The sequence below is a fragment of the Microbacterium sp. 01T413_2 genome, from assembly GCF_056398985.1.
In genome coordinates, this window is sequence record NZ_JBFTQL010000005.1 from 1 (window position 1) to 57,671 (window position 57,671).

Genomic DNA, 57,671 nt, shown 5'->3' on the forward strand with positions numbered 1-57,671 from the left:
GCTTCTTGGGCGCCGGTTTGTAGGAGCCCAAAACGCTGCCGCCGTTCGGCATCGCCACGTTCAGGAATGCAGGGATCGCCGTGAAAGCGTTCACCAGCCCCAACGTCCCCACACCGACGAGACTCGTCAGGATCTGCGTGTAGGTGACGTCGTTCGCGGCGTTGCCGTCGCTCATTGTGAGCGTGGCCGAGTTCATGGTGAACCCGAATGCGTTGATGAAGCCCGCGCTGACGCATGTAGAGGTATCGATCCCGACCGCGGGTACGACCAGGATGTCTGCCTTGTTCCCCACCACGACTGCCTGCGATGTCCAGGCCCCGAGAAGCGGGATCCCGACCACGGCCAGGACCCCGGCTTTGAGGCAAGTCGGACACCCCGGAATCGGAGTCGATGCCGAAGCGAACGGCGTGGCCACGGCAGCTGCGACCACGGGCACGGACCAGGCGGCGCCCTTCAGAACCGTGCGACGGCCGACGTGCTTGGTGGTCTCGATCTCGGACATGCGTCCCCCCAGAAGTGACTAGTAGATTCGGAGCGGACCGAGGCATCTGCGCCTTCTCGTGCACTGCTTCGTGACCGCAACTCGAGACTGTCGAGTCGCTCAGGGTTCTCGCAGGGTGACGTCGCGAGAACGCGCAAAGGCGTCGTCGAACCGACGAAACGAACGCCGATCGACGCTCGCACCCCGGAGTCCGCGCCGCCCGCCGGGCATGATGGACGCATGGCATCCGACACCGTGGCCCCCGAGCCGGCACCTGGGCACACGCCCGACGGGCGCCGCCCGCTGTGGCGACGGATCACGGGCAGCTTCCTGTTCCAGCTGTGCGCGGCGTTCGTCGTCTTCGGGCTCATCCTCTCGTTCATCGCGAAGCCCTACTGGGTCCCGTCCGGATCCATGGAGGAGACCCTGCAGGTCGGCGATCGCGTGCTGGTGAATCGGCTCGCCTTTGTCGGAGGTGCCGCACCGCACACGGGCGACATCGTCGTGTTCGACGCGGACGAGGCCTGGGACGGTGGAGCACGCGCACCCGAGAACCCGATCAGGGCGGCGCTGCGCTGGATCGGCGAGGTGACCGGGTTCGGCCCGTCAGGCCCGCACACGCTCATCAAGCGCGTGATCGCCGGCCCCGGACAAACCGTGAAGTGCTGCAGCGCCGACGGCAAGCTCATCGTGGACGGCAAGCCGTTGAACGAGCCCTACGTGTTCCAGGACTTCCCGTTCCAGGCCGGTTCGCTCGACTGCACGACGACACCGGCATCGGCGCGGTGCCTTCCCGAGGTGACGGTGCCGAAGGACTCCTACCTCGTGATGGGCGACCACCGCTCGAACTCGTCAGACGGTGCGATCCAATGCCGTGGCCGCACCGCTCCGGATGCCGGCTGCTGGCGCTGGGCCCGCTCCGAGGACATCGTCGGCAAAGCCGTCGTGATCCTCTGGCCGGTCAACCGCTGGTCGGGACTGTGATCGACGCGCGCCGGCGCGCGATCAATGGCTTGGGGCGGCCGGAGACGGCGCCCATGATCCACTCGACCGGACCGGTCCCGACGAAGCGTCCCCACAACCAGGCGACGACGAGAGGGAGGACGACGATCGTCGCCCAGCCGATCGGAATGTTCTGCGCGGGGTAGCCACCGATCCCGTGCATCCACAGCGACACGATCCACACGTGCAGCAGATACAGGCTGAGCGCAAGCCGGCCCCACACGCGCAGGGGGGCGAAGATCGCCTCGACGACGGGCTGCCGCCCCGGAAGCGTCGTCAGGATCACGATGACCGCGTACGTCACGAACACGAGCCCGACATCATGAAGCGTGTCGGGATACGTCCCGGAGACGATGCCCGCCACATGCAGTCCCTTCTCGAGCACGGGGAGAACGACGTACGCGAGCGGCGCGACCGCGAGCATGATCCACATCGTCCGGTCACGGCGCAGTCCGCCGCGCAGCAGCAGCGCGCCGAGCAGGAAGAACGGCAGCAGGTTCGTGAGCCGATAGGAGTGCCCGAGCACCGTCCAGTCGGCCAGCCACTGCACGAGGATGTTCTGCGTCATGATCTGCAGGACCTGCCCCCGCGCGAGCTCGTTCAACGGCGCACCGATGACGACCACGATTGCGAGCACCACGACGAGCGCGCGCGAACGGAGCAGCAGCATCGGCACCCCGACGATGAGGAGCAGACCGAGTTGGGGCAGCACGATCACCACCCATGATCCCCACGTCAACATCCACAGCCCCAGCGTGATGAGTACGATGCCGCGGATCGTCTGCTGGAGCACGGTCGCACCGACCCGTCGCGAGCTGTTCCACACCAGTTGCACCGACATGCCCATCACCAACGCGAACAACGGAGACGCGAGGTCGTTGATGTTGCCGATGACGAATCGCACCGCCGAAGGCAGCTGAGGAAGGAGCGGATTGGCGTGCGCGATCAGCATGGCCACGATCGCGACGCCACGCAGCACGTCGGGAACGATCAGCCGCTCGGACCGGGTCACAGGCATCGCGTCGCCTCCTCCGACGGCACGCTACCGCATCGCCGGAACGGCGACCTCGCACGTCCGATGCGGACCGGTGAGATTCCCGGGTTCTCAGTGCCCGTCGGGCTGCTCGTCGCCCGTCTCCGCCTGGTCCATCTCCGCGGCCGCGGAGAGGATCACGGGCAGGCGCCACGCGGCGCCCAGTCGCAGTCTCCGTGGAGGCAGCTCTTCATCGGACTCATCCCGGCCGGTGGTCGGATCCGGCTCGTCGTCCGTCCGTGCCGGCTCGTCGTCGGTCCGCCCCAGTTCATCGGCACGACGATCGTCCGCGTTCATCTTCATCAGCAACCCAGACTTCCCCTCAACACATCCCCTCCCCAGGGGATTCACCGCGGCGCGCCGGGAACCGGAACGCGCACGATGAATTCGATGCCGACGACTTTCGGGTCGTCGCCGACAACTTATTCAACGCACGAAGTCTGAGAGCTTGCCCTGATCCAGAAGAATTCACCCTTCGCGTCACCCGAAGCGAGAGCCGCGATTCCGCCGGCTCAGAGGTATCCGGCCTCGGTGGCGAGGCGCACGGCATCCCCTGCGGCAGAGACGCCGAGCTTGCGATACAGCGAGGTCTGGTGACTTTTCACTGTATTCGGCGAGCGGAAGAGCGCCTTCGCGATCTGGTCCCTGGTCTCGCCCTGGGCGAGGCGCACCAGCACCGCGAGCTCGCTCGCCGTGAGCGACGGAGTGTCGAGGACGCCCCGGTCGCCGGGTCGCGTGACCTCCGGTCGCAGCTCCGGGATCCGCTGGGCGACCAGTTCCAGCAGACTCGGGGTGAGGATGCGCGTCACGGCGATCTCATGCGGACTCGACGGACGGTTGAGCTCCCCGAGCTGATCCACGGCGGCCATCGAGGCCGCCGAATCGCCGCGGAGATGGTGTGCGAGGCCCAGGACCAGCCTGCGCTGCCGCTCAGCCTGCTTCAGCCCCTCGGTCAGCGGTCTGGCGGCGTTGAGCTCGCGGATCGCCGACTTCGACGCCCCGCCGGCGATGCGGATCATGCATCCGATGATCACCGCGGGCCAGCTGCGGTCCTGAACGGTTTTCATCTGCTCCTTGGCCCGAGGCACGTTGCCGCTGAGCAGCCACTCGAACGCGAGCAGCACCTGCGGGATGGAGGAGTTGAGGGCTGTGCCGTTCGCCCCCATGCCTGCGGAGACGAGCGCTTCGAGGCGCTCCCTGACATCGAGACGCCGCTCAGCGAGCACCCCCAGGCGCTGCAAGCCGAGAAGATACAGCGGCCACAACTCCCCCATGGATCCGTACGTCAGCTGCAGGATCCGGGTGAAGGCTTCGTCCGGATCGTCGTCGGAGACGAGCGCCTCGACCAGCGCCTGCTCGGGGTCGAGCTGCAGTTCCATCCAGCTCTCCGTACGCGGCGTGCTGCGCGCCTCGGCCAGGTGCGCGCGCGCCGCCGCCGGGTCTCCGTACAGGACGTGGATGAGCGCCGAACGCAGGTGCGCCTCGCGGAGATAGAACCGCAGCGCCGAGGGCGTCGGCACGCGCAGCGTGCGGCCGTACAGGGCGAGCGCCTCGCCGAACCGCCCGAGCAGCAGCGCGGTGACGGCCGCCTGGGTGAGGAATAGGCTGCGGATGCCGTTCGTCGGATCCAGCACCGAGGGGATCGCGGCTTCGATCTCCGGCAACCGGATCAGCACGTCGTAAGCACGGGCAGCGTCCCCTTTCAGCCGCGCGTGCCACGCATCCGTCACGACCAGCCAGCGCCGAAGGTGCGAGGGCAGATACGGCGAACGCGACAGCGCCCGGTCCTCGGTGAGCGCCTCGGAACCCTCCGGGGCGAGCATTCGGGCGACAAGCGCCACTTCCGCGCTCGCACGGACGGCGTCGGCGGGCAGCCCCACGATGATCGCGGTGAGCTCATCGACCGGCAGAGTGAACCATGCCTCGACGGGATGGGTGGCGAGCAGATGGACGACCGTCGCGTGATCGCCCGCCGCTTCGGCATCGCGAATCCTCTGCGCGATATCCGTCATCCGGCACCATCCCCGTTACTGACCCCCGTGTGACGAGCATACGATCCGAAAACCGGATGGTGTGCAGTAATGGCGCGCTAGGACGTGAATTCTTGGGGTTCGTGCCGGGGATCCCGCTCAGATGGTGCGGTGGCGGGGGCCTCCTGCGCTCGAACGAGCAGACCACGGGCGACGAGATCGGCGACGAACCCGTCCACGGCTTCGGCGATCGCAGAACTGTCGCGGTCGACGCTTCCCGCGGCGCGTTCGGCGACCGTGCCCTCCCCCTCGCCGCACGCCGCGCGCCAGACCACAGCTGCGGTGCCCGCCAGCACGACGATCGGTCCCTGCGGAAGCCGAGCCACGTACACGGCATCGTCATGGACGATCACGCCGACGTCGGCCGCCGGTCGATAGCGGATCACGCCTCGCCCCGGTTCTGCCGCCCAAGATCCGTCGGCGAACGCGCGGCGGAGTCGGGCGTGGCGTCTCTCGCCGTCGATGCCGATTCCCGGCGGAATCGGTTCCCGGCCGCGCGGGTCACCTCGCCTGCGCCCTGTGCGCTGCGCATCAGGAACTCGCGCACGACCTCCGCCGGCCGCGGCGTGCGGCCCAGCTTGTGCGTGAGACGTTCGGTGTTCACGAGCGGCGCCCGCAGCACCAGCCCGATCCTGTCCCGCAGGGTGCGGCCTGCGCGCACCCTGCCGAGCCAGTCCTCCGTGCGCGTCCCACCCTGCGAAGCCACCTTCCACAACAGGTACTCGCGCCGGTGGGCATAGCGTTCCAGGTCGCCGTGCGCGGCGGCGAAGGCCACGGCGGCGTCCAGCCGTTCGACCAGCGCGAGGCAGTCGCGGCGCGCGGGCTCGTCGAGCGCATCCCAGACTCGCGCCGCCGTGTCTCCCATTCCCGCGGCGCGTGCGGCGTTCAGCGTCAGCAGCACGGCCTGCGCCGTGAGCGCCGGCACCGCGCAGGGCAGCCCGGCAGCCCTCACCTCAGCACGATCGGCCCAGAGCACCTCGAACGCACGGTCATCGGTGATCCCGATGCCGGGAAAGCGCCGATGCAGATCGAGATGCCCCCAGTCGGGGTGGAAGTAGGTCTGCGCGTGCTCGAACGACGAATTGTTCCGGAAAGTGCTGTACACCTGCCAGCCCTGGGCGAGCAGGGCGCGGTGCAGTGCCGGGATGCCGGCCGGGTCGACCAGCACGTCGACATCGGTGCCCTCGAAGCGCGGGCCGAGCAGCACGGGGTCGGTCATGCTGCCCTTGATGTGCAGGAGGCGCGCCCCTACGCGATCGGCGATCACCTGCACACCGGCGCGCGACATCTCCAAGCGCACACCCGGCGGGATCCGCTCGACGATCTCCGCTGACACGGCGCCAGCCTACGGCACCCCGGACGGCGGCGCGCTGGTGGGCGCGGAGCGATCGGCGCGAAGAAGCGGTGCCTCCGCCGCCGCACGATCTCGGGCTGCAGCGGATCGGCCGACCGACGGCGGCTCCGAGCCCCGGAATCGGATTCTCGTCGCTCGCGTCACTTTCACCGCCGCCCGCACTCCTTCACTCATGGGGACGGTGGCAACCCGGCCACCGCGGAATCTGGGGAGCAACAAAGCATGGAACAGCTCGACAACGAGCAGGGCCCGAAGAAGGTCATCTCACGGCGCACGATCGTCAAGGGGGCGGCATGGTCGCTGCCCGTCGTCGCCGCAGCGGTCGCCGTGCCGGCATACGCCGCGTCGAACGGCGTCGTGATCAGCCCGGGTGATCAGCCGGTGCCGACGGGCGTCTGCACGCCGCTCGGCAACATCAGCTTCAGCATCACGAACAACGGCGCGCCCATCGCCGGCCAGGCCATCATCGTCACGCTGCCTCCCGCCGCGCCCGCGGGTCAGTCGTCCTTCCACTGGGACGACAACACCACCGGGCCGAAGACCTTCACCTCGGACGCGAACGGTGTGGTCGACCTCACGAACCACATCGTCACGAGCTCGACCCCCGGCACCTACACCGTGCTCGGTCAGGTTGCTCCGAACGGCGCCACCTCGAGCATCCAGGTCATGGTCTCCGGGATGTGGATGGGCGGTCTCCAACAGGGATACGGCGGCACCGGGATCCATGGGGTGTACAACAGCACGCCGGCGGACCCGAGCAACCCCGGCACCCCGGACTACTACTCGTACTGCGTGGAGCACAACGTCTCGGCGAAGTCGAACATGGCAACGACGGCCGGAGGCCTCGGCACGTTCCTGGGCAGCAACTACCTCACCGGCAGCGCAGACATCTACAGCAAGGTGCTGTGGATCATCCAGAACAGCTACCCGGGGATCGCCCTGAGCGCGTTCTCGGCGGCGGTCCAGGCTGCGTCCGCCGCAGCCACCCCGGTGCGGCCGTTCACGGCGCCGCTCAGCGTGAACGACGCGATCGAAGCGACCCAGTACGCCATCTGGCGCTACACCGACCTGAACTTCGACGCGAGTTGGAACTTCCAGACCCCGAACTCGGAGGCCGCGTACTGGTATCTCATCGATCAGATCAACGCCGGGCAGCGCGGCACGCAGTCCGGCACCACGGGCCTGATCACCGCGGAGGCGAAGACGGTGTGCGGCTCCCCGACCGGCGGCAGCCATGCCCAGTGCCAGATCCTGGTCGTCCCGGCCTGATCGACGAACGAATCGGATCCGCCGCCGGTCCTGGGAGCACAGCTTCCGGGACCGGCGGCTCTCGGATGTTCCGTGCGCTCTCGCGGATAGATCCGATAGCCTGACCAGATTCTGCGTTCACCCGAAGCGCAGATCCGCTTCCGGTGCGGAGGGATGCCGTATCGGATGAGCCTCGTTCCTGGGGAGGGTTCGTGGTGGACGTACGCACCGACGCAGAGCTCCTGCGCGCGCTCCGTGACGGAGACAAGCGCGCCTATGCGGCGCTCTGGGAGCGCCACTCCCCTGCCGCGCAGCGCTATGCGCAGCGGCTCACGTCCGCGCGCGCGGACGATCTGGTCTCGGAGTCGTTTCTCGCGATCTACCAGCAGGTGACCACGACCGACGCGGGGCCGCAGTTCGCCTTCCGGTCCTACCTGAAGACCGTGATGCGCAACACGGCGATCCGCTGGTCCAAGGACGCGGATCAGCTCATCCTCACCGACGAGCTCGACGCCGTCGACGAGCGCGATGCGCTCAGCATCGCCGAGACCGACAGCGACGCCGGCGACGTCCTCGCGGCTCTGCAGGCCTTGCCGGAACGCTGGCAGCGCGTGCTATGGCTCGCCGAGGTGGCCGAGGCAGGGCGCCCTGAGATCGCGCGTGAGCTGAAGATCAAGCCCAACGCGGTGTCGGCTCTGCAGCGCCGGGCACGGACCGGGCTGAAGTACCAATGGCTCACCCTGCAGGTGCCGCCCGCCCTCCGTGACGATCAGGCCCACGCCGCGCGCCTCTTCCCGCAGTATCTGACCGAGCCCGCCAACGTCGCGGTCTCGACCGAGGTGAATCTGCACATCGCCGACTGCACGCCCTGCCGGACGCTGTTGCACGAGACGCGCGGGGCTGCGGCTCGGATGGGCGGCAGCACGCTGGCCGTACTGCTGGGCACCGCGGGCATCGGCACCGCCACGGCCACCTTGTCGTCGGCCACGACCGCAACGGCGATCGCCATCGCTGCAGGCGCGGGAGTCGCCACGTGGCTCATCGGCGGAGGAGTGGCCGCCGTCACCGCGGGCAGTCTCGTGATCACCTCATTCTTCACGGTCGGCCCCGCTGAAGCGGCGCCGGACGTGCCCCAGGTGCAGACGCCGCCCCCGACACCGGCGGCGTCCGTTCCCGTCGAGGCCAGTGACTCGTCGGGGCCTCCCGGGCCCGCCGAGCCGATCGCGGTCCCCGGGCAGGTCGATCCGGCCGATCAGGGCATCACCGACCGCTACACGCTGGAGTATCAGCCTCGGCCCGCCCCCGCGAACGGCGTCCCCGACCCCGCCCCCGCTTCGGGCCCCGGTTCTCCTACTGGCCCGACTCCCACCCCCGGCCCCACGCCGACACGCACGGAGCCCAGCACCCCTGCGCTCTCCCCCGGCGTCACCGGCCCGACGAGCACCACGGGCTACCTCGCCCCGGCGATCACCGGGAAGGCGACCCCGGGCAGCAACGTCGCCGTACAGCTCGGCACAGAGCGCTACACCCCTGCGATCGCACCCGATGGATCCTGGACCTTCGACGCCCGAGGAATCGAGCTCAACGCCGGCGACTACACCTACCAGGTATGGGCCTACACCGACGCGGCGTCTTCGCCGGCAGTCGAGGGCGCATTCACGGTGCTGCCCATCGAGGTGCACGGGTTCGAAGACGTCACCGGATTCGAAGACATGACCGCGGCCGACGCCAAGACGACCGGACTCCTCGTGGAGTTCCATGGCCCCGCCGATGGAACCATCTACGTCACCACGATGGAGGGCAACACCGGCTTCGTCGCGCTCGACGCCAACGGCTACGCCCAGCGGCGGATGCTCGTGAACTCGTACGGCTGGTACTGGTTCACCATGAGCTACATCGACGGCGACGGCTACTGGGGCCCGCCCTGGGAGCACAACCTGGACGTCTACGACCCGATCGCCGTCTACGATCCGATGGGCCCAGCTCCCGAGGACATGACCTTCCAGTTCGTGGTCCCCTGAGCCACGCCGCAGCGCGGTCGTAGACCAACGAGCGGATCCGATTCCGCGTCACTTCCTCGTCGGCGGTGACTCCTTGCAATCGGAGGATGCTGAGAACCTCCCCGTCTTCAGCATTCCGTCCCGGTGCGGTCCGATTGCGCAGGAGCGCCAGGACTGGGGACCTGCACGCTCGTTGGGCTCGCAGCTCGGACCGCACCTGCTCTCCGTGCCGGCCGAGGCGGGACCTCCACCCCGCCGACCTCAGTCGCGGCGCGCGATCACCCGGCGGTACGCCTCCGCATGCGACTCGGCGACCGCATGATCGGTGGCGAGCCCCGGCGTCCTCGGCGCGGCCTCGCTCAGGCGCGCACGCAGCGCGTCATCGGCCCCGAGCCGGCGCAGCGCCTCGGCGAGCGCCTCGACGTCGCGCGGGGCGACCGCGAGTCCGTTGATGCCATCGCGCACCCACTCGACGGGTCCGCCCTCCGCCGCGACCACCGTGGCCAGACCCGAATCGAGATACTCGAGCACGTTGAAGCCGAGCGGCTCCGCACGCATCGACGCCTGCACGCCCACGTCCCACCGGCGCAGCAGCGACGCGACGTCGTCGACGTGACCGAGCAGGCGCACCCGGTCGGAGAGCCCCAGCGCCGCGGCACGATCGCGCACCGCATCGGCGTAGTCCGCGTGCCCGAACGGCGCGCCCCCGGCGAATTCGAGGATCTCGTCGCCGTCACCGAACGCGCGCGCGAAGGCGTCCAGCAGCAGCAGCTGGCCCTTCCACGGGTCGATGCGCGCGAGCATGCCCACGCGCAGCGGTCCCGGATCCCGCGCGCCGCGCCGGCGGCCGGTCAGGCCGGACGCTCCCGCCATCACCTCGCGGACTGCGCCCCGACGAAGATGAGGTTCGGCGCTGGCCAGCGTGGCCTGGGAGTTCGCAATGACGCCATCCGCCCGCGGGAGCACCACCGTAGTCATCATCCGCAGCCCGAAGCCGCCGAGGGTCTCCCGGTCCATGATGTCGTGCAGGTAGACGAGGAACGGCTTGCGCGAACCGGTCACGGCGAGCGCTCCGTATGCAGCGGCACGGGTACTGTTCGCGACCACGAGATCCGCGTCACGGAAGGACCGATGCCTCCGCGTCGCCACCGCCTGCGCCAGGAGCCGCGCCCCCACCGCGAACGCGCTGGTCGGGGACGCACCGCTGGCGCCGTACGGCTGCGCGACGCCGATCCGATGGATCGGGATGGATACCGGGAGGCCAGCGAAGGCTCCGTCCTCTGCCGGATCCGGCGGGAGCAGCACGCTTGCCGACCAGGGCGGATCCGCACGCAGCATGCGCGCGAGCCCCAGCTCGGCGCCCCCCGCCACCGTCGTGTGCGCCAGGTGGGCGACCCGCGGTGCGGATGTGATCGGACCCTCGGGAACGGACAGCGGATCACTCCCCTCCTGAAGGCGGATCCCGTGCGCAGCGACGCAGCCAGGGCGACCCCGCTGGCGGCGACGCTCGCGGGCTATCGTTAGCTGACCACGATACAGGGGGTGCCATGCGGGTGCTGCGGATCTCGCACAGCGCGACCGTGCGCGCGTGGCGGGGGCGTGAAAGGGCACTGCGAGAGCGCGGACTCGATGTGCGCCTGCTGACCGCGAACCGCAGCGACGCCGGCGGCGTGCCCGTCGCACTCGATGCCGCCCCGGACGAGGATGTCGTCGGCGTGGGGACGTGGGGCACGCATCCGGCTCTCTTCGTCTACGACCCGCGACCGCTCTGGCGTGCTCTGGGCGAGCGCTGGGATCTCGTCGACATCCATGAGGAGCCGTTCGCGCTCAGCACCGCGGAGACGCTCCTGCTGCGGGCGCTGCGCCGTCAGCGCGCCCCCTACACGCTGTACACCGCGCAGAACCTGCACAAGCGGTACCCCTTCCCGTTCGGATGGTTCGAGCGCCTGTCCCTGCGCCACGCCGGAGGGATCTCCGCCTGCAACGCCGAGGCCGCCGCGATCGCCGAGCTCAAGGGCTTCCCGGGGCGCGCGCGGGTGATCCCCCTCGGCGTGGATCCGGTGACCCCCCTCGGTGTGGATCCGGTGCCCCCGGTCGGGGTGGATCCGGTGACCCCCGCCGGGATGGATCCGGCCGACGGATCCGGCGATCACGTCGTCGTCGGGCTGCTCGGCCGGCTCGTGCCGGAGAAGGGCGTGCCGCTGCTGCTCGACGCCCTCGTCGAAGCCCCCTCGCTGTACGCCCGGATCGCGGGCACCGGCCCTCTGGCCGCCACGATCCACGAAGAGGCGGCGCGACGCGGAGTCGCGGACCGGGTCGTGTTCCTCGGCGGGGTGGATCCCGATGCGGTCGCCGGGTTCTACGCGTCGATCGACGTGCTCGCCGTGCCCTCACTGCCCACGCCCCGCTGGACCGAGCAGTTCGGCCGCGTCGCGGTGGAGGCGATGGCCGCGGGCGTGCCCGTGGTGTCGAGCGATGCGGGCGCGCTTCCCGACGTCGTCGGCGGCGCCGGCATCGTCGTTCCCCGCGGCGATGCGCGCGCCCTCGCCGCCGCGGTGCGGGAGGCGGCAGGCCGGCGCCGCGACGAGCTCGTCGCGGCGGGCCTGGTGCGCGCCGCCGAGTGCTCCTGGCCCGCCGTCGCGGAGCAGTACCAGCGGATGTACGACACGGTGCTCGCGCCCCGGCGTTCCGGACTCAGTCGATCCGAAGGCCGAACCCCCGCAAACCCGGCGCACCAGGGCGAATCGACTGAGTTCGGCACGCCTCGCGGGGCCACCGAGGCCGGGGAGCCGGGAGAACTCGACGACCCCGAGATCGTGGTCGTGGCGTACGGCGCACCCGACATGCTGCGGCGCGCGCTGGAGCCGGTGCGGCATCTGGTCGTCACCGTGGTCGACAACTCCTCGATGCCGGAGATCGCCGCGCTGTGCACCGAGTTCGGTGTGCGATACCTGGATCCGAGAGCCAACCTCGGCTTCGGCGCCGGGGTGAATCGCGCGCTCGAAGACCGCTTGCTTCCAGAGGCCGACGTGCTGCTGCTGAACCCCGACGCGGTGATCGCCCCGGAGGGCATCCGCGCGCTGCAGCGCGGCCTCGCCGCCGATCCGGCGCTCGCGAGTGTGGGGCCGGCCCAGCACGACGAACAGGGCGTCGCCGCTCAGGCCGAGTGGGTGTTCCCCTCTCCCGGCCGCGCGTGGCTGGAAGCAGTGGGGCTCGGCCGCCTCATCCGCGGGCCGCACTTCGTGATCGGATCCGTGCTGCTGCTGCGCGCGGAGGCGCTGGACCACGTCGGCGGCTTCGATGAACGCTTCTTCCTGTATGCCGAGGAGACCGATTGGGCATACCGCGCGCATCTGCTCGGCTGGCGGCACGCCGTGGTGCCCGAGGCGGTCGCGACGCACGCAGGCGCCGGGACCAGCACGGATCCGAGCCGCCGCGAACGGCATTTCCACGCCAGCCAGGAACGGTATTACCGCAAGCACTTCGGCGCGGGGGGCTGGGCGCTCGCCCGCACCGCGCAGCTGGTCGGCGCCACCGTCCGCGGCATCGCGCTGCCGGGCGAACGCGGACGGGCCGCCGCGCGACGTGCCGCGCTGTACCGCCGCGGGCCGGTGCGCGCCGAGGCGGAGGCCGATTCTCGCGCCCTGCCGGCGTGACCCGCGCGCTACGCTGAGTCAGCGGCGCGCCGGGTCCACGCGCCGATGGGCTGCGTAGGGGATCAGACCGTGATGAGGATCGTGCAGATCGCACCGAGCGTCGCACCCGGCGCCGGCATCTCGGGTGTCGCGTGGGAGCTCGAACGCGCGTTCCGTGCCGCCGGGCACACCGTGGAATCCCTCACCACGCCGCAGCTGGTGAGGGTGCCGCCGCGCACCCAGCGCGCTGCCTGGCGCCGCCGACTGTCGATGGTCAGCGCCCAGTTCCGCCTCGTCGTGCGCGGCAGCGCCCGCGCTCGACGGTATCTCGCCGAACGGCCGGATGCGGTCGCGCTCTGCCACGGGATGGTGCTGGCCGGCGACGTGTTCGTGAACCACGTGATCACGATCGCGGCGGTCCGCGCCCGCGGGCGAGGGCTGTGGCGGGTGCTGCGCAATCCGATGGTCCCGTTCGCCCACGTCGTGGACCGGATCCGCTATCGCGGTCGCACGCACCGCGCGATCGTCGCACTCACCTCGGCCGAGGTCGCCGAGCTGGAGCGCTGCTACGGCGTGGTGGCTCCTCCGGTGCAGGTGATCCCCAACGGCGTGGATCTCGAACGGTTCCACCCTCCCACGACGGCCGAACGGGAGTCCGCGCGGGCCGCCCTCGGCCTCGACGACGAACATCGGGTCGCCCTGTTCGTCGGGCACGAGCTGCGCTGGAAGGGAGTGCCGCTCGCCATCGACGCCCTCGTGCACGCGCCGACCGTGATGCTGCTGGTGATCGGCGGCGACTCCGAGACGATCCCCCTGATGCTGCGCCGGGCGGAGCGGGCGGGAGTCGTCGACCGCGTGCACTTCGCCGGAGTGAAGACCGACCTGTCCGCGGTGTTCGCGGCGGCGGACATGTTCGTCTTCCCCACCCTCTACGAGCCCTACGGGATGGTGATCTCCGAGGCCCTGGCCTCAGGCCTGCCCGTGATCGCGACACGACAAGGGTGTGCCGTCGATCTGGTCGAGGACGGCGTGAACGGTTACCTCGTGGATCCGGATCCGAGGGACATCGCCACCCGGCTCGAGCAGGTCGCGGCCACCGATGTCGCCGCCTGGCGGGACGCATGCCGTCGCAGCGTCGAGCACCTCGGCTGGGACCGGATCGCAGCCCGCTACCTCGCGCTGCTGGCGTCCGTGCGCCCGGACGTGGGGGGATTCCCGGACGCGGCAGGGCCGTCGTCGCTGGGCCCTACACCCGCCCCTACTCCCGCACCCACACCCGCACCCGCACCCGCACCCGCCCCCACGCCCACGCCCACGCCCACGCCCACGCCCGCGAGACTCCATCTCCGTACCGAGACTGCAGAAGATTCACGCAGTCTCGATACGGAGATGGAGTCTCGCGGTCAGGAGGGCACGGATCCGGATCCGGCCGACGCCGCCGCTGGCAGCATCGACACCGCCCGGCCCCTCGACATCGTGCACGCGGTCAGCTCGGATGGCTTCGCCGGCGTGGAGCGCTTCATCGTGCGGCTCGCCGGCGCCCAGCGCGCCGCCGGCGCACGGGTGCGCGTGATCGGCGGCGACCCTGCACGCATGTCGGCCGCGCTCGCCGGCACCGGTGTCGGGTTCATTCCCGCACGCGGCAATCTCGGCGTGCGGCGCGCGCTGCGTGCCGTGCGCGCCGACGCCGACGTGGTGAACGTGCACATGACCGCGGCCGAGGCCGCCGCCGCGCTCGCGTTCGGGCGCCGCCGCCGGCCCGCGGTCGTGGCGACCCGGCATTTCGCACAGCCGCGGCGGCGCCATGCCACGGTGCACATGAACACGGTCGCCGCACGCGTCGTCGATGCGGAGATCGCGATCAGCTGGGCCGTGGCCGCCGAGATCGGCGTCGCCTCCACGGTCGTGCACTCGGGGCTGCGCCCGTCGGAGCCCGACGCATCGCCGCCGTCGCGGGAGCGGGTCGTGCTCGTCGCGCAGCGCCTCGAGGCGGAGAAGGCGACCGACGTGGCGATCGATGCGTTCGCGGCATCCGGCCTGGCCGCCGAGGGCTGGCAGCTGTGGATCGCCGGCGAGGGCGCCCGCCGCGAGGACCTCGAAGTCCAGGTCGCCCGGCTCGGCCTCACCGGCAACGCACGTTTCCTCGGATACCGGTCCGATGTCGCCGCACTGATGGCCCAGGCGGGGCTCTTGCTCGCGCCCTGTCCGCGCGAGGGCCTCGGGCTGACCGTCCTGGAGGCGATGCAGACGGGGCTCCCCGTGGTCGCCGCCGGGGCAGGCGGGCACCTCGATCTGCTCGAGGGGCTGGAGCCGCACGCGCTCTTCCCGCCGGGCGACACCGCGACCGCGGGAACGCGCCTGCGCCTGCTCGCCGCGGATCCGGAGGCACGGGAACGGCTTGCGACCGCCGCGCAGCAGCGCCAGCGCGCCGAGTTCTCGCTGGACGCGCAGGCCGCCGGAACGGATGCCGTGTATCGCGAGGCGATCGCCCGGCACGCCGGCACGCGCGGGGCGCGCGAGGGCGAGACCCGGCGATGAGCGATCTGGTCGTGCTCTCCCTGGAGCGCTGGGACGAGGTGTGGCGACGCAATCAGCACCTGGTCTCGGGCCTGCTGCAGCAGGATCCAGACCTCCGCGTGCTCTTCGTCGAGCCTCCGGACGACCCGCTGCATGCCCTGCGGCGAGGCGCCCGACCGCAGTTCGGGCAGGGCGTGCGTCCGATCGCCGAGCGGCTGCACGCGGTCCGCCCGGTGAAGTGGCTGCCGCGCCGGATCGACCCGGGCGCGGACGCGCGGATCGAGCGCGCGATCGTCGGCGCCGCGGCGCGGCTGGACATGATGGATCCGCTGTTGTGGGTCAACGACCCGCGCTTGGCCGGGCTCGCGCGGCGCACCGGGTGGCGGGCGCTCTATGACCTCACCGACGACTGGATGGCCGCCGACCGGCCCGCCGCCGAGATGCGCCGTATCGGCGAGGGCGAGGCGTGGCTGCTCGCCCACGCCGCCGCTGTGGTGGCCTGCTCCCCCGAGCTGGTGCGGCGCAAGAGCCCCCAGCGCCCCGACATCTCCCTGGTGCGCAACGGGGTCGACGTCGACGCCTACCGTGCCCCGCAGCCGCGCCCGGCGGACCTACCGTCCGGACCCGTCGCGCTCTACCTTGGCACCCTGCACCGCGACCGCCTCGACGTGGCACTGTGCGTGCAGACCGCTGTCGCGCTGAGCGCCGGCGACCGAGCCGGCGACCAAGGCACCGCAGGCACCGTCGTCCTCGTGGGCCCGAATGCGCTCGACGAGGCCGACACCGCCCGGCTCCGCGACGCCGGCGTGGTGGTGCTCGGCGCCCGCCCGCGCGAGGCGGTGATCGGCTATCTGCAGAACGCCGATGCGCTGCTGGTCCCGCACGTCGTGACCGCGTTCACCGAGAGCCTGGATCCGCTCAAGCTCTACGAGTACCAGGCCGTGGGGCGTCCGGTCGTGTCCACGCCGGTGGCGGGATTCCGGGATGCGGACGACCCGCTGATCCGGATCGCGGATGCCGAGGACTTCCCCGAGGCCGTGCGGCAGACACTGGCCGAGGCCGAAGGGCTGCCGCGGACGGCCGACGAATCGCCTGCGACACAGCCTGATCCGGATCCGGCCCTCTCCGCCGACTGGTCGCTGCGGGTCGCCGAGATGCAGGCCGTGCTGACCGCGGCCTCGGGGTCATGAGCGCCTCGCGCCAGGTCCCCGCCGCTCGGGACGAACGGCGGGTCGCACCGCAAAGGCTCGCGGGGAGCGCCGACGCGCAAGCCGTCGCCCTCACCGCCGCCCTGTGCGTCGCGACCGCGGCCCTCGGCACGATCGCCGCGTTCGCCGTGCCCGCGGGCCTGCCCTACGACGAGCCCGCGCACTGGGCGAACGCCGTCTCCGTCGCGGAGCACGGAACCCTCCCCGTACTCGGCGAACCGGGCGTGACCTACGAGGGGCAGCAGGCGCCGCTCTTCTATCTCGCCGCGGCCGGGATCATCCGCCTGCTCGGATCCGGCGAGACCGGCTTCCTCGGCGTGCGGCTGCTCGGCGTGCTGGGCGCGATCCTGCTCGCCTGGCTGGTCGCCCGGATCCTGCTCCGTACGATTCCCGGGCAGGCCGCGGCCGTCGTGAGCGGTACGGCGTTCGTGGCGCTGAACCCGATGCTGATCGTGATGTCGGCCTCGGTGCAGAACGACACCTGGTCGCTCGTGGCCGGGTTCGCGGCCGTCCTCGTCGCACTCGGCGGTCCCGGCGCGAGGCCCTGGCTGCGGGGGCTGATGATCGGTGCGCTCTGCGCGGTGGCGATCATGGTGAAGATCAGCATCGCCCCGCTGGTGATCGGACTGCTCCTCATGCTGCTCGCGCGCCGCCGCTGGCGCGAAGCCCTGGTGGCGTCGATCGTCGTCGTGGCGGGCTGCGCCTGGTGGGTGCTGCGCAATCTCGCGCTCTACGGCGATCTCACCGGTCAGGCCGGCGTGGACGCCGCCGGCTACCACTTCCAGTCCGGCACGACCTCGCCGTTCGCGCTCGCCCGCGAGGTGCTCACCTACCTGAGCCTGCCGGACGAGTACCTCCGCAACGTGTTCACGGCCCCCGGGTGGGTCGATGCGCTCGCCGTACTGGCGGGAGCGGTGCTCCTGGTCGGCGCGGTCGCTCTGCTCACCGTCGCCCGCGACCGCGTGCGACCGGTGCCCCTCGCGCTGCTCCTGGTCACCGGTGTCGCGAGCGTCGCCGCCTGGCTGCTGCAGGTCGGGCTGGGCTGGCACGTCGCGTTCCGCACCGCGTACGGCGTGCTGCCCCTGGCTGCGCTGGCGTTCGGATCCGCGACGCTGTGGTTCCGCGGGCGGCGCACGGGATGGGTCCTGTGCGCGGTGCTCGTGCTGGCCCTGCTGGTGCTGTGCGCATGGACGGGCGTGCAAGTCGCCGCCGTCGGCGACCGTGTGATGCTGCGGCTCTGACCCGCGCGGTGTCAGGACAGGTGCCGACCGCTCTCACCCGACTGTCGCGGAACCCGCGGACGGGTCCGTCGGCGGGCGCTGCCCGTGCAGGGCCTCGTACACGTCGCCGACGAAGACCTCGACGGCGAGGTCGCCGGTGACCGGTCCTCCCGCGAGCAGGCCATCGGCGCCGAGCAGCACGGCCGACGGCGTGGCCCATTCCTCGATCGAGCCCGCGACGTAGTCGCCGAGGTCGTGCAGCGACTGCGGCTCCTCGAGCTCGGCCCAGCGGCTCGATGTCGGTTCCACCAGCAGCAGTCGCACGTCGACCTCGGGCAGCAGAGCGCGGTAGTGCGCCCGCCGATCCCGGATCATCTCGCACGGTCCGCACATCGACGACAGCGCGAGCAGCAGGAGCGGCTTCTTCGTCGCGAGCGCACGCAGATTCACCTCGGTGCCGTCCGCGAACGTCACGGGCACCGCCGGCGTGCGGCGCCGCACGTACTCGACCTCGTCACCGCTCGCGGATCCCTCCAGTGCGTCCGGCGAGCCGGCGTTCGAACCCGCCGCCGAACCATGCACCACCGGCACCCCGGGCGCCGCCGCAGGCACCCGGCGTTCGGGCGCCCGCCACAGCACGAGCGCAGTCGTGACCACGGTGATCGCCGCCGCGAGCAGCCAGGGCAGGTGCGCGATCCCTGCGGCCAGCGCGCCGCCCAGGAGCGGCGTGCTCGCGGCGCCGACCGTGGCGCCGGCGGCGAGCGCGGTCAGCCAGACGTTGCGCACCACGGTCATGCCGGTCACCGGCGCCGGAGCCCCGAAACAGGTGCAGGACGCTCCCCCGCCGGCCGCGGCACGCGCGACCAGCACCGTGTAGCCGAGCATCAGCGCCACGGCGACGATGCCGGCGACGACGCCCAGCCATCCGCCGAGCGCGGCCACGGCGATGCCGAGCACACCTTCCGCCCACGGGTGCAGCCGCAGCAGCACGGCGCGCCGCAACGCCGGGGGCACGCCGAGCGCCTCCCACTCGCGCAGGTCTCCGGGCGTGCGCAGCTTCGCCGCTGCGCTGGCCAGGAGCACCCCGGCGAGCAGCAACGGCAGCGTGACGGCGAACGGAACGGGCATGGTGCGATGCTATCCAGCGGGCGGCGAGTCCGGGATACGAGGAAGGCCCCGCCGAAGCAGGGCCTTCGTCAGAGATCCACCGGACGTCACTGCGCCGCGATGTAGCCCTTCTCAGTCGAGTTGAAGGTCGAGCACGAAGCGCCGTTGATCGGCGGAGCGGACGGGATGGTCGCGTTCGCCACCATGGGCGCGCCGCCGTTGACCGTGTAGGTGATGCTCAACGCGCCGTTCGAGCTGTTCGGCGCGTTCTGCGTCAGCAGTGCGGCGGTGTACGTCGTGTGCGGCGGCACCGTGAACGGGTTGCCCTGGCTGGAACCGTTGCTGAGGTTCACCACGCGGATGCCGCCCAAGCTGTTGCCATTGAGCGTCGCGGAGGTCACGTTGACGGTGATTGTCGCGCCGGTCGGGTTCGCGATCACGAGCCGGAACGCGTAGCCCTTGTAGGTGGAATTGGAGTTACCCGGGAGCTTGCAGCCCGTGCCCGACAGTGTGATCGGACACGGATTCTCGGGATTGAAGTCGTTACACGCGCTCGCGGCCACGATGGGCACGGTCGCGGCGACAGCCACGGCTGGCACGACCCACGCCATGGCTTTGGTCACAGTGCGGCGGCTGATGCCGGCCGACTCGTCGTTCTCAGACATATGCGGTTCCCCAGTCGAATGCATGACGTTATGCGACCCCAGATGACGGCATAACGCGGACAAGACCGATGTTAGCGTATGACCCAATATTCCGATACGGGATTTGCGATGATTTCGCGGGAGGACACGCGCAATGGCACGGGATGCAGCCCGCACGACGACGCCGCGGGCGCTGCTGCCGCAGCTCGGCACCCTGCTCCGCGTCACGGGCGCGCGTCCGCGCCAGTGGATCCTGACCACGGTGGCCGCCTCGGTCGTGCTCGCCCTGCTCGACATGGCGGGCGTCGCCGCGATGCTGCCCCTCATGAGCCTGATCACCACCGGCAAGCCTCAAGGCTCGGTCCTGGAGTGGGTCGCCGCGACGGCGGGGAGCTCGGAGCTGTCCGTGCTGATCCCGCTCCTGGGCGGCTTCATCGCGCTCGTGTTCCTGATCAAGACCGCGGGATCGCTGCTGTTCCGATGGTGGCTGCTGGGTCGCACGACGCGGATCACCGCGCTCGCCGCGACCGAGCTCATGAAGCGCTACGTGCAGGCGCCGTATGCGGCCCATCGCGCACGCACGCTCAGCGTCGTCTATCGCAACATCAACGACGCGACCAATCAGGCGGCGAGCGTGCTCATGGCGGTGGTCACGATGTGCTCGGATGTGCTCGTGCTGGTCGCGATCATGGCCGTGCTCGCCCTCGCCGCACCCGGTGCCACGCTGTTCACCATCGTGCTGTTCGGCGGCATCGTCGGCGGGGTGCAGTTCGCCCTGCGCCGGCGCCAACTGCGCATCGGCGAGACGATCGCGCAGTCGGGCCTGGAGGCCTGGCAGGCGCTCATGCCCGGGCTCGAAGGCTTCCGCGAGACCCGACTGAGCTCGCGGGGCTCGGCCTTCGTCCGAGACTTCCGCGACTCCCGGCTGCGTAGCGCCCGCGCCGGACGTGAGCTGAGCTTCATGAGCGACGTGCCGCGCCACATCCTCGAGATCGCGTTCATCATCGCGATCGTGGGCATCTCGGTCCTCATGTTCGCGGTCGGATCCGCCGCTCAGGTGATCCCGGTGCTGGGACTGTTCGCGACGGCCGCGCTGCGCGCCCTGCCGACCCTGACCAGGGTCTCGGCGAACCTCGCGACGACCCGGGTCGGCGGCGTGGGACTGAACATCATGGTCGATGCGCTGGCCGAGCTGGATCCGACCGAACTGTACGACGAACAGCCGCGCAGCGATGAGCCGTATCGCGGCGACATCGTGCTCGACGACGTCACATTCCGGTACCCGGACTCGGATGCGACGGTGCTGAACGGGCTCTCGCTCACCATCGGGGAGAACCGCACGGTCGCGTTCACCGGCGGCAGCGGCGCCGGCAAGACCACCGTGGTCGACCTGATCCTCGGGCTATTCTCGCCCACGTCCGGCGTCGTGCGCTGCGGCGGTCGTTCCATCTCCGACGACCTGGCCACGTGGTACTCGGAGATCGGCGTCGTGCCTCAGGACGTGTACCTGCTCAGCGGGACGATCGCGCGCAACGTCGCCTTCGGCGTGGAAGCCGCCGACATCGACCGGGATCGCGTGCTCACCGCTCTCGCTCAGGCGCAGCTCAGTGACCTCGTGACGGATCTGCCGGACGGCATCGACACCATCGTCGGAGAGCGCGGCACCCGCCTCTCCGGAGGTCAGCGCCAGCGCGTCGGCCTGGCGCGCGCCCTGTACCTGCGCCCGCGGGTGCTCGTGCTCGACGAGGCGACCAGCGCGCTCGACAATGCCACCGAGCACGAGATCGCGCAGACGCTGCAGTCCTTGCAGGGCACCATGACCATCGTCATCGTCGCGCACCGGCTCTCGACGGTCCGGAGCGTCGATCACCTGGTGCACCTGCGCGACGGCGGCATCGCCGCACAGGGCACGTTCGACGAGGTGCGGGAGCAGGATCCCGAGTTCGCACGCCTCGTGCAGCTCGGCCGGCTGGAGTGACTCGACTCCGAGCCTGAGCGCCTCCGATCAGCGCGGAGTGGCGGTGGGCTCCGGCCCTTCCTGCACGAACTGCCGCTGCGCGAGCGCGCGTACGTGCGGCAGCCGCGCCTCGATCCGCTCGCGCAGCGTCGTGTCGGCGAACAGGTCGGCGAGCGCTCGTCCGACCTCGCCGCCGATGCCCGGCACGGGGTCGAGGGCGTACCGCTCCAGATCGAACATCCGCGCCAGGCCGTCGACCTTGCCGCGCGTGCGCAGCACGGCGACCGGGGTGCCCTGCGTCAGAGCGAGGATCGACAGGTGCATACGGCCGGTGACGACCGCCGCCGCGCGCGCCGTGAGCCAGCGCACCTCGGCGGGGCGCAGCGCCCGCTCCACCAGCAGCACTCTGTCCGGCCGAGCGGCCGCCTCCCCCGCGCGCCGGCACACCGCCAGGTCGTCGTCGCCGTCGCGCAGGCAGTGCGGGAGCAGCACCACGCGCATGCCATCCGCCGTCAGCCGATCGATGAGCGCGACGAACTCGGGCACGAGGTCCGTCCTGCGTTCGATGAGGCCGCTGAGATTGACGATGACGACCGGATCCGGAAGCCGCGTCACCCAGGCCGCGAGGTCCGCCGGCTCCCGCTCGCCGTCGGCCGTGAACACGAGGTCGGCGGACTCGAGCGCTGGGATCCCCGCACGGTCCAGACGCTCGGCCGAGATCGGATCGCGCACGAACAGCCGCGCCTTGCACGCTGCTCGTGCCAGCGCTCGGGATGCGGCGGCGTCGACGTGCTCGCCCCAGCTGAAGCCCAGCACGCGAGCGCCGGCGCCGAGCCGCCGCGCCAGCCGGAGCATCTCGGCGCGGGTCACCGCCTCCGCGCGGTTGTATCCGCCGTCCATGATGTCGGCGCCGATCACGGCGAACGACCGCGCCACCCGAAGCTCGTCGGCGAGCGCACGGACCTCGCCCCAGCGTCCGCGCAGGGTGCCGCCGCTGAGCAGCGGCGCGCTCAGCACCCGTACCCGGGCTTGGTCCTCATCGGGGACGATGTAGGCGCCGGCGTCGCGCATCACGGCCAGGACCTCGCCCGGAGTGTTCACGAGATACGCCTCGAACATCGCCTGATCCCCGATGTTGCCGCCGCCCGCCGGGAGCATTACCGCGTCCAGCTCACCGGGAGCGGGACGCGGACCGGGGCGGGAGCCGCTGCGCCGGAGGTGTGCCAGGACCCGCGTTCGCTCCACGGCATGCGCCAGGCGCAGTCCGGTGTCGGAGAGAAGCGCCCGCCTGGCGCGCGCGTACAGACCGCGCCTGAGCTGCGTTGCGCGCTTCACGCGCGCGGCGGTGGGCGGCTGCACGCGGGCGTCGGTGGGCGCCGACTCGTCAGCCTTCGTCATCGGCATGGGTCCTCCGCCGCGATGCTATTGCCTGTGACCGCGCGATGATATACCTGGGTCGTGGTTGACCCGACCCCGTCGTCACGCGGCGGATCCGGCCCCCGGGCATGAGGATCGTCAGCTTCTCCCTCGTCGTGCCCTACCCGGGCATTCCGCATGCGGGCGGCGAGTACTACCGCCGCCATCTCGGAGTTCTGAACGCCCTCGGCCACGAGGTCACCGTCGTCGCCCCCGACACCGAGCTCAATCGGATCGGCCTCGCGCGTACGCCGGATCCCGACCGCGTGATCCTGGTCGCGGGTGACGACTCCCCCGGGATGAAGGTCCTCGATCATCTCGCGGCGATCGTGGTGCCGCACTGGCTCGCGCCCAGCCGCCGCAGGGCGCTGCGGCGCAGCCCCGTCGTGCGCGAGGCGCTGCGACGGGCGGAGTTCGTGGAGGCGCAGTGGGAGGAGACGGCGTTCCTGCTGCGCGGTGCGGCAAGGTCTCGACCGACCGCGCTGGTCGCCCACGATGTGCCGCTGCAGCGCGAACTGAGATGGCTGCGGTCCGCCCGTGCGCAGAGCGCCACCAGGAAGGTCGTGTGGCGGTCGTGGCGTGCGCTCGTGGTCGCTGTCACGCAGCCGGCGTCGTTCCGCAGTGCCGATGTCGTGATCGTGCTGAGCGACAAGGACGCCCGCCAGGTGCGTGGAGCCGGCCGCCATCCCCGCGTGGTCGCGATCGACCCGCCGCTGTGGGATCCGGCCGAGCATCCGGTCGCCTCCGTCGGCGGATCGGCTGCATCGCCCGGTGGAACGGCCGTGCCGCTTGTCGGATCGGCCGCACCGGGCAGCGACTCGGCCCCGCTGCTTGGCGGATCGTCCACGCCGAGCGGCGGAGCGACCGTGCCGCGTGGCGGACCTGCGGTGTTCGTCGCGGCGTTCGACCGGCGCGAGAACGTGGAGGCGGCCGTCTGGCTGCTGGACGAGGTGTGGCCCTCCGTGCGCGCAGTGCTGCCCGATGCCGCGCTGTCGCTCGTCGGCGTCCATCCCCCGGAGTCGCTGTACGCCCGCGCCGCGCTGACCTCGGGAGTGACCGTCACGGGCTATGTGGACGACCTCGACGAGGTGTACCGCACAGCCTCGGCTGCGCTCGTCCCGCTGCATTCGGGAGCGGGCGTGAAGTTCAAGACGGTCGACGCACTGCTGCGCGGCCTCCCGGTGGTCACCACCAGGGTCGGCGCGGAAGGGATCACGAACGACGACGGCCGATTCCCGTTCCCCGTGACCGACGATCCGCGCGAGTTCGCCGCAGCAGTGGTCGCCGCGCTCGGAGCTTCGTCAGCACAGGATCCCGCGCTGACCGAATGGGCACGCTCGAAATACGGCGCGGACCGCTACGCGCGCCAGTTGGCCGAGCTGATCGCTGGGCTGGGCGCGCGCTCCCCGCACTGAGCTCACTCTGCGGCGAAGACGCGGTCCTCCGGGCACACGTCTCCTCTCCCCAGCCCGCATCGAGCGAGCGCAGCGGGCGCCCGAGCCGTCGTCACCTCGGGTCGTTGAGCGAGGAGCGCGCAGCGCGACCCAGACGACACGCGCGCGCTCTCGCGGCGGCTCACGCGATGAGTTCGGTGCGGGCGCGTCCTCCGAGGCGGGGTGGTCCGCCGATGCCGGTTGGGGGCAGGAACCAGACGTTGGCTCGGGTTCCGGTGCCGTCGATGCGGATGGTCCAGTGGTTGTCGTGGATGAGGTGGTGGCAGGTCTCGCACAGCAGCACACCGTTGTTCAGGTCGGTGGTGCCGTGGTCTCGGGTCCACCAGTCGATGTGGTGGGCTTTGGTCATTCCGGGTGGGAGTCCGCAGAATGCGCAGCCGCCGTCGCGTTCCCGGAGAGCGAGTTTCTGGGCTTCGGTGAACAGTCGTTTCTTGCGGCCCCAGTGCAGGATCTCCCCGTCTCGTCCGCAGAGCCAGTCCTGCACGATGCCGCTGCCGGCGATGCGGCGGACGGTGTGGATGCTGATGGGCTGGTCGAGCCCGTCGATGAGGCCGTATCCGGTGCTGTTCGCGAGGTCGGTGGCGTCCACACGGACGATCACGGTCGCCCCGTTCAGGCTCTTGTTCCGCAGACAGGTCAACGCGTGGTCGGCGAAGTGCGCGAGCGCGTCGGCCTGGATCTGTCCGACGGTGCGCCGGTCCGCGTCCCCGAGGGCCGGGTCGCGATCGCGGCGGGCGGTGAACTGCGCGGACACGTATCCTTCGATCGCGGTCTTCACCGACCCGGCCCGGGCCGGGTCGAGGACCGCGTTCAGGTGCAGCATCCCGTCCCGCTCGAACATGCTCAGCGATGCCCGCGCCCGCAACTCGTCTTCGCGGGGTGCGACACCGTCCGGATCCAGATACGCCTCCAACCGGGTCATCGCCCGGCGGATCTCGTCCAGCGATAGGCCCGGTGTGAGACCGACCAGAGCGGTCTCAGCCTCGGATGCCCTCGCGCGCCCGACTTTCACGATCATCCGGTCGAGGAATGTCACGAGCATGCCCGCCGCGGCGGCGCCGATCCGCCCCGCAGCCAGCGCTTCCCGGATGGCGGGGAACTTCGCCGGCAGCGCCTCCCCGAGCAGGTTCGTGCGTGGTGCGGTCGTCTCGCCGACTTTCACCAGCCGAACCGCATCCCCCACGGATGCGCCCGTGGTGGTCGCGATCAACTGCGCCGCCGTCCGGTAGCCGTGCTGCTTCGCGAGGGACTCCGGCCCGAGCTCTCGCCGCGACTCCCGGGCGATGCCCGCCGCGACCTCGGCATGCACCGCGCCCGCGGTTCGTTTCACCAGCCCGATCGCATCGTTCACCGCCACCAGCTGCGCCCGTGACAGGTCCGACCCGGACTCTGCATCGCCCCACGCCGCGGCCAGAAGCCGGGCGGCCTCCAGAAGCGGATCAAGGGTGCTGGACATGCTCCGATCCTACCAAGAATCGAAGCTATGTTCTAGACTTTTCCACAACCAATTCCCGCTCCTGACCTGCGAATTCCCTGGAAGAAGAAGAAGGTCAAGCTTCGATAGTCGGGGCGTCGCGCGTGGGGTCGGTCTAACGAAGGCGAGCGATCCACAGACACCCCGCACCATCGCCCGCGATCGACCCCTCGTGCTCAGTGGATCCATCACCCGACACAGCCCGCGCGACCCGCCGCAACCTCCGACCGCCCGCCGCATCCCTTCACCGCGCCACCTCAACGGGCTCCCCCACCGGCCGCTCTAAGCTGACCCCATGGGCGAGCGCCGCGTCATCCACGCCATCACGCCGGGCGACCATTTCTCCCCTCGCACCGGATCCGCGGTTCCGACCGTAGTGCACCTGCTCGCCGATGCTGCCGTGCGCGCGGGAGACGCCCGGCACGGCGTGATCCTGGACTGCACCACCATGTCCCCTCGCTACGAGGGCGTCGACCTGATCGAGTACGACCGCGCGCCCGGTGTGACGCGCAGCGGTCAATACCTCGATGCGGCGGTGGGGCGCCTCGGCCTGCAGCGGCCACGGGTCGGGCGGTGGTTCGCCCCGCTCGCGGATGCGGTGCGAGGGCTGCCCGCGGCCGATGTGCTTGCGCACAATGCGCCGATCCTGCCCCAGCTGCTGCGCGGCAGCGGGCACCGGGTGTCGATCTATGCGCACAACCAGCTGTTCCGCACGTATGGGCGCCGCGAGGCGGACCGCATCGTCGGAGAGGCCGCAGCGGTGATCTGCGTGAGCGAGGCGCTGGCCGACGAGACCAGGGGTCTGCTGCCACGCGCACAACGATCGAAGGTGGCGGTCGTGGAGAACCCGGTCGACACCTCCCGGTTCACCCCGGCCGAGCCTCGGGTCTCCCCGTCGGAGCGTCGCACCGCCGGCATCCGTCCTGTCCGTGTGCTGTACGTCGGGCGGATGATCCCCTCGAAGGGGCCCGACGTGCTGGCCAGGGCGGCCCAGGCGTTCGGGCCGGAGGAGGCTGAGTTCGTTTTCGTGGGCAGTCACGAGTTCGACCCGAATGCGCCTGCCACCCCGTACGAACAGGAGGTGCGCGAGCTCGCCGAGGCGAGTCGTGCGACCGCGACCTTCCTGCCGTTCGCCGACCGCGACGCCCTTCCCGCGCTCTACCGCGACGCCGACGTGCTCGTGGTGCCCTCGGTGTGGGCCGAACCCAGCGGGCTGATCCTCGGCGAGGGCATGGCGAGCGGCCTGCCGATCGTCGCCTCCCGCACCGGTGGCATCCCGAGCGTGGTCGGCGACGTCGCCGTGCTCGTGCCGCCGAACGACCCCGACGCCCTGGCCGCCGCCCTCCACGACCTCATCGCGGATCCCGCGGACCGGATCCGGCGCGGCGAGGCGGGCCTCCGCCGGGCAAGGCAGCGGGATCCGGAGTGGGCGTGGACGCAGCTGCGCGCGCTGCTCGATCGGCTCTGATCCCGTACCGCAGCCCAGCGGCTCAGGCGCGCTGAACGGGATCAGTGCCCACAGGCGCCCATCGCTGCCAGCGACCAGGCAGCGCTGATCCGTTCAGCGTCCCCAGTCCCGCAGCGGTCCTGATCCGTTCAGCGGCCCCAGCGCCGCAGCGGGCGCACCAGGGCGAGGTGCGCAAGGGCATCCAGCTGGCACCGGAGCGCGTCGCCCACACGTCGTGCGCGCAGTGCGCGGCGCGCGGCCGCCGACTTGATCCGGAACTTGTGCCGCTGCATGCCTCGCCATGCCGCCCGCAGCGCCTGCCGATCGGCGGCGGAGTTGTCCGGGGAGTAGTACGTGCGCGCCCACACCGCCCGGCTCTCGCGCACGTTCAGCGCGGCGTTGCCCGATGCGTTGGCACCGTGGCGGCGGTATCCGACCAGGATCTCGTCCAGGGGCACGATCGGACCGCTCCGGGAGAGGCGCACCAGGGCGTCCCAGTCGTCGGCGACCCGGTACGACGGGTCGAATCCGCCGATCGCGTCGACCGCCTCGCGGCGCAGCAGGATCCCGCTCGGCGGGTAGAGGTGGTTGGCGAGGAACAGCTCGGGCAGCGTGGCATCCACGTCGGGCGCGAGCGGCACCACTCGCCCTCCGCGCACCGTCTGGCGGTCCCGCATGAAGCGGGCGAACTCCCCTTCTCCGAGCGGGGCGGAGTCGGCGTCGATCCAGTCCGCGACCGCATACGCGCCGAACGCGTCGGGTCGCCGGGCGAGCACGCGCAGCAGCCGCTCGTACAGGTCGGGAGCCACGAGGTCGTCGTGATCCATGAAGACCACGTAGGCGACGTCGGCACCGAGCAGCGCGAGGCCGGCGTTGCGGGTGCGGGCGATGCCCTCGTTGCTCTTCTGCACGAGCGTCAGTCGCGGATCGTCGAGCATCGTGCGCACGATCTCGGCGCCGTCGTCGGAGGATCCGTCGTCGAGCACGACGACCTGCAGCGCGGTGTGAGTCTGCGTCAGCACCGACCGCAGTGTCTCGGCGATGTGGCGGGCGCCGTTGTAGAGCGGGATGATGATCCCGATCGTCGCCTCGCCGTCTCGCCCTGCGGTCACGCGCGCTCCTGTGCCGGTCGCCCACGCCTCGGATGTGCCACCTCGAGTCCGATGATAGCCAGCGCGATCCGCGGGGTGCGCGTTCGGCCGCGAGGGCCGGCGGGATCCGCGCGATGTTCGTCCGATGGCGGCAGCCGGCGCGACGCGCGCGGCCGCCTGCTTATGGGGCGAGCCGGATCCGCGCGGACCTCCCGCAGCGCGGGACGAGCCGGATCCCGCGCGGGGGCATACTGGAACCGCACACGGACAGGAGGCGAGATGGCGCGAGCCCGAGCCCCGCACGGATCGGCCGGTCGCACGGCGACGCGCGCCTCCGCGGCATCCGCGCCGCCGGTGCAGGGCGCCGTCCTCTGGCTGAGCGTCGAGGCGCCCGACCGGTTCGGACAGGGCGGGCAGCGCCGGCAGTACCACCAGATCGCCGCCCTGCGCGAGCTCGGCCGCCGGATCGTCGTGGTCAGCCCCGCCGGGCCTCAGGACGACTCCTCGATCGCGGCGCTCACCGAGGTCGTCCGGCCACGGCTGCACCTGAAGGGGAAGGCCGTGCCGGGCGCGGCCCGACGACTCGCGCGCCTCGTGCGCAGTCCCCGCTGGGAGGCGATCGTCCTGTCGCACCAGGACTCGGTCTGGCTGCTGCCGGAGGGCGTCGGCGCCCCGGTGCTGCTCGACGTGCACAACGCGATGAGCGCCTGGCTCCTCTCCCGCGGCCTCCCCGAACAGGCCGCCCAGCATCGGCGGCTGGAGGAGCGGGCGATCGCGCGCGCGGACGGCGTGAGCACATGCTCCGACACGGAGCGGATCCGGCTGATCGAGCAGCACCCGGACGCGGCGTCCCGCACCTTCACCGCTCCCCTCGGCATCGACCCCGAGGAGTGGCCCGAGCGGGAGTACTCCCGCAGCACTCCGCTGGTCGCGCTCTTCGGGGGCTGGGGATGGGAGCCGAACCGGCGCGGCCTGGACTGGTTCCTCCGCGAGGTCTGGCCGCGGCTCGCCGCGCTGGCTCCCGATGCGCAGTGCCGGATCGCCGGCACCGGGCTCGACGCCGCGGTGGCCCTGCCCTCGGGCGTGGAGTTCGTCGGAAAGGTGCCGAGCCTCGTGGACTTCGCGGCGGAGGCCACGGTCGTCGCGGTGCCCGTGATCGACGGCGTCGGCGCGGCCATGAAGTTCGCCGAGGCGCTGGCCACAGGCGCGGCGGTGATCGCGACGCCCGATGCCGCGAGCGCCTTCCCCGACTCGCATGCGCAGGTCTCGGCGGATCCGGAGGCATGGGCGGGGTGGGTCGCGGACCGTCTCGCCCGCCGGGGCACGGACCCCACGCCGGCCCCTGAGCGGGCGCAGGTGCTCGAGGAACGGACCTGGGCGGAATGCGTCGCCCCGATCGAGGACTGGCTGCGGACGCACGCCCGGGCGGTGCGCGGCGAGGAGCCCGGCGCAGTGCCCGGCCCCGCCTCGGCTTCCACCCCGGACGGCAGATCCGTCAGCCCGGCGCCCGGCGCGGAACCCGGCGAGGAGCCCGGCTTTGTCGCTGGTCACGGAACCGTCGCGCCGACTGCCGAGCAGGAGCCGACATGACGCACCCGCGGCTCTCCTTGGCGACCATCGCGACCGAGGTGCCGATGGGCGCCCAGGCCTATCAGCAGCAGATCGGCGAGCGCGCGCAGGCGGCTTTGGCGCAGACCTCGTCCGAGCCGTGGACGGTGCGCCCCCTGGTGTTCCGCTCGCTGCGCTCGCCGCTCGCCGGCAACCGTCGCCTTCCGCTCGGACGCGTGGCGCAGGCGTCGGAGGCCGCGCGCGCTGCGCTGGGCCGCGCGCTGTACGCCGGCGACACCGTGTCGCACCGGATGGCGCTGGAGCTGCCGCCCTCCCCGCATGCCGACGTGATCACCCTGCACGACGTGGTGTCCTGGCGCTTCCCCGACGAATCGGCGCCCGTCGCCGCGGCGGCGGCCGAGGCGCGGCGAGCGGCGGCCGTGATCTGCGTGTCGGCATTCACCGCGTCCGAGGCGGTGGACTTCCTCGGCGTAGCGGACCCGCACGTCGTCCCGAACGGAGTGGATCCGCGCTACCTCGACGCGGCACCCCTGTCTGCCGAGGAGCGTGCGGCTCTCGGCCTCGACCGGCCGTACGTGCTGCACGCGGGCGGCGCGGCACGACGCAAGAACCTCGAGGCGCTGGCCGCCGCCTGGCCGCGGATCCATCGCGAACGCCCCGACCTGCTACTGGCGCTCGCCGGTCCGCCGCACCCCCGCCGCACCGAGCTGTTCTCCGGCATGCCAGGGGTGCGCCTGCTCGGACGTCTGCCGGACGAGCTCATGCCGGGCCTCGTCGCCGCAGCCCGGACCGTGGTCGTGCCCTCGCTCTACGAGGGCTTCGGGCTGCCCGTGCTCGAGGCGATGGCGGCGCGCGTGCCCGTGGTCGCGGCGAACACGAGCAGCCTGCCCGAGGTGGCGGGTGGAGCGGCACTCATCGTCGAGCCCACTGCCGACGGCGTGGCCGACGGGGTGCTGGCAGCGACCTCGGGCGACCCCGCCGTCGACGGGCTGATCGCGGCCGGCCGCGCCCGCGCCGCGGAGTTCACCTGGGAGCGCTCCGCACAGGGGCACGCGAAAGTCTGGGCTGCCCTGCGGTGATCTGAGCGCGGTGACAGCGCGCTCCAGCCGGATCCGCCTGAGAGTTCTCCCGCTCCGCCCTGCCCTGCCCCGCTCACTGGTCGCAAATTGCGGTCCCGACGCCCGAATAACCGCAATCTGCGACCAGCGAACGCCGGCGAGGGGCACACCAGCCAGCGAACGCCGGCGAGGGCACACCAGCCAGGGACCGCCGCACCCCGAAGCGGTCCGCCTGCAGCGTCAGCGCCGCAGCAGTCCCGCCGGATACCGTGGCAGCGGCCCGAGCACCTCCGGAAGACGTCGCAGCGCCGCCTCCAACCCGTCGCAGAGCTCCGCCACCCGGCCCGCGTCCGCACGGCTCGCGCGGCGCACCACGTCGTCGGGGGTGCGCACGTCGTCGAAGTGCGCGAAGCGGCTGCGCCCGGGGGTGACCGCGGCCTCGTAGTCGCGGAACTTGAAGTCGCCGCCGATGAGGGCGGGCTCGCGCGTGGTCCAGACCGCCGGGATGCCGTACGCATCCGCCGTGACAAGCCCGTGCAGCGACGTCGTCAGCACCGCGCCCGCCGAGGCGATCTCCCGCGCGACGGGGGGCGCGGCGCGGTGCACGTTGACGGCGCGCACGCCGTCCAGCCCGGCCAGCGCGCGTAACTCCTCGTCGCCGCGATGGTGCCCGTGCGCGACGAGCACGACCCGTCCGTCGGATCCGGGACGCCTCAGGTGACGTGCGACCAGCAGCCCCGGATCCCCGTACGCGACCTCGCCGGCTCCGATCCGCTCGGCGGTGAGCGGTCCGCGCACGGCGAGCACCTGGGCATCGGGCAGCGGCCGCTCGGCGTCGTCGATCGATCCGGTGCCCCAGATCGCGCCGTCGAAGTCGGCGGGCAGGAACTGGATGAGGCTGCCGACGCCGACGAGCCGCGCCCGGTCGGGTTCGCGATGCTGCGGCACGATGCCGTACCGCGGCAGCAGCAGCGGCGTCAGCGCGTCGCCGAAGTTCGGATGACCGTCCCACCAGAACGCCGGCACGACCACACCATGGGCGCCGACGGCCGGCGCGGCTCCCGCCAGTCGGCGCGCCTGTCGCAGGCGACGCCGCAGCGGGCCCGCGTACCGCCACACCTCGGTCACCCCACGGCCTCCGCCTGCGTGTAGACCTGCAGATACCGCTCGACCACGCGCTCCCACGTGAACTCGGCGACCCGGCCGGCGCCCGCCGTCGCCAGCCTCTCGCGCAGGGGCGGATCCGCCAACACGCGCGCGATCGCCGCCGCGAGCGCGTCCACGTCCTCCGGATCGACGAGGATGCCGTCCTCTCCGTCGCGCACGAACTCCCCCGCGCCGCCGCGGTTCGTCATCACCAATGCGGTCGCCGCCCGCCACGCCTCGAGCGCGGCGATGCCGAACGCCTCGGAGCGGCTCGGCACCACGAGCGCCTCGGATCCGGCCAGCACGGTCGCGACCTGGGCGGGCGAGCACCAGCCGAGGAAGTCGACGACGCCCTCGAGGCCGCGCGCGGTGACCTGCTCCTGCAGCGCCGCACGTTCGGGACCGTCGCCCGCGATCACGAGCCGAGGCTCCGTACGGGCCGCATCCGGCGTACGTGCCAGTTCCTCTACGCTCGCCGAAGTCGTTGCCGCCACCGTGGCGGCCGGATCCGCTGCCCCTTTCGGATCCGCCGCACCTTTCGGATCCGCCTCAAGTGCCGGATCCACCTCCAATGCCGGTTCCGCCCCCTCCCGCACCCGCGCGAACGCGTCGAGGAGGAGGTCGAAGCCCTTCATCCGGCCGAGCCGTCCGACCGCGGCGAGGTACGGACCGTGCGGAAGCCGGTCGCGGATCCCGTCGTCCTGCGGCACGTCGAGCGCGACCCCGTTCGGGACGACCACCCCGCCGTTCAGCCCGAACCGGGCGCGCAGGTCGCGCAGCACGTACTCCGAGGGTGCGGTGACCGCCGCAGCTCGGGCAAGCGCGTCGCGAAGGCCGCGCCGCAGCAGCGCGGACTGGGCGAACACGTTGTCGTCATCGCCTGTGGTCTCACCGTGCGAGGTGACGACCAGCGGGGTGCCGAACCGGCGATTCAAGGCGAGCGCGTACAGTCCGTTCGGGCCGAAGCAGTGCACGTGCAGCTCGTCGGGCCGGAACCGGCGGTGCGCACGCGTCCACTGCGACCAGGCGCCGGGCGCACGCCAGGCGAACCGGGTGAGCGAGGCGGCATGCCGGGCAGGCAGTGGCGTCGGCAGATACCGCACCGCGAACCCGTCAGCGTGGGCGGGCTCCGCCCCGGCGTCTCCGACACGGGCGCCGCGGTCGACGGTCCACACCTCGACCAGGATGCCCTGCGCGGTCAGCGCCCGGGCGACCTCGGCGACGTGCGTCTCGACGCCGCCGACGTGCGGCGCGTACGACGAGGTGATCAGTGCGACGCGCCGCGTGCTCACGACCGTCCGCGCTGGCGGCGCGGTCCGCCGGTGGCGTCGTCGGCGATGAAGTCGCCGAGCAGGGAGTCGAAGTCGCTGACCTCCGGATCCGCGGAGTCGTCCGATTCCTCACGCCCCTCGGCGGGTGCGGCAGCGGCCGTGGCGGCGCGAGCCGCGGATCGTGCGGACGCCGAGGCCCTGCGCGGTTTTGCGATGGGGGTCGCCGTCGTCTCGGGGTCCTCCGGCAGCGGCCCCGCGGCGGAGGGCGCCCCGTCCTGGTTCGCCGGCACGATCGGCATCGGCAGGTGGACGGGCGCGGAGGAGATCCCTGTGCGCTTCGGTCCGGCCGGGGTGGCGTCCTCCGACGTCACACCGCCCGACTTCGCACCGGACTTCGCCCCACCGGATTTGGTACCGCCCGACTTCGGCGCGGGCTCCACCTTCTCCCGGTAGTCGTAGGCGTAGCCCGCCTGCCGTCCGGTCACGGGCACGCGGTTCATCACCACGCCGAGCACGCGACCGCGCGCCTTCTCGAGCGTGTTCAGCGCCTTGTCCACCACCTCGTACGTGGTCTTGCCCGCCGCCACCACGATGAGGGCTCCGTCGGCCTGATTCGTGAGCACGGCGCCGTCGGTCACGGCGAGCACGGGGGGTGCGTCGATGATGACGGTCGCGTGCTTGGTGAGGTCCTTCACGAGCTGGCGCATGCGCTCGGATCCGAGCACCTCGCTCGGGTTCGGCGGGATCGTGCCGGCCGTCAGCACCGCCAGGTTGGGGAAGTCGGGCGCGGTCTGCGCCACGTCGGTGAGCTTGGCCCTGCCCGCGAGCACGTCGGTGAGCCCGGCTCCGGCGACGAGGCCGAGCGTCGAGGCGACCGTCGGGCGGCGCAGATCGCCGTCCACGAGCACCACATTCGTGCCGGCCGCCGCCAGTGTCATCGCGAGATTCGCCGCGACCGTCGACTTGCCCTCCCCGGGCAGCGCGCTCGTCACCACGATCGTGCGCGGCGGGTGGTCCACATCCATGAACTGCAGGTTGGTGCGCAGCGCGCGCAGCGACTCACGCACCGCGAAATCCGTACGCGAGTCGGCGCGCGTCTCGTCCTCGGCGACGATCCGGCGTTCGGCGGCCACGGCGTCGACCTTCGGGATGGTGCCGACGACGGGCACCCCCAGACGCTGCTCCACGTCGTCCGTGCCGCGCACCCGGCGATCCGAGATGGCGCGGATCATCGCGAACGCGATCCCTCCGCCGAGTCCCAGCAGCCCACCGACCAGCAGCGCCGTGGGAACGCTCGGGAAGATCGGCGCCTCCGGCAGCGCCGCGGTCTGGGCGACGTAGATCATGACCGGCGAGGTGCCGGGCTTGCGATCGATGCCGTCCGTGTCATCGATCACCGAGATGAGCCCCTGCATCCAGGCGTCGGCGAGCTCCTGCGCGGCCTTCGGCGACGACGCCGTGGCAGCGACGTTGATGATGTTGGTGTTCTCCGGATTGGTCACCGTGATGCGCTTCACGAGCGCTTCCGGGCTGTCGGAGAGGTGGAGCGTGGCCGCCGCGTTCACGCCGACGTTGCGCCAGCCGGCCATCACCAGGTAGGTCGGCACCTTGGCACGCCCGTAGGTGTCGCCCGACTGCGCGAGCTGCTGCTCCGGGTCCGTCGGCGTCGTCCGGCTCTTCACCAGCCCGCTCACGGAGGCCTCATACACCGGTGTCTGGATCTTGACCCACCCGTAGGCTGCGCCGAGGCCGACGGCGGTCATCAGGATGATCGCGATCCAGTTGCGCCGCAGCGCCCGGAGATAGTCGCGGATGTCCATGTCAGCCCTTCGGGGTGGATGAGTAAGCACGATCATACAAACGGGGATCCCGCGGGCTGCGGGCCTCGGTACGACGTTCGGCGGCACGGCGTTCCGCCGGAGTCTGCCTCGCGTCCTTCGGCGGCGCCCAGTACTGTCCCTCGCCCTTCGAGATCGCGAGCGCCTGGGCTCCCAGGCAGATGCCCGCGACCAGGAACGGGACGGAGACCTGGGCGGCGACCCAGAACAGATCGAACTGCGCCGCCGTGATGCGCAGCACGACCGCGCCCAGCGCGATGGCGCCGTAGCGGGGGGCCATCCGCCACAGCACGATGATGAAGCCGAGCCACATGATCCCGAACCCGAGCAGCCCGACCACGCCGGCCGAGGCGGCGACCTCGAGCTCGGCCTGCGGCGGCTGGAAGTGCGCCCACGGATGCACGTACCAGTAGCGCAGGCCGTGGCCGAAGATCGGCGACAGCTTCCACAGCGCGTACACCTCGCGCATCCAGTCCAGCCGGGCGTAGGCGGAGTTGAACTGGTTGCCCGACGCGAACTGCTCGATCACGCTCTGCACGATGAGCAGCACGGCGGGGATGGCGAGCAGTGTGATGAAGACGGCATGCCCGGCCGCGCCCCGGCGGATGATCAGGACGAACAGGGCGGCGAGAAGTCCCGCCACGGCCTGCCGCGACTGCGTGAGCAGCAGCGCCGCACCGAAGACGAACACGAGCGGCACGGTCCAGCGGCGGGCGAGCCCGAGCCAATCCGGTCTTGCGTAGGCCAGGAAGACTCCGAGCGCGAGCGCCCCGCCCGCGGCGTTCTTGTGCATCGCCCACGGCCACAGCGGATAGACGGCATCGAACAGTTGGCCCTGCACGGCGTTGATCGCGGCCGTGAGGTACGTGCCGGCGGCGATCAGCACCAGCATGCCCAGCAGCAGGATCACCGACAGCCGCGCGTATCCCGCACGGCCCAGCCCCCAGCCCAGCACGAGCGCCCCGGAGATCAGCAGCCACGCATGGAACCACTCCACGGTGTTCTGCGGGAACGGGTTCACGATCACCGTGAAGACCGTGCTGAACTGATAGATCGCGTTCAGCCACAGCATCGCCCGCATCGGCGGGCTGAAGTCCCGGCTGCCCAGCAGCACGACAGCGCCGAAACCCGCCGCGATCGCCGCATCCGACACCGTCAGATCCGCCCCGCCGAGCGCGAGCCGCTCCGTGACGAACGCGACCGGCGCCGCCATCAGCGCGATGGCCAGCGGCGTCGACCACGTCAGTACGGCGCCGACGACGAGCGCCGCGAGCGCGGCGGCGGTCAGCACGGATCCGGTGGTCGCGTGCTCCAGCAGCAGGTAGGCCGCGATCACCACTCCGACGGCGATGATCACCCAGCGCCAGGTGGCGGCCCATGCCCTGGGGAGGGCGTCACGAAGGCGCGATACGACCTTCGCGCCTGTCCCCATGACCCGCACCTCCGTAGCCGCACATTATCCCACGCACACCCCGCCGGCCCCAGGTCTGCAGGCCCTGAAGCTCCTGAAGAGACCGCCCCCGGAGCAGCCCGCTCGTGCGCGACGTCGATCCGGCACGCCGACGTGCGCCGGACTCGCGACGAGAAGAGCCCGGCCACACACTCCTAGAGGCGCGACTGCTCGCCCCGGCGCACTCCCAGGGCGTCCACCAGCTCCCGCATCCGCGCCTCACCCGCGACCGGCGAGAACTCCGCGAACCAGCGCTCGAACAGCGGCCCCCGGTGCGGAGAGATCGCCCCCGTCACGACGTCGGCGATGCGGTCGGCCAGCGCCGCGGCGTTGCCGGCGGGCACGACCTGCGCGGCGCCGCCGACCACCTCGGGCAGCGCGCCCGCATCGCTCACGATCAGCGGCACCCTGGCCGCCATCGCCTCGGCAGCGACCAGCCCGAACGACTCCGGGATCACCGACGGCACCACGAGCAGGTCGATCGTGTCGAAGAAGTCGGCGGCGTCGACCCAGCCTGCGCGATGCGTGAGCCGGGCGACCGCTCCGAGCGCGTCCTCCATCACCACGAGGTCCTCCTCGCGCACGGCTTCCGGCTCCCCCGCGAGCACGAGCCGGAAGCGGTCCGGCATGCGCTCCTCGAGCAGGGCGACGGCATCGGCGAGCACATGCACGCCCTTCTCCAGTCCGAGTTGCCCGAGGAACCCGATGCGGATCCGTCCGTTCGTGTCGGGATCCGGCTTGGCCCGGCGTATCCGCTCCGTCCAGTTCGGCAGCACGAGCGCATCGGGCACGGCCTCCAGCATCGCCCGCGACGGCACAAGGGTCGCGACAGCGCCGCGACGGGCCAGCGGCGACAGGATCCAGCGGATGCCAGTCGGCTCCTGATGCAGGTGCACCAGTCGCCCGGCGCGACGGACTGTGGCCAGCGACGGCACCAGGCCGTTGCACCAGAGCAGGCCGTCGGGACGCTCGCGGTCCCATCTGCGCAGCGCCCAGATCCACAGGTACCGGTTGCGGGCGGCGAGTCCGATCACGGGCACCCTCCGGCGCACGGCCTCGTCCAGCAGGGGCGAGGGCGCGGGCACCACGACCGTGACATCGACGCCGAGTTCGCGCAGCGCCTCGGCCATGCGCAGCAGCATGGCCTCCGCCCCGCCGAGGTCGCCGCTGTCCGCGGCGAGGAAGACCCGCTCGAAGCGGGCCGGATCCCGGCGCACAGCCCAGCTCGCGCCTTCGGCGAGCGTCCAGGTCTCCGCGGGCTCGATCAGAGGCGTGAGAATCGCGCGACCGCGCTCCTCGAACGGCTCGTCGATCCCCGGTGTTCCGACCGTGCGAAGCGGTCGTGCAGCGTCACTCATCGGTGCCTCCCCAAGTGGCACAGAAGATGCCTCCCACAGGCACCGCAGCCTCGAGTGGGCTGCACTCCGCACGATACGTCAGAACGCAGGCGTCCGAAAGCGTCTTCAGCAAAGCCGCAGATGACACGATCATGACGCGACCGCAGCCGGAGCCCATCGCGTCAACGAGCCCCGGGACCTCGTCGTTTTGGGGGATCCGGATCCATGCCGTAAGCTTTCTCTTTGGTGTGCGATCACTGCTGGTCGCACCCGCGAACGTGAGCCCTCCACTGGCGTGTTCCTGTTCGGCGTTTCGTCTCGCTCCGCCTTCGGCGGTGCTCGCTCAACGTCCGGCTAGAACCACCCCGGAGTGGGATTCACGAGCCTCTCCGTTCGATCAAGAAAGCAGCACTATTGTGACGCGCACTTACACCCCCAAGGCTGGCCAGGTCCAGCGTGACTGGGTCGTCATCGACGCCACCGACGTCGTTCTCGGCCGCCTCGCCTCGCACGCCGCCGCGCTCCTGCGTGGCAAGCACAAGGCCACCTTCGCCAACCACATCGACTCGGGTGACTTCGTCATCATCGTGAACGCCGACAAGGTCGCGCTCACCGGTCAGAAGCTCCAGAAGAAGATCGCCTACCGCCACTCCGGTTACCCGGGCGGGCTCAAGGCTGTCGCCTACTCCGAGCTGCTCGAGAAGAACCCGGTCCGCGCTGTGGAGAAGGCCATCCGCGGCATGCTCCCCAAGAACAGCCTCGGCCGCCAGCAGCTGGCGAAGCTCAAGGTCTACACCGGCTCCGAGCACCCGCACGCCGCTCAGCAGCCCAAGACGTACACCCTCGACCAGGTCGCCCAGTAAGCGCCGTTACGAATAAGGACATACTCGTGGCTGACATCGAAACCACCGAATTCCCGCAGAACTTCTCGACGGAGACCCCTGAGGCCGCTGCCGTCGAGACCGCTCCGCGCCCCGTTCTCAACGTCCCCGGCGCTGCCGTGGGCCGTCGCAAGCAGGCCATCGCCCGCGTGCGCCTCGTCCCCGGCGCCGGCACCATCACGGTGAACGGCCGCACCATCGAGGACTACTTCCCGAACAAGCTGCACCAGCAGCTGATCAACGACCCGTTCACGGTGCTGAACCTCGCGGGCTCGTACGACGTGATCGCCCGCATCTCCGGCGGTGGCCCCTCGGGCCAGGCCGGCGCCCTGCGCCTGGGCATCGCTCGTGCGCTGAACGAGATCGACGCCGAGAACAACCGCCCGACCCTGAAGAAGGCCGGCTTCCTCTCGCGCGACGCTCGCGTCAAGGAGCGCAAGAAGGCTGGTCTCAAGAAGGCCCGCAAGGCGCCTCAGTACTCGAAGCGCTAAACCGTACAGTCCTCTATGGCTCTGTTCGGTACGGACGGGGTGCGGGGGCTGGCCAACGGCCCCCTCACCGCCGATATCGCGCTCACCCTGGCCCAGGCGACTGCTGTCGTCCTGGGCCAGGGCCGTATTGCCGCAGCTCGCAAGGCCGCAGGCAAGCGCCTCACCGCCGTGGTCGCCCGCGACCCGCGCATCTCGGGGCACTTCCTCAGCGCCGCCGTCGAGGCGGGTCTCGCCTCCTCCGGTGTGGACGTGCTCGATGCGGGCACGTTGCCGACGCCGGCCGCGGCGTTCCTCATCGCCGACATCGACGCCGACTTCGGCGTGATGATCTCGGCGTCGCACAACCCGGCGCCCGACAACGGCATCAAGATCTTCGCCCGCGGTGGTGTGAAGCTGCCCGACGTGGTCGAGCAGCGCATCGAAGAGGCCATGGCCGGCGAGAAGCTGCGACCCACCGGCGCCGACGTCGGGCGGGTCAGCCGTTTCTCCGACGCCGAGGACCGCTACGTCATGCACCTGCTGGCGTCGCTGCCGCACCGGCTCGACGGCATCCACGTGGTGCTCGACTGCGCGCACGGCGCCGCGAGCGGGGCCTCCCCCGAGGTGTTCCGCAACGCCGGCGCGAGGGTCACCGTGATCGGTGCGGATCCCGACGGCATCAACATCAACGACGGCGTCGGATCCACGCATCTCGACAAGCTGGCCGCCGAGGTCGTGCGCGTCGGGGCCGACGTGGGCATCGCGCACGACGGCGACGCGGACCGCTGCCTCGCGGTCGACGCCGACGGCACCATCGTCGACGGCGACCAGATCATGGCGATCCTCGCGGTCGCGATGAAGGACCGCGGGCGCCTCGCCGAGAACACCCTCGTCGCCACGGTGATGAGCAACCTCGGCCTGCACGTCGCCATGCGCGAGCACGGCATCACCCTGCGCCAGACCGCAGTCGGCGATCGCTACGTGCTCGAGGACATGAACGCCGGCGGCTACTCCCTGGGCGGAGAGCAGTCGGGCCACGTCATCATGAGCGACTTCGCCACCACGGGCGACGGAGTGCTCACGGGTCTGCACCTGGTCGCGGAGATGGCGCGCCAGAAGAAGACCCTGGCCGAGCTCGCGTCGATCATGACCGTCTACCCGCAGAAGCTCGTGAACGTCAAGGGCGTCGACCGCACCAGGACCGATGACGAGCACGTGCAGAAGGCCGTCAAGGCCGTCGAGGCCGAGCTCGGCGACAGCGGCCGGGTGCTGCTGCGTCCCTCGGGCACCGAGCAGCTCGTGCGTGTGATGGTCGAGGCCGCCGACGAGAAGTCGGCCCACGAGTACGCGCACCAGCTCGCCGAGGTCGTGCGCGAGCGCCTCGCGCTCTGACACCCGCACCATCCAGAACGGCCGCACAGGATTCCCGTGCGGCCGTTCTGGCACAATGAACGTTCTGCCGCGTTGAGGATCCTGGGGGTGAGGGCGTGAGCGACTCCCCGCCGACCGCGGTGCGGTTCTGGCATCGGCTGACCACGTGGGCCCTGGTCTACGGCGCCGTCGTCGCCGTCATCGTGTTCTCCCCGTATCCGTTCCTCTCCGTGTTCGATCCGCTGATCCACAGGATCGGAGCTGTGATTCCCGGACTCACGCCGGTCCGCGCCGAGTTCATCGCGAACATCGCGATGTTCGTGCCGTTCGGCATCTTCCTGTCCGTGTTCCTCCCGCGACGCCGATACCTCGTGCTCCCGATCGGCTTCGTCACCACCGTGACGATCGAGACCGTTCAGGGCCTCTTTCTGATGTCCCGCAGCGACTCCGTGCTCGACATCCTGGCCAACACCGCGGGCACGGCCTTCGGACTCCTCATCGTCGAGCTGATCGACGCGTCCCGGCGCCGATCCCGCAGAATTGTGCGGCCCGACCGCGCCTGAGCGGACTTCCGATATTCCACGGTCTGGATTCTCCGCCGACTCCGGGTTAGCATGAAGCCACGTCCGCACCCTTTGGGAGGGTGCGAGCGGCGGCTCCGCGGCTGTTCGACCCGAAAGATCAGCCTTGAGTCGGTGAGCGACGTCGGCCGTGGGAAGCCGATGCTCTGGGGAGGATGGCGAGCGCCATCCACCGTTGTGGGAACGGTTCTGGGGAGTTCTGGGGAGTGTTCGAAAAAATTGAACTTGTGGCGACGGCTCATACCGTCGCACAGTGGCGTCATTCGTACGCCACACGTCTCGCCATCACGGACACGGTCGTCGTGTTCGCGTCCGTGATGTTCGCACAGGTCGTGAGATTCGGATTCGGTGACTCGCACGTCGTCGGTCTGAATCTTCTCGACACCGAGCTCGGATACTCGATGTTCTCGATCGGGCTCGCCCTCGCCTGGCTGCTGTCCTTGCGGCTGACAGGATCGCGCAATCCGAAGCTCGTCGGAGGCGGCTCGCTGGAGTACAAGCGCGTCATGGACGCCAGCGTGCGCCTGTTCGGCGTGCTGGCGATCCTCGCCTTCGGATTCCAGCTGCAGATCGCGCGCGGCTACGTGCTGGTCGCGTTCCCGATCGGACTGGGGCTGTTGTTCCTCGCCCGCTGGCAGTGGCGCCACTGGCTTCTGAAGCAGCGCACCGCCGGCCGGTACGCGCATCATGCGGTGCTGCTCGGCGAGCGCGAGAAGTCGCGGCACGTCGGCGCATCGATCCTGCGCGAGCCGGGCCTGGGCGTGCGGCTGCTGGGCGCCATCACCGAGAATGGGAGCGATCGGGACCTGCTCCCCGACGTGCCGGTGCTCGGCGGGTTCGACCACGCGATCGACGCGATCCGCGCGTCGGGCGCCGACACCGTCGTCTACAGCGGATCCGATCGGATCAGTCCTGAAGCGCTGCAGGAGCTCGGCTGGGAGCTCGAGGAGGCGAAGATCGAGCTGCTGGTCGCCCCTGCCCTCACGGGCGTCGCCGGCCCGCGCCTGCACTCGAACCCGACGCCGGGACTGCCGCTCATCCAGGTCGACTATCCGACGTTCGAGGGCATGAAGTACGTGGCCAAGCGCACGCTCGACATCGCGGCGTCGATCGTCGCCCTGATCGTGCTGAGCCCGCTGTTCGCGATCATCGCACTGCTCGTGCGTCAGGACGGCGGCAGTGCGCTGTTCCGGCAGCAGCGCATCGGCGTCGACGGCCGGCGCTTCGAGATGCTGAAGTTCCGCACCATGGTCATCGATGCCGAGGACCGGCTGCCGACGCTGCTGGACCACACCGACGGCAACGGCGTGCTTTTCAAGATGCGGCACGATCCGCGGGTGACTCCCCTGGGGCGCATTCTGCGCCGGCACAGCCTCGATGAGCTTCCGCAGCTGGTCAACGTGCTGCGAGGCAACATGTCGCTCGTCGGCCCCCGCCCGCCGCTCGCGAGCGAGGTCGAGCACTACGACTACCGGATGCAGCGCCGCTTCCTGGTGCGCCCCGGCCTCACCGGCCTCTGGCAGGTGAACGGCCGTTCCGACCTCTCCTGGGATGACAGCGTCCGACTCGACCTGTTCTACGTCGAGAACTGGTCACTCACCGGCGACCTGATCATCCTGTGGCGAACCCTGAGGGTGGTGTCGACGGGCGTCGGCGCCTACTGAAGGCCGAGGCGCGCGCCGTGTCGGGGTTGATCGTCACCGAGTGGATCGAGCGGTCCGGCGGGGCGGAGCGGGTTCTGGATGCCATGGGCGAGGTGTTTCCCGACTCGGAGATCTTCTGCCTGTGGAACGACGCCCCCGAACGGTTCGCGAAGGGTCGCGTCGCCGAGTCGTGGCTCTCGCGCACGCCGTTCCGCAAGCACAAGGCGGCGTCGCTCCCGCTGCTGGATGCGACGTGGCGTCGCGTGGCCGTACGGGACGACCACGAATGGGTGCTGGCCAGCTCTTACGTCTTCGCTCATCACGTGCGGGTGCCGGATCCGTCCGTGCCGAAGTTCGTCTACGCGCATAGTCCCGCCCGGTATCTCTGGGATCCGGAGTCGGACGAGCGCGGCCGGCATGCGCTCGTCCGCGCGGTCTCCCCGCTGTTCCGCGGAATCGATCGCCGTCGGGCGCAGGAGGCCACGACGATCGCTGCCAACAGCCGGTTCGTGCGCGACAGGATCGCCAAGGCATGGAATCGCGACGCCGTCGTGATCCACCCTCCGGTCGCCGTCGAAGCGATCCGCGCGCAGTCTGACTGGCGCACGCAGGTCGTCGATGCCGACGAACGTCGGATCCTCGAGCGGCTGCCGCAGACCTTCGTCATGGGGGCGTCTCGTTTCACCCCGTACAAGGCGCTAGATCTCGTCATCGACGCGGCCGACCGGGTCGGGCTGCCCGCAGTCATCGTCGGGCGCGGGCCGGATGAGCTGCGTCTGCGGGCGCGCGCCGCAGAAGCTCGGGTTCCGGTCGAGTTCGTAATCGGGCCCTCGGATGCCCTCATGTACGCCCTGATGCAGCAGAGCTCGGTACTGGTCTTCCCTCCCATCGAGGATTTCGGGATCGTGCCGGTCGAAGCCCAGGCCGCGGGCACCCCCGTCGTCACGGGACCGGTCGGCGGTCAGATCGAGACGATCGTCCCGGGCGTCTCCGGGGTGATCGCCGCGTCCGCGGATCCGAACGATCTGGCCGCCGGCATCGAAGCGGCTCTGCGCCTCGAGCCGTTCGACTCGCGGATCCTGAGCGAACGATTCGGGGCGGACCGCTTCGCACGCGAGCTTCGGGAGTTCGTCCAGGTCTGAGCTTGGCGGGCCGCCTACCCTGCTGTTCGTGCCCCTTGCCTCACCGCCGACGACCGCCGACCGACGCCGATCGCGCGCAGTGCATGGACGTGTCGCCCTCATCGCCCGGTGGCTGCTCGCGCCGTACGCGATCGCCGTGCTGCTGCTCACCTGGCTGCCCGCGGAGGAAGCCGGCAAGGTGTCCGGCATCGTCGCTGTGCTCGCCTGCTTGGTCGCGGCGTGGGGTGCGCCGTTCGAGGCCGCCTACACCGTGCTCGAGTTCGCGGCGAACATCGCCCTGTTCGTGCCGCTGGGGGTGCTGCTGGTCGCCGGCTGGCAGCGGATACCCGCGGGCGTGATCGTCGCGGTGGGGTGCGCCGCCAGCACCGTCATCGAACTCGTTCAGCTGGCCCTCCCGAGCCGCTATTCGACACTCTCCGACGTGATCGCCAACACGCTCGGCACGGCCGTCGGCGTGGTGATCGCGCGGGCGTTGCTGCGCCGGTCGCGCGCCGACGAGGCGTGAAGCGCCCGACCTACTTGCAGGTCGGCTCGACAGTTGTCGGTGTCGCGCGAGACATCGGTGTCGTCCAGACCTTGAGCGGGCCGCCCGGACCCGGTGCGGTGAACTCGACGTTCACCGTGTGCGTGTCGGCGAAGTGACTGAGGACCTCGATCTTCACTGCAGGCCGCCCGAGATGTTCGCCCTGGCTCATCGGCGTCACGGGCTGGCCGTCGACGGTGATACTTGCGAGCGAGCCGCCTGCCGGACCGTAGAACACGACGTAGCTGCTGATATCGCCCGCCGCGAAGTAGGGCCCTCTGATGTAATACGGAAGGCCGGCGGCTGCATCTTCGGTCAAGCTCGAGGTGAGCGTCATCGTGCCCTTGACGACCTGATCGGTGCGGCACGCATCGATCTTCATGTCGAGGTAGTAACTCTTCTTCGACCCGGTGTTGTCGTTCAGGTAGACACCAAGAACGCTCTGTTCCTTGTCGTCCGGCGGCACGATGCCGCTCATCCGTGAGTTGTCGACCAGCTTTGTCTGCTGCGGGTCGTTGCTGAGGTAGAGCAGCCGGCCTTCGTCCGACGCGCGGAACAGCGCCTGGATCAGCTTCACCGGCGATGCCTTGCCCGAGGTGACGGCGCTGAAGATCGTGTCCGCGGCCGAGGCGAAGAACGCATCCTGCTCGGGCCCGGTCGGATATCTGAAATACACCTCATTGAGCAGCAGCGGCACCGCGTTCTGCGCGGTCAGCTGATCGCCCGTCGCGAGGGTCACAGGGCCAGTCGCCTCGAGGAGGTACGAGAGCGTGACCGGGTCGATCGACAGCACCGCATCGAAGTTCGTCCCGACATCCCTCGCCCACCATGCCCGCAGGATCCGGACCGCTTCGGGGAGATTCGGCACCATCGTGAAGTCGGGCGTGTAGCGGCCGATCTTGTCTCCGAAGATGTTGACGGCCTGAGGGTCCAGATCCGTGACCGGATCGGGGCTGCCCTGATGCTTGAAATCGGCGCTGCTCACGACGGTGCCACGGGTGATCGTGCCGTTGTCGACCGTGATCGGGAGGAATTGCGCGGCATTGCCGCCGAGGCTCCGCGCCTCCGAGTTGCCCTGGAACATCAGCAGATAGGTGCGGGGGCCCTTCGCGCCGAGCGCGTCCGGCAGGACGCTCAGCACCTCGCGTGCCGTCTTCATCGTCGGCCGCAGCTTCGTCAGCTCGGAGTCGAGCTTGCCGACCCCATCGGCGACGGGACCGACCAACTGGGCCTTGTCGACTTTGCGGAGGTCGGCAGTCGCCTTCTGGATCCCGGCATCGACGGAATCGAAGGTCTTCGCGAGCGCGGTGATCGACGCGGGGTCGATGCGCCCGTTGGCGACGTTCAGATCGCTCAGCTTCACGCTCGCCGCGGGACGGACGACATCGGTCGCCAAGCCGTCCGTCACCTCAGCGACGGTGCGGACCGCCGAGAGGTTGGAACCGACGACGGGGAGCTTCTCGGCGAAGCTCCACTGCCATCCCTTCGTCGCCGCGACCGCGGCCGCAGTCTGTGCCGACACAGTTGCTGAGCTCTTCGCCGCGACGTCGAGGTCACCGGCGAGCACTGACTTCTGCACCTGCTGCACGCCGGTCATCGCCGCTTCGAGGTGGCTGCGAGCAGACATCGCCTTGTCGTAGACCTGCTTGCCGATGATCCCGCCGACGACCGCCATCACGACGACGACGAGGAACACGCCGCCCACGATCCAGGGCCAGATCCGACGGCGTCGGGGCTTGGCCTCGCGGCGTTCCGCCTTGCGATCGCGGAGCTCACGGCGCGAGGAAGGCGTGCTACTCATGACTACATCCAACCATCACGAGCAGAAGCGCTTCGGCCACGGATTCACAGCAAGCAGGACCGCGTGCTTTCGCTTTCCTCTCGATGACGAGACCCACGACGATGCGAACTAGCCGATCTTGACAGTCTCCATCAGCCTGGCCGACTCCAACGCCGCCTCCACGACGGCGAGCGTGCGAAGCCCCTGCTCCATGGTCACCACGTCGGAACGCTCACCCAGCACCGCATCCCGGAAGGCCTCATGCTCCACCCGAAGCGGCTCCCGCTTGGTGAACGCGTATCGGATGACGTCCCCTTCGGAGACGCCGCGGAAACTCGACACCGACTCCCACTCGAGTGGAATCGTGCCGTTCGCGAAGAAGGTGAGATCGCCGGTCGCGGTGTCAGCGACGAACGCGCCCTTCTCCCCCGTCACGACGGTCACCCGCTCCTTCATGGGACTCAGCCAGTTCACGATGTTGTTCACGATCACACCGCTCTCGGTGCGGCCCGTGATGGTGATCATGTCCTCGTGCTCACGACCGCTCTTGAACGCGGTCTGCGCGAACACGCGCTCATAGTCGGACTGCACGACCCATGCCGTCAGGTCCACGTCGTGCGACGCGAGGTCCTTGGCAACGCCGACGTCCGCGATCCGAGACGGGAAGGGGCCCTGACGCCGCGTGACCACCTGGTAGACCGCACCCAGCTCGCCCGCTTCGAGCCGCCGGCGCAGCTCCTGCAAAGCGGGGTTGAAGCGCTCGATGTGCCCCACTGCCCCGACCAGACCGGCCTGCGAGAACGCATCGACCATGCGACGCCCGGCGTCGATGGTGTGCGCAATCGGCTTCTCGACGAGAGCGTGTACGCCGGCTGCCGCGAGCTTGAGCGCCGCCTCCTCGTGGAATCGAGTCGGCACCGCCACGACGGCGGTGTCGAGACCCGCGTCGATCAGGGCGTCGATATCAGGCAGGATCTCCAGATCACCGGCCACTCCGTGCGGATCCCCGCCCGGGTCCGCGATCGCGACGAGCTCGACACCGTCGATCTCGCGCAACACGCGGGCGTGGTGCCGTCCCATCATGCCGACGCCGAGCAGGCCGGCGCGCAGCGCCATCAGGCGCCCGCCCCTGCGACGGCGTTCACCGCGGCCACGATGCGCTCGAGGTCGTTCTGCGACAGCGACGGATGGACCGGCAAGGAGACGACTTCGCGCGCCGCGCGCTCGGTCTCGGGCAACTCCAGCCCCGGCGCGAAACGCGTCAGCGACGGCAGACGGTGGTTCGGGATCGGGTAATAGACCCCCGCGCCTACCCCGTGCTCCTCCTTGAGCGCTTTCACAAACCCGTCCCGGTCCTCCGGAACGCGAACCGTGTACTGGTGATACACGTGCACCGCACCTTCGGCCACAGGTGGAACGACCACGCCCTGCAAGTTGGCGTCGAGGTACGCGGCGTTCTCCTGGCGCGTCTTCGTCCAGGCGCCGACCTTCGTCAGCTGCACTCGACCGATCGCCGCGTGGATGTCGGTCATGCGCGCGTTGAACCCGATGACCTCGTTCTCGTACTGACGCTCCATACCCTGGTTCCGCAGCAGCTTGACCATACGTGCGATCTCATCGGTCGCGGTCGAGACCATCCCGCCCTCACCGCTGGTCATATTCTTGGTCGGGTAGAGGCTGAACATCGCGAACTCGCCAAAGGTCCCGACGGGCCGTCCATCGAGTGCAGCGCCGTGTGCCTGTGCCGCGTCCTCGTACAACGCGATGCCGCTCTCGGCAGCAAGCGCCTCCAGCTCACGCATGCGGGCGGGGTGTCCGTAGAGATGAACCGGCAGCACACCCTTCGTCTTCGACGTGACCGCCGCGGCAACCGCATCCGGGTCGAGCGTGAACGTGTCGGGCTCGATGTCGACGAAGACCGGAGTCGCCTCGGTGAGCGCGACGGAATTGCCCGTCGCGGCGAAGGTGAAGGACGGCACGATGACCTCGTCGCCGGGACCAACCCCGGCAGCGAGCAGACCGAGGTGAAGGCCCGCCGTTCCGGAGTTCACGGCAACGGCCGGACGGCCCTGCACGAAGTGCGCAGAGAACTCGGCCTCGAAAGCCGCGACCTCGGGCCCCTGCGCGACCATGCCGCTGCGGAGGACTCGATCGACGGCTTCACGCTCGTCGTCGCCGATGATCGGCTTGGCGGGGGGAATGAAGTCGCTCACGCGTTCTCCTTCGTCAAGGTGCTTTCTGTTCACAGTAGATGGCGCTGCCCTGCGGGATTCCCGCTCACCGCGCAGTCAACGAGATCCGATCGCGCTACAGAACGATGATGGAGGTCACGCCGACCCGACGACGATCCGCGGCGTGCCCGCCCACAATGCGGCATCGCTCGCCGCGCGCCCATCGACCAGAAGCCGTACACCTGGGATCTGCTCGGGAGCGAGTGTCCGGTAGTCCGCATGATCCGTCTGCAGCACGGCGACATCCGCTGCCTCGCCGATCGAGAAGGGCTCGAGACCGAGGGCACGCAGCTCGTCGTCTGTGTAGAGCGGGTCATGCACGCGAACATCGGCACCGCGCTGACGCAGCGCCTGAACAGTGGGGAACACTCCCGAGAACGCCGTCTCCTTCACGCCGCCACGGTATGCCGCACCCAACACGACCGCCGTCAGGCCCGACAGCGACCCCAGTAGCGTCTCGGCCTGCGCAATGAGCCGCTCGGGCATCGAGGCGTTGAGCTGCCTCGACGCGCGAATGATGTCCGCACCAGGGTCAGTGGTCAAGTAGAGACGTGGATACACCGGGATGCAGTGACCGCCGACGGCGATGCCGGGACGATGGATGTGACTGTACGGCTGCGAGTTGCATGCCTCGATCACCTTGTAGACGTCAATCCCGTTGGCGGCGGCGAAGAGCCCGAACTGGTTAGCCAGGCCGATGTTCACGTCGCGATAGGTCGTCTCGGCAAGCTTCGCCATCTCGGAGGCTTCCGTCGACCCCAAGTCCCAGACCCCGTTGGGACGCGGAAGGTCGGCGCGCTCGTCGAACTGCAGCACCGCCTCGTAGAACTCTCGCGCGCGCCGGGTGCCCTCGGGCGAGAGCGCGCCGATCAGCTTGGGGTACTTGCGCAAGTCCGCGAACACTCGCCCGGTGAGCACCCGCTCCGGTGAATACACGAGGTGAAAGTCGACGCCTTCCGTCAGTCCGGAACCGGTCTCAAGCATGGGCTTCCAACGACTGCGAGTCGTGCCGACAGGCAACGTCGTCTCGTAGGAGACGAGCGTTCCCGCTGTGAGGTGCTTCGCGAGTGACGTGGTCGCCGCGTCCATGTACTTGAAGTCGGGCTCCCACGTCTCGTCGTTCACGAGAACGGGGGCGACCAGAACGACCGCGTCAGCACCAGGAACCGCCTCGGCGTAGTCGGTGGTCGCACGGAGGCGGCCCGAGGGGATCAATTCGGCGAGCTTCTCCTGCAGGTACGCCTCGCCGGGAAACGGCTCCAGCCCCGCGTTGATGGTGTCGACGGCCTTCTGGTTGACATCGACGCCAATCACATCATGGCCCGATGAAGCGAACTGGACAGCGAGGGGAAGCCCGATCTTTCCCAGGGCGACGACGGCAATGCGCATGAACCTGATCCTACCGAGCCATCACGCCTCGCAACGGTTGAGCAAAGGCATCGGAGGGGAACAGCAGTACGGGTTGCGTTGCATCCTGAGCACCGTGGGGGCAGCTCACGGGTGAGGCCAGTCTGACAGCCACCGGTATGCTTCAACGCATGAACGTCCACTCATGCTGTGCGCTCAACCCGCACGAACGAGCGGACCCATTCAAGTGAATATCTCCCTTCCACGCCCGTTGACGAGGTTCGGCAGAACAAGCCGCGCCATCATTCTCGTAGCGTTGCTCCTCGGCAGCCTCTTCCCCGCGATCGGGGACATCGGCGTCGCCAACGTCGCGACCGGTTTCGCCGCGGTGGTAATCATCTACGAGATCTTTCGATGGATCCCGCTGCTCCACCCCGTGCTGGTCACCCCGATCATCTTCGGGCTACTTGTGATCCCAGTGCTGGTGCTCCCTCCCCTGACGGAGTACGGCGACGACAAGATCACGACGTGGTCCACGGCAACGTTGATCACTGCCATGGCAGCCTGCATGCTACGCGACAAGGGTTCGATTCAGACGTTCAGTTACGCGTGGATCGCGGCCGCGTCAATCCTTGCCTTGATCTCCATCATCGGTTTCACCGGCGGTCGCGTCGAGACCTTCGACGCGAACCCCATTTGGCTCGCCCGGGCGATGGCCACTGCAGCCGTCATGATCCTGTATCTCGTGACGCAGCGACTCGTCCGGCCGTGGATCTTCCTCGTCGTTGGGATCGTTCTGGTCGGCGGTATCTTCGCGACAGGCTCGCGCGGGCCGCTCGTTGCCGTAGCGGCGGGAGCTATCGTCCTCGTCGTTTTCTCACGTCGGCATCGGATTCGCCGTATCCTTGGAATTCTGATCGCTGCAGTAGCCTCCTTTTGGGCACTGACTGTCCTCCCGTTCTTCTCGAACAGCCGCATTCTGAGTGTGATCGATAACGGCGACGCCGATACTTCGCGACAGAACTTCTGGGCATTGACCCTCCCACTCATCGCACGTCACCCGGGAGGCGTCGGGCTCGGAAACTGGAGCCAGTTCGCGGGTGCCCCGAAACAGTTCAACTACCCTCACAACCTCTTCTTGGAGTATTTCGCCGAGGGTGGGGTCCTCTTCGGCATCGGTCTCCTCGCGCTCGTGTTGATAGTACTGATCCGCCTTTTCAAGGCGGCGCGCAACGAGCCGCTGTTCGTCTTGATCCTCGCCCTGGTTGCCACGGAGCTTGCCCAGGTGTCGGTGTCCGGGGATCTCAATGCGCGGACGTTCTGGTTCCTCTTGACACTAGGGTTCCTGACGACGACCCGTACTTTCGTGTCACGCTATACAGGCCTTGCCGGTTCTTTGCCCATCCCAGAACCTGAAGCCGTGGGGACACCACGCACGCGCCGAGACAACGAGTCCCCATATGCGACGGAGCCGTGAACCATGTTCCTCGCTGTTACGCGCGACCCAAAGGGGGCATCGTGAGCCGTTGGGTTGCGATCAGCTTCGGGGCGTTGGAAGTCACACCCGAAACGTTCAACGTGTCGCAGCAGGTCGAGATTCTCGTCACGCCCGTCATTCCCGCGCGCCCAAGACTCTTAGTCGGACGCGGTGCAGACCTTTGGCGCCGTCTGGTCGCCGGCCCCGTCGACATTTCGTCACTTGATGAACTCGATCAACAGGTTCTCGAGGAAATGGCCGAGTTTGGGATCGCCTCGGCGGACGTATCACACCCGCATCGTGTGACTCAGATCCCTGCGCCATGGCTCACATCGACGCTCCACGAACTCGTATACGCGCTCATCAACAACGTCGCCGCTCAGCATGGCATCGACCTCCTCTTCCTCAAAGGCCCGACGCTTCACGCGCAGGGCCTGCGAGATCGCGCTCACTCGGGTGACGTCGACTGTCTGGTTCGCCCCTCACAAGGAGTCGATCTCGCGCGGGCATTGCAACCATGGGGATGGTCTCCAGCCATATCCGCTTTCACCGGCACACGCGTTCTCCACTCGCTGACTCTTCGCGCGGCCGACTGGGCCTGTGCGATCGACGTTCACACCTGGTTCCCTGGGATCACTGTCGATCCGGAAGCCGCGTTCATCGCACTCGAACAGCATTCAGAGACGCGGCAGTTCGCCGGTTCGATCGCGAGAACGCCTGCACGCGAAGCGCATGCGGCAATCCTTGCTCTGCACGAGGCACGGCCCGTGGACGGCCACGGTCCGTCCACGGCGAAGGTTCACTCAGCCGCAGACGCCCTGCGTGCTGCCGGCATCGAGAGCCTGAAGTTCGTACGCATGGTCGGCGCCGAGTACGCACTCGCCGATGCCGTGACTGTCGCGTTTCCCGTGGCGGAGTTTTCGGCGGAAGATGCGACAGTGCCCCCCGATTGGGCGTGGCGCCTAGCCCGGACGCGTAAGGCGGCCTACCTGGCCGCCTTACGAATCGTCCCTGCTCGCCAACGATTCAAGGTGATCTGGCGCATCCTCTGGCCGAGTCCGGAGAGCCTTCAAACCGGGCCCGTTGCCGAACTGTATCCGTCCGCTTCTGTCGCGCGCTTGCGTTTGAAGCGCTTGACCCTTGCCTTCCGCAGATAGGATCGCCGGTTGCCGTCTGAACGACCACTCTTAGCCCGGCTGCGAGCCCGCGGTGTGAAGGGAGCGCTGTCACTCGTTGTCGGCACGGCCGCGGGGCAAATCATCACCCTGGCGGTTACGCCTATTCTCGCGCGACTCTACGCTCCAGCGGATTTCGGATATGTCGCACTTGTCGTGTCCACGTCATCGATCATCACCCCCGCAGCCGCTTTGCGGCTGGAATCAGCGCTCATGCTGCCCAAGTCGAGACGAGATGCGACGGCTTTACTGACGGCCGGCGCCGTGAGTTCACTTGTCCTCAGTGCACTCACTGCGGGAGTTCTGCAGTTGATCTTCGCATTGGGTGGACTGACCAACCTCGCTGCCTTGCCCTGGCTGTCGGCATGGGTTGCGCTGATCTCCTTTCTGACAGCCGTGTTCACGCTTCTTAGCCAGTATGCGCTCAGAGAACACGCCTATGGGGCCGTCGCACGTCGGAGCTTCTATCAGGCCGCGCTCTCCGCCGGTGCCCAACTCGGTCTCGGCTTCGTTGCCCCTTCAAATGTCGCACTCGCCGGAGGATACGCCCTCGGCCGCGTCGCCGGCATCGTGCCGCTCACCCGCCGCCTTAAGAGAGAGATAGAGCCTTTCTCCTTTGCGGATATCAAACGGCTGGCCTCAGAGTACTGGCGCTTTGTCGCGCTCTTCACGCCGGCAGCCCTTCTGAACGCAGCAGGCTTGGTACTCCCACTGATATTCGTCGGTGCGTGGTTCTCCGTCACCGCGGCGGGGCATTGGTCGATGGCGGAACGTCTCGTCGCGGCTCCGCTCGTCCTCATTGCAACATCCGTCGGACAGGTCGTCGAGGCGCACCTGGCATCGATGCGCCGGACAGGGGTTCACGGGATGGAGCGCTATTACATTCGGGTGTCGATGCTCCTTGTGGGGATATCGGCGGCTCTTGTCCTCCTGGTCGTCTCGATCTCACCATGGGCAATTCCCGTGCTGCTCGGGAAGGGGTGGGACGATACAGCTGACTTGATGATCGCCTTCACACCGCTTCTCGCCACACGTCTGATCGCGAGCCCGATGAGTAAGGCTTTGGTCGTCACCCAGCGTGGACGTTCGAATCTTGCACTCGACATAGCCCGTATCGTGCTGATCGGAATCGTCGTGTTCCTGATCGTCCATTTCTCACTTGGACTTGTCCAGGCGGCATGGTGTGTTTCGTTGGCTCTGAGCGTGATCTATGTCGTCACCTGGGTGGCAGGCTGGCACGCCGTCCGACACGGAGCGGGCGAGTTCACCACCCAGACAGGACCTTGAAGAAGAACGTCCTCACCTTGAAGAGAGCGGGCGATGACATCGACGCTGCGCGCAAACGAGTTGTGAGAGGTGCCGACCAGAAAGTCATGACAGCGACCGGGCCCCTGCGGTACCGTCGCTCCTCAACGTCTGCAAGCATGCGGAATCGCTGCTGCTCTCCAGAGAGGAGGTCCAGGTCGGGCGCGTCTGCGAGCATTCCATACGCGATCATCCGCGAATGCATGGACTCGGTCATTCTCGCGAATTCCTGATTTCGCGGGTTGGAGTTGCCTGCGTGTATCCGATAGTGAAGGACGATATCGTCCAATTCGACGTGACGCTCGGCGGCGGCGCCAGCCACCCCGCCAATCCATAGATCCTCGGAGACCAACTCCTCCGGGACCGGAAAGGCCAGATCTGCGAGACTTCTGGACATCGCGAGTGTGCCGCCCGATCGCGCTCCCACACCGGGACGCCGAGGAATGATCTGTCCGTCGAAACGAGGGTTCTCAGAAAAGGTCCTGAGTCGCGCGAACGCGGCGACCCGGTCCTCCGACGATGTAGCGGCAGCCGCAATAGCGTCAGCTCTTGCCTTCACGCTGTCGCTCGGCATGACGTCGTCGCCGCCCATGAGCAGGACGACCTCACCTCTCGCCTCGGCGTACGCGCGGTTGAATGCCCTCGTCTTTCCAAGTTTGCCCTCACTGACCAGACGGATCCGTGGGTCCCGCTGGCTAGCTTGTTCCACCTTGGCAACCGTGTCATCAGTAGAACCGTCATCAACGATGATGAGCTCAAGCTCTGAATGCGTCTGCCCAAGCACGCTGTTGATCATTTCTTCGATGTGTAAGGACTCGTTGAAGACGGGCGACAGGATCGAGACAAGCATTTACTTCTTCTGCTTTCGAGCGACGTGGCGATGCATTCACCTTGGACGGACAGGAATCGGCGCTACTGGAAAGCTCCGAACTCAATCATGTTTCGCGAGCCCTAGCCGCCTGGCGTGCGAGTGCGCTGACGAGACGATGAACGACGTAGCCCGCCACGAGGTGTCGCCAACCTCGTACCCGACGGGAATTGCCCGAGAGTCCGTTGCCTGGCCAGCCAGCCGCAGCGCAACCGCCTGAAGCACGCTGCCCGGAGTCACGCCGGCGGTGATGATCACTCCCGCGTCCTGCGCCTCAGGCCGCTCGATGAAGTCCCGCATCGTGATTGCAGGAAAACCGAGCATGCTGGCTTCCTCACTAATGGTGCCGCTGTCCGATAGAACGAGACGCGCTTCCAGCTGCAGCTTGCAGTAGTCGTGGAACCCGAAGGGAGGATGGAAGACGATGCCGTCTTTCGAAGTCTCCGGCAACGATTCGAGGCGATTCCGCGTGCGCGGATGAGTCGACACGAGAATGGGCAGTCCATACTCCGAGCGAAGTGCCTGGAGGGCGTCCAGCGCCGCACTCAGTCGCACCGGGTTGTCCACGTTCTCCTCCCGGTGCAGGCTGACCAGGAAGTACCCGCCGGCGGTGAGTCCTTGCCTCTCGAGCACGTCACTCGCATCGATCTGTGCGCGGTTCTGCTCCAGGACCTCACGCATCGGAGAGCCCGTCAACAGAATCCGAGCAGGATGGATCCCTTCGGCGAGAAGGTTTCGGCGAGCGTGCTCGGTGTAGACGAGGTTGTAGTCCGAGACATGGTCCACAAGGCGCCGATTGGTCTCTTCAGGAACGTTCTCGTCGAACGAGCGATTCCCTGCCTCCATGTGGAAGACCGGGATACGCATGCGCTTGGCCATGACAGCAGAGATGCAGCTGTTGGTGTCCCCGAGTACGAGGAAGGCGTCCGGCCGCTCCTCGATCAGTACCTTCTCGATCTTGGTCAGAATCGATCCAAGAGCCGCCCCGAGTGACGATGTGTCTGCCTCCAGGAAGTGATCCGGCCTACGCAGACCAAGATCTTCGAAGAAGACCTCATTGAGCTCGTAGTCGTAGTTCTGCCCGGTGTGCACAAGGACATGCTCGGTGTGCTCATCCAGGAGCTTGATCGTGGCAGACAGCCGGATGATCTCCGGACGCGTGCCGACGACGGTCAGCACTTTCAGCTTTTCGGTCATTGTCATACCACCTCGGCGATCGTGTCGGGGTTCTGAGGGTCGAAGATGTCGTCGGTCCAGAAGGACGTGTACAACGTCTCGGATCCGATGTTCGTGATGTTGTGCGCCCACATTGTCGGCATGTCGACCGCCGCGGGCTCGTCTCCGGAGACGTCGAACGAGATCACCTCGCTCGTGAACAGCCGGCGCAAAGAGATCCGACCGACTCCCGACAGGACGGTGAACCGTTCGATCTTCCGACGGTGATAGTGATCGCCTCGGGTGATACCCGGGACGGTTGTCGAGAACGAGGATTGCCCGTCGCCACCATGAGAGCGAATGATCTCGAAGAAGGAGCCTCGTGCATCTGCATGGCGCTGCAACCGAACCGGCGCATGCTGAGGGAACGTGAACGACCGGTAGGTGTTGAAGAGATCTCGTCCGAAATCGGTGCTGACGTCGGAGATCTCCCCAGCGGCGTAGAGCACGGAGATCTCCTTCAGGCGGTGCAGCAGTCCAGAGACGAACTCTCGTCGCTCTTTCGTTCTGCTCTCCTCCCGCGAGATGGCGCCAAGGAGAAGGTCAGCCGCGTCCTGCGCGTGCAGCAGCGTCAGCTCACGGTCCTGCTGCACGATCGGCTCCTCGCCGTGAGCGAGGAGGTGACAGAACGTGGAAGTCACGGCGTTGTAGAAGGGCTGCCCATGCTCGCCGAAGAGATTCGGCAACCACAGGTCCTGGAACTCGGCGCCGATGTCATCAGCTGCCGCGGCGATGATGCCGGCCGCACGGCTCTTCGCGTCGCCATAGACGGAGCCATTGTCCGCCTGAGTCGAGTTCGCGAAGGCGACGACCGACGGCGGCTGCGTTGCGGCACGCAATGCTGCGGCGAACTGCTCAGCGAACTGAATGTTCCCTGACGAGACCTCCTCATCGGACCCACGATTGATGCCCGCGATGTGGAGCGCGCGTTCGCTGCTATCGATAGCTGCCGCCGCCTCAGCCACGTCGAAGTCATTGCCGACCTGGATCGACTCGAACTCATCGCCGACCGCGTGCGCAGCGGCTCGCGTGTGCCACCCTAGGAAGCCATTGGCGCCTGTGAGAGCGATCTTGCTCACGCGTTGTGCTCCGTCTCCGCATCGATGCCCGCAAGCGCCAGCTCACGGCGCACCTCAGGCAGGGTCAACAGCAACTGTTCGACTGCTTCGACCTCCATCTGCTCAACCGTATGCGAGTCGTAATCCTCGAAGCTGTGCTGCTCAACGTTTCCCTCTTCGAAGTAGAGGTTGTAGTTGAGATCACGATTGTCGGCGGCGACACGGAAGTAGTCCCCCATGTCGTGCGCACGGGAGAGCTCCTCCCTGGTAGCGAGCGCCTCTGAGAGCTTCTCGGCGTGCCGGGTGCCGATGACTTCGATGCGGGCGGACGAGCGGAAGAGATTCAGCACGGCCTGCGCGAGCGTCGCGATGGAGGTCGCTCGGGCCTTACGCACGAACAGATCGCCCTGGTGTGCGTTGTGGAACGCGAACTCGACCAAGTCCACCGAGTGCGCCAGAGACATCATGAATCGCGTCATTTCCGGATTGGTCACGGTGATGTTCTTGCCGGACTTCAGCTGATTGATGAAGAGCGGAATCACCGAGCCGCGCGAGTACATGACGTTGCCGTACCGAACGCACGAGACCGTGGTAGCGGCGTGCGGATTGTTCAGCCC

At 69.3% G+C, this 57,671-nt stretch carries 46 protein-coding genes and 1 pseudogene (1 of these 47 running past the window's edge); 22 read left to right on the plus strand and 25 right to left on the minus strand.

Annotation, left to right across the window (positions count from 1 at the left end):
* Positions 1 to 502 (minus strand): annotated as a pseudogene (locus AC1DMN_RS04585) (hypothetical protein); the annotation flags it as partial.
* A gap of 219 nt (positions 503 to 721) precedes the next feature.
* Here AC1DMN_RS04585 and lepB point away from each other — a divergent pair.
* Positions 722 to 1,465, plus strand: coding sequence for a signal peptidase I (gene lepB / locus AC1DMN_RS04590; RefSeq protein ID WP_477229619.1), 744 nt, complete (start codon positions 722 to 724; stop codon positions 1,463 to 1,465).
* Here lepB and AC1DMN_RS04595 read toward each other — a convergent pair.
* The 5 genes from AC1DMN_RS04595 to AC1DMN_RS04615 form a co-directional block, all read right to left on the minus strand.
* On the minus strand, positions 1,443 to 2,501 hold the full coding sequence (locus tag AC1DMN_RS04595) for a DUF418 domain-containing protein (RefSeq protein ID WP_477229620.1): 1,059 nt from the start codon (positions 2,499 to 2,501) through the stop codon (positions 1,443 to 1,445). The two genes, lepB and AC1DMN_RS04595, sit on opposite strands and share 23 nt — an antisense overlap.
* 87 nt (positions 2,502 to 2,588) lie before the next feature.
* Positions 2,589 to 2,819, minus strand: a complete 231-nt coding sequence (locus AC1DMN_RS04600; RefSeq protein WP_440733963.1) for a hypothetical protein — start codon at positions 2,817 to 2,819, stop codon at positions 2,589 to 2,591.
* A 209-nt stretch (positions 2,820 to 3,028) separates the two neighbouring features.
* The gene (locus AC1DMN_RS04605) at positions 3,029 to 4,528 is read right to left on the minus strand and encodes a helix-turn-helix transcriptional regulator (RefSeq protein ID WP_477229621.1); all 1,500 of its coding nucleotides are present in this window, start codon (positions 4,526 to 4,528) and stop codon (positions 3,029 to 3,031) included.
* 77 nt (positions 4,529 to 4,605) lie between these two features.
* The gene (locus tag AC1DMN_RS04610; RefSeq protein ID WP_477229622.1) at positions 4,606 to 4,932 is read right to left on the minus strand and encodes a hypothetical protein; all 327 of its coding nucleotides are present in this window, start codon (positions 4,930 to 4,932) and stop codon (positions 4,606 to 4,608) included.
* The gene (locus tag AC1DMN_RS04615; protein ID WP_477229623.1) at positions 4,929 to 5,882 is read right to left on the minus strand and encodes a nucleotidyltransferase family protein; all 954 of its coding nucleotides are present in this window, start codon (positions 5,880 to 5,882) and stop codon (positions 4,929 to 4,931) included. Before AC1DMN_RS04615 ends, AC1DMN_RS04610 begins: the two co-directional genes overlap by 4 nt.
* Positions 5,883 to 6,122: 240 nt before the next feature.
* Here AC1DMN_RS04615 and AC1DMN_RS04620 point away from each other — a divergent pair, with 240 nt between their 5' ends.
* Both AC1DMN_RS04620 and AC1DMN_RS04625 read left to right on the plus strand, forming a co-directional pair.
* Positions 6,123 to 7,169: a Cys-Gln thioester bond-forming surface protein gene (locus AC1DMN_RS04620; RefSeq protein WP_477229624.1), complete on the plus strand. Its 1,047-nt coding sequence runs from the start codon at positions 6,123 to 6,125 to the stop codon at positions 7,167 to 7,169.
* A 194-nt stretch (positions 7,170 to 7,363) separates the two neighbouring features.
* Positions 7,364 to 9,169 (plus strand): sigma-70 family RNA polymerase sigma factor, encoded by a 1,806-nt coding sequence (locus AC1DMN_RS04625; RefSeq protein ID WP_477383925.1) that lies wholly within the window; start codon positions 7,364 to 7,366, stop codon positions 9,167 to 9,169.
* A gap of 240 nt (positions 9,170 to 9,409) precedes the next feature.
* Here AC1DMN_RS04625 and AC1DMN_RS04630 read toward each other — a convergent pair whose 3' ends face one another.
* Positions 9,410 to 10,519 carry a glycosyltransferase family 4 protein gene (locus AC1DMN_RS04630; protein WP_477229626.1) on the minus strand — a complete coding sequence of 370 codons (1,110 nt, stop codon included), beginning with the start codon at positions 10,517 to 10,519 and terminating at the stop codon, positions 9,410 to 9,412.
* 176 nt (positions 10,520 to 10,695) lie between these two features.
* Between AC1DMN_RS04630 and AC1DMN_RS04635 the strand changes: the two genes are divergently transcribed.
* The 4 genes from AC1DMN_RS04635 to AC1DMN_RS04650 all read left to right on the plus strand — a co-directional run bounded on the left by AC1DMN_RS04635 (position 10,696) and on the right by AC1DMN_RS04650 (position 17,749).
* Positions 10,696 to 12,804, plus strand: a complete 2,109-nt coding sequence (locus AC1DMN_RS04635; RefSeq protein ID WP_477229627.1) for a glycosyltransferase — start codon at positions 10,696 to 10,698, stop codon at positions 12,802 to 12,804.
* 72 nt (positions 12,805 to 12,876) lie between these two features.
* On the plus strand, positions 12,877 to 15,321 hold the full coding sequence (locus tag AC1DMN_RS04640; RefSeq protein WP_477229714.1) for a glycosyltransferase: 2,445 nt from the start codon (positions 12,877 to 12,879) through the stop codon (positions 15,319 to 15,321).
* The gene (locus AC1DMN_RS04645) at positions 15,318 to 16,490 is read left to right on the plus strand and encodes a glycosyltransferase (RefSeq protein ID WP_477229628.1); all 1,173 of its coding nucleotides are present in this window, start codon (positions 15,318 to 15,320) and stop codon (positions 16,488 to 16,490) included. The genes AC1DMN_RS04640 and AC1DMN_RS04645 overlap by 4 nt, the downstream gene beginning before the upstream one ends.
* Positions 16,487 to 17,749 carry a glycosyltransferase family 39 protein gene (locus AC1DMN_RS04650; RefSeq protein ID WP_477229629.1) on the plus strand — a complete coding sequence of 421 codons (1,263 nt, stop codon included), beginning with the start codon at positions 16,487 to 16,489 and terminating at the stop codon, positions 17,747 to 17,749. Before AC1DMN_RS04645 ends, AC1DMN_RS04650 begins: the two co-directional genes overlap by 4 nt.
* A gap of 33 nt (positions 17,750 to 17,782) precedes the next feature.
* On the opposite strand, the gene AC1DMN_RS04655 is transcribed toward AC1DMN_RS04650, so the two are convergent.
* Together AC1DMN_RS04655 and AC1DMN_RS04660 are read right to left on the minus strand one after the other, a co-directional pair.
* Positions 17,783 to 18,856 carry a MauE/DoxX family redox-associated membrane protein gene (locus AC1DMN_RS04655; protein ID WP_477229630.1) on the minus strand — a complete coding sequence of 358 codons (1,074 nt, stop codon included), beginning with the start codon at positions 18,854 to 18,856 and terminating at the stop codon, positions 17,783 to 17,785.
* 86 nt (positions 18,857 to 18,942) lie between these two features.
* The gene (locus tag AC1DMN_RS04660; RefSeq protein WP_477229631.1) at positions 18,943 to 19,500 is read right to left on the minus strand and encodes a hypothetical protein; all 558 of its coding nucleotides are present in this window, start codon (positions 19,498 to 19,500) and stop codon (positions 18,943 to 18,945) included.
* A 133-nt stretch (positions 19,501 to 19,633) separates the two neighbouring features.
* Between AC1DMN_RS04660 and AC1DMN_RS04665 the strand changes: the two genes are divergently transcribed.
* Positions 19,634 to 21,457, plus strand: coding sequence for an ABC transporter ATP-binding protein (locus AC1DMN_RS04665; RefSeq protein WP_477229632.1), 1,824 nt, complete (start codon positions 19,634 to 19,636; stop codon positions 21,455 to 21,457).
* Between the two features lie 27 nt (positions 21,458 to 21,484).
* Here AC1DMN_RS04665 and AC1DMN_RS04670 read toward each other — a convergent pair whose 3' ends face one another.
* A complete protein-coding gene (locus tag AC1DMN_RS04670; RefSeq protein WP_477229633.1) occupies positions 21,485 to 22,834 on the minus strand; it encodes a polysaccharide pyruvyl transferase family protein in 1,350 nt (449 codons plus the stop codon).
* 107 nt (positions 22,835 to 22,941) lie between these two features.
* Between AC1DMN_RS04670 and AC1DMN_RS04675 the strand changes: the two genes are divergently transcribed.
* The gene (locus tag AC1DMN_RS04675; protein WP_477229634.1) at positions 22,942 to 24,267 is read left to right on the plus strand and encodes a glycosyltransferase; all 1,326 of its coding nucleotides are present in this window, start codon (positions 22,942 to 22,944) and stop codon (positions 24,265 to 24,267) included.
* A gap of 160 nt (positions 24,268 to 24,427) precedes the next feature.
* Here the strand turns inward: AC1DMN_RS04675 and AC1DMN_RS04680 are convergent, their stop codons facing one another.
* Positions 24,428 to 25,762 carry an HNH endonuclease gene (locus tag AC1DMN_RS04680; RefSeq protein WP_477229635.1) on the minus strand — a complete coding sequence of 445 codons (1,335 nt, stop codon included), beginning with the start codon at positions 25,760 to 25,762 and terminating at the stop codon, positions 24,428 to 24,430.
* Positions 25,763 to 26,075: 313 nt separating this feature from the next.
* Here AC1DMN_RS04680 and AC1DMN_RS04685 point away from each other — a divergent pair, with 313 nt between their 5' ends.
* The gene (locus AC1DMN_RS04685; protein ID WP_477229636.1) at positions 26,076 to 27,248 is read left to right on the plus strand and encodes a glycosyltransferase family 4 protein; all 1,173 of its coding nucleotides are present in this window, start codon (positions 26,076 to 26,078) and stop codon (positions 27,246 to 27,248) included.
* Positions 27,249 to 27,376: 128 nt separating this feature from the next.
* Here AC1DMN_RS04685 and AC1DMN_RS04690 read toward each other — a convergent pair whose 3' ends face one another.
* Positions 27,377 to 28,339 (minus strand): glycosyltransferase family 2 protein, encoded by a 963-nt coding sequence (locus AC1DMN_RS04690; RefSeq protein WP_477229637.1) that lies wholly within the window; start codon positions 28,337 to 28,339, stop codon positions 27,377 to 27,379.
* A 258-nt stretch (positions 28,340 to 28,597) separates the two neighbouring features.
* On the opposite strand from AC1DMN_RS04690, the gene AC1DMN_RS04695 reads away from it, so the two are divergent.
* A complete protein-coding gene (locus AC1DMN_RS04695; protein WP_477229638.1) occupies positions 28,598 to 29,908 on the plus strand; it encodes a glycosyltransferase family 4 protein in 1,311 nt (436 codons plus the stop codon).
* Positions 29,905 to 30,966 (plus strand): glycosyltransferase family 4 protein, encoded by a 1,062-nt coding sequence (locus AC1DMN_RS04700; protein ID WP_477229639.1) that lies wholly within the window; start codon positions 29,905 to 29,907, stop codon positions 30,964 to 30,966. Before AC1DMN_RS04695 ends, AC1DMN_RS04700 begins: the two co-directional genes overlap by 4 nt.
* A 219-nt stretch (positions 30,967 to 31,185) precedes the next feature.
* On the opposite strand, the gene AC1DMN_RS04705 is transcribed toward AC1DMN_RS04700, so the two are convergent.
* From AC1DMN_RS04705 to AC1DMN_RS04725, 5 genes are all read right to left on the minus strand, one after another.
* Positions 31,186 to 32,073 carry a glycosyltransferase family protein gene (locus AC1DMN_RS04705; RefSeq protein WP_477229640.1) on the minus strand — a complete coding sequence of 296 codons (888 nt, stop codon included), beginning with the start codon at positions 32,071 to 32,073 and terminating at the stop codon, positions 31,186 to 31,188.
* On the minus strand, positions 32,070 to 33,383 hold the full coding sequence (locus AC1DMN_RS04710; protein WP_477229641.1) for a glycosyltransferase family 4 protein: 1,314 nt from the start codon (positions 33,381 to 33,383) through the stop codon (positions 32,070 to 32,072). Before AC1DMN_RS04710 ends, AC1DMN_RS04705 begins: the two co-directional genes overlap by 4 nt.
* Complete coding sequence (locus AC1DMN_RS04715) at positions 33,380 to 35,182, minus strand: tyrosine-protein kinase domain-containing protein (RefSeq protein WP_477229642.1); 1,803 nt, start codon at positions 35,180 to 35,182, stop codon at positions 33,380 to 33,382. Before AC1DMN_RS04715 ends, AC1DMN_RS04710 begins: the two co-directional genes overlap by 4 nt.
* A 1-nt stretch (position 35,183) precedes the next feature.
* A complete protein-coding gene (locus AC1DMN_RS04720) occupies positions 35,184 to 36,632 on the minus strand; it encodes an O-antigen ligase family protein (protein ID WP_477229643.1) in 1,449 nt (482 codons plus the stop codon).
* Between the two features lie 173 nt (positions 36,633 to 36,805).
* Positions 36,806 to 38,008: a glycosyltransferase gene (locus AC1DMN_RS04725; protein ID WP_477229644.1), complete on the minus strand. Its 1,203-nt coding sequence runs from the start codon at positions 38,006 to 38,008 to the stop codon at positions 36,806 to 36,808.
* 395 nt (positions 38,009 to 38,403) lie between these two features.
* Here AC1DMN_RS04725 and rplM point away from each other — a divergent pair, with 395 nt between their 5' ends.
* The 7 genes from rplM (at position 38,404) to AC1DMN_RS04760 (ending at position 44,580) form a co-directional block, all read left to right on the plus strand.
* Complete coding sequence (rplM, locus tag AC1DMN_RS04730) at positions 38,404 to 38,850, plus strand: 50S ribosomal protein L13 (RefSeq protein WP_091742431.1); 447 nt, start codon at positions 38,404 to 38,406, stop codon at positions 38,848 to 38,850.
* Positions 38,851 to 38,876: 26 nt separating this feature from the next.
* On the plus strand, positions 38,877 to 39,359 hold the full coding sequence (gene rpsI, locus AC1DMN_RS04735) for a 30S ribosomal protein S9 (RefSeq protein WP_233312318.1): 483 nt from the start codon (positions 38,877 to 38,879) through the stop codon (positions 39,357 to 39,359).
* 15 nt (positions 39,360 to 39,374) lie between these two features.
* Positions 39,375 to 40,730, plus strand: coding sequence for a phosphoglucosamine mutase (gene glmM, locus AC1DMN_RS04740; RefSeq protein ID WP_477229645.1), 1,356 nt, complete (start codon positions 39,375 to 39,377; stop codon positions 40,728 to 40,730).
* Between the two features lie 95 nt (positions 40,731 to 40,825).
* Entirely contained in the window at positions 40,826 to 41,272 is a 447-nt protein-coding gene (locus AC1DMN_RS04745; RefSeq protein ID WP_477229646.1) for a VanZ family protein, read from the plus strand.
* A 245-nt stretch (positions 41,273 to 41,517) separates the two neighbouring features.
* Positions 41,518 to 42,954: a sugar transferase gene (locus tag AC1DMN_RS04750; protein WP_477229647.1), complete on the plus strand. Its 1,437-nt coding sequence runs from the start codon at positions 41,518 to 41,520 to the stop codon at positions 42,952 to 42,954.
* Positions 42,955 to 42,971: 17 nt separating this feature from the next.
* Entirely contained in the window at positions 42,972 to 44,075 is a 1,104-nt protein-coding gene (locus tag AC1DMN_RS04755; RefSeq protein WP_477229648.1) for a glycosyltransferase, read from the plus strand.
* A gap of 28 nt (positions 44,076 to 44,103) precedes the next feature.
* On the plus strand, positions 44,104 to 44,580 hold the full coding sequence (locus AC1DMN_RS04760; RefSeq protein WP_477229649.1) for a VanZ family protein: 477 nt from the start codon (positions 44,104 to 44,106) through the stop codon (positions 44,578 to 44,580).
* A gap of 10 nt (positions 44,581 to 44,590) precedes the next feature.
* Here AC1DMN_RS04760 and AC1DMN_RS04765 read toward each other — a convergent pair whose 3' ends face one another.
* The 4 genes from AC1DMN_RS04765 to AC1DMN_RS04780 form a co-directional block, all read right to left on the minus strand.
* On the minus strand, positions 44,591 to 46,399 hold the full coding sequence (locus AC1DMN_RS04765; RefSeq protein WP_477229650.1) for a DUF4012 domain-containing protein: 1,809 nt from the start codon (positions 46,397 to 46,399) through the stop codon (positions 44,591 to 44,593).
* Positions 46,400 to 46,507: 108 nt separating this feature from the next.
* The gene (locus tag AC1DMN_RS04770; protein ID WP_477229715.1) at positions 46,508 to 47,497 is read right to left on the minus strand and encodes a Gfo/Idh/MocA family oxidoreductase; all 990 of its coding nucleotides are present in this window, start codon (positions 47,495 to 47,497) and stop codon (positions 46,508 to 46,510) included.
* Positions 47,494 to 48,591, minus strand: a complete 1,098-nt coding sequence (locus AC1DMN_RS04775; protein ID WP_477229651.1) for a DegT/DnrJ/EryC1/StrS family aminotransferase — start codon at positions 48,589 to 48,591, stop codon at positions 47,494 to 47,496. Before AC1DMN_RS04775 ends, AC1DMN_RS04770 begins: the two co-directional genes overlap by 4 nt.
* Positions 48,592 to 48,705: 114 nt before the next feature.
* Positions 48,706 to 49,998 carry a nucleotide sugar dehydrogenase gene (locus AC1DMN_RS04780; protein WP_477229652.1) on the minus strand — a complete coding sequence of 431 codons (1,293 nt, stop codon included), beginning with the start codon at positions 49,996 to 49,998 and terminating at the stop codon, positions 48,706 to 48,708.
* A gap of 274 nt (positions 49,999 to 50,272) precedes the next feature.
* On the opposite strand from AC1DMN_RS04780, the gene AC1DMN_RS04785 reads away from it, so the two are divergent.
* Genes AC1DMN_RS04785 through AC1DMN_RS04795 form a run of 3 tightly spaced genes read left to right on the plus strand, consistent with a single transcriptional unit; the run spans position 50,273 to position 53,895 of the window.
* Complete coding sequence (locus tag AC1DMN_RS04785; RefSeq protein ID WP_477383927.1) at positions 50,273 to 51,433, plus strand: O-antigen ligase family protein; 1,161 nt, start codon at positions 50,273 to 50,275, stop codon at positions 51,431 to 51,433.
* A gap of 41 nt (positions 51,434 to 51,474) precedes the next feature.
* Entirely contained in the window at positions 51,475 to 52,590 is a 1,116-nt protein-coding gene (locus AC1DMN_RS04790) for a nucleotidyltransferase family protein (protein ID WP_477229654.1), read from the plus strand.
* 54 nt (positions 52,591 to 52,644) lie between these two features.
* Positions 52,645 to 53,895, plus strand: coding sequence for an oligosaccharide flippase family protein (locus tag AC1DMN_RS04795; RefSeq protein WP_477229655.1), 1,251 nt, complete (start codon positions 52,645 to 52,647; stop codon positions 53,893 to 53,895).
* On the opposite strand, the gene AC1DMN_RS04800 is transcribed toward AC1DMN_RS04795, so the two are convergent.
* From AC1DMN_RS04800 to AC1DMN_RS04815, 4 genes are all read right to left on the minus strand, one after another.
* Positions 53,873 to 54,763: a glycosyltransferase family 2 protein gene (locus AC1DMN_RS04800; RefSeq protein WP_477229656.1), complete on the minus strand. Its 891-nt coding sequence runs from the start codon at positions 54,761 to 54,763 to the stop codon at positions 53,873 to 53,875. The two genes, AC1DMN_RS04795 and AC1DMN_RS04800, sit on opposite strands and share 23 nt — an antisense overlap.
* Positions 54,764 to 54,844: 81 nt before the next feature.
* On the minus strand, positions 54,845 to 55,984 hold the full coding sequence (gene wecB / locus AC1DMN_RS04805; protein WP_477229657.1) for a non-hydrolyzing UDP-N-acetylglucosamine 2-epimerase: 1,140 nt from the start codon (positions 55,982 to 55,984) through the stop codon (positions 54,845 to 54,847).
* Positions 55,981 to 57,075 (minus strand): polysaccharide biosynthesis C-terminal domain-containing protein, encoded by a 1,095-nt coding sequence (locus AC1DMN_RS04810; protein WP_477229658.1) that lies wholly within the window; start codon positions 57,073 to 57,075, stop codon positions 55,981 to 55,983. Before AC1DMN_RS04810 ends, wecB begins: the two co-directional genes overlap by 4 nt.
* On the minus strand, positions 57,072 to 57,671 hold the 3' portion of the coding sequence (locus AC1DMN_RS04815) for a polysaccharide biosynthesis protein (RefSeq protein ID WP_477229659.1). The gene runs 453 nt beyond the window's last position; the window shows 600 of its 1,053 coding nt (coding positions 454-1,053); the start codon falls outside the window, past its right edge; the stop codon is at positions 57,072 to 57,074. The genes AC1DMN_RS04810 and AC1DMN_RS04815 overlap by 4 nt, the downstream gene beginning before the upstream one ends.

Coding starts and splice junctions, on each gene's coding strand:
- AC1DMN_RS04660 (WP_477229631.1), bottom strand. CDS start 19,500: ATGTCTGAGAACGACGAGTCGGCCGGCATCAGCCGCCGCACTGTGACC.
- AC1DMN_RS04675 (WP_477229634.1), top strand. CDS start 22,942: ATGAGGATCGTCAGCTTCTCCCTCGTCGTGCCCTACCCGGGCATTCCG.
- AC1DMN_RS04720 (WP_477229643.1), bottom strand. CDS start 36,632: ATGGGGACAGGCGCGAAGGTCGTATCGCGCCTTCGTGACGCCCTCCCC.
- AC1DMN_RS04800 (WP_477229656.1), bottom strand. CDS start 54,763: ATGCTTGTCTCGATCCTGTCGCCCGTCTTCAACGAGTCCTTACACATC.
- AC1DMN_RS04605 (WP_477229621.1), bottom strand. CDS start 4,528: ATGACGGATATCGCGCAGAGGATTCGCGATGCCGAAGCGGCGGGCGAT.
- AC1DMN_RS04650 (WP_477229629.1), top strand. CDS start 16,487: ATGAGCGCCTCGCGCCAGGTCCCCGCCGCTCGGGACGAACGGCGGGTC.
- AC1DMN_RS04780 (WP_477229652.1), bottom strand. CDS start 49,998: ATGCGCATTGCCGTCGTCGCCCTGGGAAAGATCGGGCTTCCCCTCGCT.
- AC1DMN_RS04695 (WP_477229638.1), top strand. CDS start 28,598: ATGGCGCGAGCCCGAGCCCCGCACGGATCGGCCGGTCGCACGGCGACG.
- AC1DMN_RS04645 (WP_477229628.1), top strand. CDS start 15,318: ATGAGCGATCTGGTCGTGCTCTCCCTGGAGCGCTGGGACGAGGTGTGG.
- AC1DMN_RS04620 (WP_477229624.1), top strand. CDS start 6,123: ATGGAACAGCTCGACAACGAGCAGGGCCCGAAGAAGGTCATCTCACGG.
- AC1DMN_RS04680 (WP_477229635.1), bottom strand. CDS start 25,762: ATGTCCAGCACCCTTGATCCGCTTCTGGAGGCCGCCCGGCTTCTGGCC.
- lepB (WP_477229619.1), top strand. CDS start 722: ATGGCATCCGACACCGTGGCCCCCGAGCCGGCACCTGGGCACACGCCC.
- AC1DMN_RS04640 (WP_477229714.1), top strand. CDS start 12,877: ATGAGGATCGTGCAGATCGCACCGAGCGTCGCACCCGGCGCCGGCATC.
- AC1DMN_RS04600 (WP_440733963.1), bottom strand. CDS start 2,819: ATGAAGATGAACGCGGACGATCGTCGTGCCGATGAACTGGGGCGGACC.
- AC1DMN_RS04670 (WP_477229633.1), bottom strand. CDS start 22,834: ATGACGAAGGCTGACGAGTCGGCGCCCACCGACGCCCGCGTGCAGCCG.
- glmM (WP_477229645.1), top strand. CDS start 39,375: ATGGCTCTGTTCGGTACGGACGGGGTGCGGGGGCTGGCCAACGGCCCC.
- AC1DMN_RS04685 (WP_477229636.1), top strand. CDS start 26,076: ATGGGCGAGCGCCGCGTCATCCACGCCATCACGCCGGGCGACCATTTC.
- AC1DMN_RS04655 (WP_477229630.1), bottom strand. CDS start 18,856: ATGCCCGTTCCGTTCGCCGTCACGCTGCCGTTGCTGCTCGCCGGGGTG.
- AC1DMN_RS04715 (WP_477229642.1), bottom strand. CDS start 35,182: ATGGACATCCGCGACTATCTCCGGGCGCTGCGGCGCAACTGGATCGCG.
- AC1DMN_RS04665 (WP_477229632.1), top strand. CDS start 19,634: ATGGCACGGGATGCAGCCCGCACGACGACGCCGCGGGCGCTGCTGCCG.
- AC1DMN_RS04635 (WP_477229627.1), top strand. CDS start 10,696: ATGCGGGTGCTGCGGATCTCGCACAGCGCGACCGTGCGCGCGTGGCGG.
- AC1DMN_RS04700 (WP_477229639.1), top strand. CDS start 29,905: ATGACGCACCCGCGGCTCTCCTTGGCGACCATCGCGACCGAGGTGCCG.
- wecB (WP_477229657.1), bottom strand. CDS start 55,984: ATGACAATGACCGAAAAGCTGAAAGTGCTGACCGTCGTCGGCACGCGT.
- AC1DMN_RS04725 (WP_477229644.1), bottom strand. CDS start 38,008: ATGAGTGACGCTGCACGACCGCTTCGCACGGTCGGAACACCGGGGATC.
- AC1DMN_RS04595 (WP_477229620.1), bottom strand. CDS start 2,501: ATGCCTGTGACCCGGTCCGAGCGGCTGATCGTTCCCGACGTGCTGCGT.
- AC1DMN_RS04765 (WP_477229650.1), bottom strand. CDS start 46,399: ATGAGTAGCACGCCTTCCTCGCGCCGTGAGCTCCGCGATCGCAAGGCG.